This window comes from Actinoplanes sp. NPDC049802 (assembly GCF_040656595.1).
Lineage (GTDB): Bacteria > Actinomycetota > Actinomycetes > Mycobacteriales > Micromonosporaceae > Actinoplanes.
Window position 1 is genome coordinate 54,444 of the sequence record NZ_JBFAMR010000031.1, and the last position, 42,973, is coordinate 97,416.

47 protein-coding genes, 1 pseudogene and 1 riboswitch are annotated in these 42,973 nt (G+C 70.9%); of the genes and pseudogenes, 28 read left to right on the forward strand and 20 right to left on the reverse strand.

Annotation, left to right across the window (positions count from 1 at the left end; all coding sequences use genetic code 11):
• The first annotated feature begins 88 nt into the window (after positions 1-88).
• Together AB0I88_RS22110 and AB0I88_RS22115 are read left to right on the forward strand one after the other, a co-directional pair.
• Positions 89-484: a hypothetical protein gene (locus tag AB0I88_RS22110; protein ID WP_361027429.1), complete on the forward strand. Its 396-nt coding sequence runs from the start codon at positions 89-91 to the stop codon at positions 482-484.
• Between the two features lie 189 nt (positions 485-673).
• Entirely contained in the window at positions 674-1,165 is a 492-nt protein-coding gene (locus AB0I88_RS22115; protein ID WP_361027432.1) for an alpha/beta fold hydrolase, read from the forward strand.
• Here AB0I88_RS22115 and AB0I88_RS22120 read toward each other — a convergent pair.
• Genes AB0I88_RS22120 through AB0I88_RS22130 form a run of 3 tightly spaced genes read right to left on the reverse strand, consistent with a single transcriptional unit; the run spans position 1,154 to position 4,598 of the window.
• Positions 1,154-1,990, reverse strand: coding sequence for an undecaprenyl-diphosphate phosphatase (locus AB0I88_RS22120; RefSeq protein WP_361027435.1), 837 nt, complete (start codon positions 1,988-1,990; stop codon positions 1,154-1,156). The genes AB0I88_RS22115 and AB0I88_RS22120 overlap by 12 nt on opposite strands.
• 60 nt (positions 1,991-2,050) lie before the next feature.
• Positions 2,051-2,980: a tyrosine-type recombinase/integrase gene (locus tag AB0I88_RS22125; RefSeq protein ID WP_361027438.1), complete on the reverse strand. Its 930-nt coding sequence runs from the start codon at positions 2,978-2,980 to the stop codon at positions 2,051-2,053.
• A 13-nt stretch (positions 2,981-2,993) separates the two neighbouring features.
• On the reverse strand, positions 2,994-4,598 hold the full coding sequence (locus tag AB0I88_RS22130; protein ID WP_361027440.1) for an ABC-F family ATP-binding cassette domain-containing protein: 1,605 nt from the start codon (positions 4,596-4,598) through the stop codon (positions 2,994-2,996).
• A 189-nt stretch (positions 4,599-4,787) separates the two neighbouring features.
• Here AB0I88_RS22130 and AB0I88_RS22135 point away from each other — a divergent pair, with 189 nt between their 5' ends.
• The gene (locus tag AB0I88_RS22135) at positions 4,788-5,777 is read left to right on the forward strand and encodes a hypothetical protein (RefSeq protein ID WP_361027443.1); all 990 of its coding nucleotides are present in this window, start codon (positions 4,788-4,790) and stop codon (positions 5,775-5,777) included.
• Positions 5,777-6,121, forward strand: coding sequence for a helix-turn-helix transcriptional regulator (locus AB0I88_RS22140; RefSeq protein ID WP_361027446.1), 345 nt, complete (start codon positions 5,777-5,779; stop codon positions 6,119-6,121). Before AB0I88_RS22135 ends, AB0I88_RS22140 begins: the two co-directional genes overlap by 1 nt.
• Before the next feature lie 414 nt (positions 6,122-6,535).
• Here AB0I88_RS22140 and AB0I88_RS22145 read toward each other — a convergent pair whose 3' ends face one another.
• From AB0I88_RS22145 to AB0I88_RS22160, 4 genes are all read right to left on the reverse strand, one after another.
• Positions 6,536-7,447 carry a sulfite exporter TauE/SafE family protein gene (locus AB0I88_RS22145; protein WP_361027449.1) on the reverse strand — a complete coding sequence of 304 codons (912 nt, stop codon included), beginning with the start codon at positions 7,445-7,447 and terminating at the stop codon, positions 6,536-6,538.
• Positions 7,444-8,802 carry an MBL fold metallo-hydrolase gene (locus AB0I88_RS22150; RefSeq protein WP_361027452.1) on the reverse strand — a complete coding sequence of 453 codons (1,359 nt, stop codon included), beginning with the start codon at positions 8,800-8,802 and terminating at the stop codon, positions 7,444-7,446. Before AB0I88_RS22150 ends, AB0I88_RS22145 begins: the two co-directional genes overlap by 4 nt.
• Positions 8,803-8,842: 40 nt before the next feature.
• A complete protein-coding gene (locus tag AB0I88_RS22155) occupies positions 8,843-9,160 on the reverse strand; it encodes a rhodanese-like domain-containing protein (protein ID WP_361027455.1) in 318 nt (105 codons plus the stop codon).
• Positions 9,161-9,327: 167 nt separating this feature from the next.
• Positions 9,328-9,864, reverse strand: a complete 537-nt coding sequence (locus AB0I88_RS22160) for a rhodanese-like domain-containing protein (protein WP_361027568.1) — start codon at positions 9,862-9,864, stop codon at positions 9,328-9,330.
• Between the two features lie 477 nt (positions 9,865-10,341).
• On the opposite strand from AB0I88_RS22160, the gene AB0I88_RS22165 reads away from it, so the two are divergent.
• The gene (locus AB0I88_RS22165) at positions 10,342-11,760 is read left to right on the forward strand and encodes an alkaline phosphatase D family protein (RefSeq protein WP_361027458.1); all 1,419 of its coding nucleotides are present in this window, start codon (positions 10,342-10,344) and stop codon (positions 11,758-11,760) included.
• A gap of 39 nt (positions 11,761-11,799) precedes the next feature.
• On the opposite strand, the gene AB0I88_RS22170 is transcribed toward AB0I88_RS22165, so the two are convergent.
• Entirely contained in the window at positions 11,800-12,573 is a 774-nt protein-coding gene (locus tag AB0I88_RS22170; protein ID WP_361027461.1) for an endonuclease/exonuclease/phosphatase family protein, read from the reverse strand.
• Positions 12,574-12,692: 119 nt separating this feature from the next.
• Between AB0I88_RS22170 and AB0I88_RS22175 the strand changes: the two genes are divergently transcribed.
• The 3 genes from AB0I88_RS22175 (at position 12,693) to AB0I88_RS22185 (ending at position 15,049) form a co-directional block, all read left to right on the forward strand.
• Positions 12,693-13,454 carry a TSUP family transporter gene (locus AB0I88_RS22175; protein WP_361027464.1) on the forward strand — a complete coding sequence of 254 codons (762 nt, stop codon included), beginning with the start codon at positions 12,693-12,695 and terminating at the stop codon, positions 13,452-13,454.
• An 89-nt stretch (positions 13,455-13,543) separates the two neighbouring features.
• Positions 13,544-14,020 carry a heme-degrading domain-containing protein gene (locus AB0I88_RS22180; protein WP_361027467.1) on the forward strand — a complete coding sequence of 159 codons (477 nt, stop codon included), beginning with the start codon at positions 13,544-13,546 and terminating at the stop codon, positions 14,018-14,020.
• A 63-nt stretch (positions 14,021-14,083) separates the two neighbouring features.
• A complete protein-coding gene (locus tag AB0I88_RS22185; RefSeq protein ID WP_361027470.1) occupies positions 14,084-15,049 on the forward strand; it encodes an NAD-dependent epimerase/dehydratase family protein in 966 nt (321 codons plus the stop codon).
• Between the two features lie 81 nt (positions 15,050-15,130).
• On the opposite strand, the gene AB0I88_RS22190 is transcribed toward AB0I88_RS22185, so the two are convergent.
• Positions 15,131-16,795 carry an FAD-binding dehydrogenase gene (locus AB0I88_RS22190; protein ID WP_361027472.1) on the reverse strand — a complete coding sequence of 555 codons (1,665 nt, stop codon included), beginning with the start codon at positions 16,793-16,795 and terminating at the stop codon, positions 15,131-15,133.
• A gap of 142 nt (positions 16,796-16,937) precedes the next feature.
• Between AB0I88_RS22190 and AB0I88_RS22195 the strand changes: the two genes are divergently transcribed.
• From AB0I88_RS22195 to AB0I88_RS22210, 4 genes are all read left to right on the forward strand, one after another.
• Entirely contained in the window at positions 16,938-18,440 is a 1,503-nt protein-coding gene (locus tag AB0I88_RS22195; RefSeq protein WP_361027475.1) for an IucA/IucC family protein, read from the forward strand.
• A gap of 22 nt (positions 18,441-18,462) precedes the next feature.
• Positions 18,463-20,061 carry an IucA/IucC family protein gene (locus tag AB0I88_RS22200; RefSeq protein WP_361027478.1) on the forward strand — a complete coding sequence of 533 codons (1,599 nt, stop codon included), beginning with the start codon at positions 18,463-18,465 and terminating at the stop codon, positions 20,059-20,061.
• The gene (locus AB0I88_RS22205; RefSeq protein ID WP_361027481.1) at positions 20,054-21,178 is read left to right on the forward strand and encodes a type III PLP-dependent enzyme; all 1,125 of its coding nucleotides are present in this window, start codon (positions 20,054-20,056) and stop codon (positions 21,176-21,178) included. Before AB0I88_RS22200 ends, AB0I88_RS22205 begins: the two co-directional genes overlap by 8 nt.
• A gap of 76 nt (positions 21,179-21,254) precedes the next feature.
• On the forward strand, positions 21,255-21,839 hold the full coding sequence (locus AB0I88_RS22210) for a hypothetical protein (protein WP_361027483.1): 585 nt from the start codon (positions 21,255-21,257) through the stop codon (positions 21,837-21,839).
• 164 nt (positions 21,840-22,003) lie between these two features.
• Here the strand turns inward: AB0I88_RS22210 and AB0I88_RS22215 are convergent, their stop codons facing one another.
• The 3 genes from AB0I88_RS22215 to AB0I88_RS22225 form a co-directional block, all read right to left on the reverse strand.
• Positions 22,004-22,999, reverse strand: coding sequence for a MerR family transcriptional regulator (locus AB0I88_RS22215; protein WP_361027486.1), 996 nt, complete (start codon positions 22,997-22,999; stop codon positions 22,004-22,006).
• Positions 22,986-23,624 (reverse strand): HEAT repeat domain-containing protein, encoded by a 639-nt coding sequence (locus tag AB0I88_RS22220; protein WP_361027489.1) that lies wholly within the window; start codon positions 23,622-23,624, stop codon positions 22,986-22,988. The genes AB0I88_RS22215 and AB0I88_RS22220 overlap by 14 nt, the downstream gene beginning before the upstream one ends.
• Positions 23,625-24,006: 382 nt before the next feature.
• Complete coding sequence (locus AB0I88_RS22225; protein ID WP_361027492.1) at positions 24,007-24,906, reverse strand: phosphotransferase; 900 nt, start codon at positions 24,904-24,906, stop codon at positions 24,007-24,009.
• Positions 24,907-24,966: 60 nt separating this feature from the next.
• On the opposite strand from AB0I88_RS22225, the gene AB0I88_RS22230 reads away from it, so the two are divergent.
• The 3 genes from AB0I88_RS22230 to AB0I88_RS22240 all read left to right on the forward strand — a co-directional run bounded on the left by AB0I88_RS22230 (position 24,967) and on the right by AB0I88_RS22240 (position 27,362).
• Positions 24,967-25,542 (forward strand): sugar O-acetyltransferase, encoded by a 576-nt coding sequence (locus tag AB0I88_RS22230; RefSeq protein WP_361027495.1) that lies wholly within the window; start codon positions 24,967-24,969, stop codon positions 25,540-25,542.
• Positions 25,539-26,108, forward strand: coding sequence for a TetR family transcriptional regulator (locus AB0I88_RS22235; protein ID WP_361027497.1), 570 nt, complete (start codon positions 25,539-25,541; stop codon positions 26,106-26,108). The genes AB0I88_RS22230 and AB0I88_RS22235 overlap by 4 nt, the downstream gene beginning before the upstream one ends.
• Positions 26,109-26,183: 75 nt before the next feature.
• On the forward strand, positions 26,184-27,362 hold the full coding sequence (locus AB0I88_RS22240; RefSeq protein ID WP_361027500.1) for an MFS transporter: 1,179 nt from the start codon (positions 26,184-26,186) through the stop codon (positions 27,360-27,362).
• Positions 27,363-27,544: 182 nt separating this feature from the next.
• On the opposite strand, the gene AB0I88_RS22245 is transcribed toward AB0I88_RS22240, so the two are convergent.
• Both AB0I88_RS22245 and AB0I88_RS22250 read right to left on the reverse strand, forming a co-directional pair.
• Entirely contained in the window at positions 27,545-28,105 is a 561-nt protein-coding gene (locus tag AB0I88_RS22245) for a GNAT family N-acetyltransferase (protein WP_361027503.1), read from the reverse strand.
• Positions 28,106-28,305: 200 nt separating this feature from the next.
• Positions 28,306-28,593: pseudogene (locus AB0I88_RS22250) on the reverse strand (hypothetical protein); the annotation flags it as partial.
• Positions 28,594-28,691: 98 nt separating this feature from the next.
• Between AB0I88_RS22250 and AB0I88_RS22255 the strand changes: the two are divergent.
• From AB0I88_RS22255 to AB0I88_RS22265, 3 genes are all read left to right on the forward strand, one after another.
• Positions 28,692-28,991, forward strand: a complete 300-nt coding sequence (locus AB0I88_RS22255; protein ID WP_361027506.1) for a hypothetical protein — start codon at positions 28,692-28,694, stop codon at positions 28,989-28,991.
• A 65-nt stretch (positions 28,992-29,056) separates the two neighbouring features.
• On the forward strand, positions 29,057-29,539 hold the full coding sequence (locus tag AB0I88_RS22260) for a hypothetical protein (protein WP_361027508.1): 483 nt from the start codon (positions 29,057-29,059) through the stop codon (positions 29,537-29,539).
• 104 nt (positions 29,540-29,643) lie between these two features.
• On the forward strand, positions 29,644-30,120 hold the full coding sequence (locus tag AB0I88_RS22265) for a DUF4279 domain-containing protein (protein WP_361027511.1): 477 nt from the start codon (positions 29,644-29,646) through the stop codon (positions 30,118-30,120).
• A 221-nt stretch (positions 30,121-30,341) separates the two neighbouring features.
• Here AB0I88_RS22265 and AB0I88_RS22270 read toward each other — a convergent pair whose 3' ends face one another.
• The 3 genes from AB0I88_RS22270 to AB0I88_RS22280 all read right to left on the reverse strand — a co-directional run bounded on the left by AB0I88_RS22270 (position 30,342) and on the right by AB0I88_RS22280 (position 32,234).
• Complete coding sequence (locus tag AB0I88_RS22270) at positions 30,342-30,959, reverse strand: hypothetical protein (protein WP_361027514.1); 618 nt, start codon at positions 30,957-30,959, stop codon at positions 30,342-30,344.
• A gap of 130 nt (positions 30,960-31,089) precedes the next feature.
• A complete protein-coding gene (locus tag AB0I88_RS22275) occupies positions 31,090-31,290 on the reverse strand; it encodes a hypothetical protein (RefSeq protein ID WP_361027517.1) in 201 nt (66 codons plus the stop codon).
• 191 nt (positions 31,291-31,481) lie between these two features.
• Positions 31,482-32,234: a hypothetical protein gene (locus AB0I88_RS22280; RefSeq protein ID WP_361027520.1), complete on the reverse strand. Its 753-nt coding sequence runs from the start codon at positions 32,232-32,234 to the stop codon at positions 31,482-31,484.
• 170 nt (positions 32,235-32,404) lie between these two features.
• Here AB0I88_RS22280 and AB0I88_RS22285 point away from each other — a divergent pair, with 170 nt between their 5' ends.
• Genes AB0I88_RS22285 through AB0I88_RS22295 form a run of 3 tightly spaced genes read left to right on the forward strand, consistent with a single transcriptional unit; the run spans position 32,405 to position 33,707 of the window.
• On the forward strand, positions 32,405-32,812 hold the full coding sequence (locus tag AB0I88_RS22285; protein ID WP_361027522.1) for a hypothetical protein: 408 nt from the start codon (positions 32,405-32,407) through the stop codon (positions 32,810-32,812).
• Between the two features lie 47 nt (positions 32,813-32,859).
• Positions 32,860-33,213 carry a hypothetical protein gene (locus AB0I88_RS22290; RefSeq protein WP_361027525.1) on the forward strand — a complete coding sequence of 118 codons (354 nt, stop codon included), beginning with the start codon at positions 32,860-32,862 and terminating at the stop codon, positions 33,211-33,213.
• Positions 33,214-33,236: 23 nt separating this feature from the next.
• Complete coding sequence (locus AB0I88_RS22295; RefSeq protein ID WP_361027528.1) at positions 33,237-33,707, forward strand: hypothetical protein; 471 nt, start codon at positions 33,237-33,239, stop codon at positions 33,705-33,707.
• 103 nt (positions 33,708-33,810) lie between these two features.
• Here AB0I88_RS22295 and AB0I88_RS22300 read toward each other — a convergent pair whose 3' ends face one another.
• Positions 33,811-34,392 carry a hypothetical protein gene (locus AB0I88_RS22300; RefSeq protein WP_361027531.1) on the reverse strand — a complete coding sequence of 194 codons (582 nt, stop codon included), beginning with the start codon at positions 34,390-34,392 and terminating at the stop codon, positions 33,811-33,813.
• Between the two features lie 211 nt (positions 34,393-34,603).
• On the opposite strand from AB0I88_RS22300, the gene AB0I88_RS22305 reads away from it, so the two are divergent.
• Positions 34,604-34,891, forward strand: a complete 288-nt coding sequence (locus AB0I88_RS22305; protein WP_361027534.1) for a DUF4287 domain-containing protein — start codon at positions 34,604-34,606, stop codon at positions 34,889-34,891.
• A gap of 509 nt (positions 34,892-35,400) precedes the next feature.
• On the opposite strand, the gene AB0I88_RS22310 is transcribed toward AB0I88_RS22305, so the two are convergent.
• Complete coding sequence (locus tag AB0I88_RS22310; RefSeq protein ID WP_361027537.1) at positions 35,401-35,817, reverse strand: GNAT family N-acetyltransferase; 417 nt, start codon at positions 35,815-35,817, stop codon at positions 35,401-35,403.
• 96 nt (positions 35,818-35,913) lie between these two features.
• Positions 35,914-36,417, reverse strand: a complete 504-nt coding sequence (locus AB0I88_RS22315; protein ID WP_361027540.1) for a DUF4142 domain-containing protein — start codon at positions 36,415-36,417, stop codon at positions 35,914-35,916.
• A 337-nt stretch (positions 36,418-36,754) separates the two neighbouring features.
• Here AB0I88_RS22315 and AB0I88_RS22320 point away from each other — a divergent pair, with 337 nt between their 5' ends.
• From AB0I88_RS22320 to AB0I88_RS22345, 6 genes are all read left to right on the forward strand, one after another.
• A complete protein-coding gene (locus AB0I88_RS22320; protein ID WP_361027543.1) occupies positions 36,755-38,242 on the forward strand; it encodes an endo-1,4-beta-xylanase in 1,488 nt (495 codons plus the stop codon).
• The gene (locus AB0I88_RS22325; protein WP_361027547.1) at positions 38,232-38,738 is read left to right on the forward strand and encodes a cellulose-binding domain-containing protein; all 507 of its coding nucleotides are present in this window, start codon (positions 38,232-38,234) and stop codon (positions 38,736-38,738) included. Before AB0I88_RS22320 ends, AB0I88_RS22325 begins: the two co-directional genes overlap by 11 nt.
• Positions 38,739-39,167: 429 nt before the next feature.
• Positions 39,168-39,345, forward strand: a riboswitch (cyclic di-AMP (ydaO/yuaA leader).
• 6 nt (positions 39,346-39,351) lie between these two features.
• Complete coding sequence (locus AB0I88_RS22330) at positions 39,352-39,915, forward strand: C40 family peptidase (protein WP_361027550.1); 564 nt, start codon at positions 39,352-39,354, stop codon at positions 39,913-39,915.
• A gap of 178 nt (positions 39,916-40,093) precedes the next feature.
• Complete coding sequence (locus AB0I88_RS22335) at positions 40,094-41,008, forward strand: F510_1955 family glycosylhydrolase (protein WP_361027553.1); 915 nt, start codon at positions 40,094-40,096, stop codon at positions 41,006-41,008.
• 53 nt (positions 41,009-41,061) lie between these two features.
• Positions 41,062-41,760 carry a response regulator transcription factor gene (locus AB0I88_RS22340; RefSeq protein ID WP_361027556.1) on the forward strand — a complete coding sequence of 233 codons (699 nt, stop codon included), beginning with the start codon at positions 41,062-41,064 and terminating at the stop codon, positions 41,758-41,760.
• On the forward strand, positions 41,760-42,863 hold the full coding sequence (locus AB0I88_RS22345; protein WP_361027559.1) for a HAMP domain-containing sensor histidine kinase: 1,104 nt from the start codon (positions 41,760-41,762) through the stop codon (positions 42,861-42,863). The genes AB0I88_RS22340 and AB0I88_RS22345 overlap by 1 nt, the downstream gene beginning before the upstream one ends.
• The last annotated feature ends 110 nt before the right edge of the window (positions 42,864-42,973 follow it).

Sequence of the window (42,973 nt, forward strand, 5' to 3'; positions counted from 1 at the left end):
CGGCCGGACAGACAGCACTGGGCATGGTCGGTGAGGACGACGGTACGCCGGAGCAGGATCACCGGCGGATCTACCCGGAGGGGCGGCGATGGCGGTCCGGTTCGCGTTGGTGGTCGAGTTCCGGTCTGAGCAGGCGGCGGTGGCCGCGGCCGACCGGGTGGTGGCGGCCGGCAGCAGCCCGGTCGACCTGCACTGGCCGCGCCTGGACCGCGACGGGACGGCGGATCTGCTGCTGTCGGTGGTGCCGGTCGTCGACGGGGTCCGCCCCGCGCGGTTCTTCACCGACCTGGGGCACGGCCTGTACCGGCTGTTGTCCGACCTGACCGGCTATCGGGCGGCGCTGGCCGGCTGGGATCCGGTGCGGTCGTTGCGGGCCCGGGCACCGGTGCCGGGGCTGGTGCTGCCGGCGCCGGGCGACGGGCCCGGGTTCACTCCGTTCGCGCGCGGATTCGTGTGGCTGCCGTACCGCGGCGAGAGCGAGTGACGGTCTCGCCCGGCGGCGAGGTCGCGGCCCCGGCCGTACGATCGAAGGGGTTGGTGGCAGAGCAAGGAGGGGCCGGCCCGGCGCACGTCGCATCAGCGGCGAGCCGGGGTGAGGGTGTGTTCCCGGCACGCGGGCCCGGCGGCACCGCAGCAACGGCAGACATCGACGAAAGCCGTTACCCTCTCGTGGGTGACGCGATTTCTGCTGGTGCCCGGCCGTGGGGTGCCGTTCCCGAATCACTGGTCACGGCAGTGGGCGCGGGCGCACCGCGACTACGTGTGGGCGCCGGAGCCGCCCGGCCCGCCCTATGTGGCCGAGGACCGGGTGGCGGCCCTGCAGACGGCGATCGCCGGCTCGCGGGAGCCGACGATCCTGATCGCGCATTCGGCGGGCTGCCTGACCGTGGCGTTCTGGGCGCAAGAGCACACCGGCCCGGTCGCCGGGGCGCTGCTGGTGACGCCGCCGGCGGTGGAGGGGATTCCGCGGGTGCCGCTGCCGTTCCGGTCGATCGCCGTGGTGTCGCGTGACGACCCGCACTGCACGTTCGCCGACGGTGAGCGGCTGGCCCGCGAGTGGGGCGCCGAGCTCGTCGACGCCGGCCCGGTCGGTCATCTGGACACGAGATCCGGGTTCGGGCCGTGGCCGGAGGGTGAGAAGCTGGTGGCCGCCCTACTTGGCTGAGATCGTGCCGGTGGACAGCAGCACCAGCAGCAGCGAGCCGAGCGCCAGCCGGTAGAAGATGAAGATGCTGTACGAGTGTTTGGACACGAACTTGAGCAGCCAGGTCACCGACGCGTAGGCGACCACGAAACTGACCACCGTGGCGACGATCGTGTTGGTCCAGCCGACGCCGTTGGCGATCCGGTCGGCCTCGCTGATGCCCTGCAGCAGCGAGGCGCCGGTCAGCGCCGGGATGGACAGGAAGAACGACAGTTTCGTGACGGTGACCCGGTCGATGTCGCGCAGCAGGCCGGCCGACATGGTGGCGCCGGAGCGGGAGATGCCGGGGATCAGCGCCATGCACTGCACGGTGCCGATGATCAGCGTGTCCTTCCAGGTGACGTCCTCTTCGTGGCGGACCTGGGTGGCGGCGTGGTCGGCGAAGGCCATCACCCCGCTCCACAGGATCAGCGCCCCGGCGACGAACCACAGGCTGCGCAGGGTGCCTTCGATGGCGTCCTTGAACAGCAGCGCCGCGATGACGATGGGGATGGAGCCGAGCAGCACCGCCAGGCCGAACTTGAAGTCGGAGTGCTGCCGGTGCCCGGCGTTGAACAGGCCTCTGAAGAAGGCGGGGACCACCCGGGCGATGTCCTTGCGCAGGAACAGGATGGTGGCCAGCACGGCGCCCGACTGGATGATGACCGTGAAGGCGGTGATGTCCGGGTCGTCGATGGTATGCCCGAACAGTTTCTCCAGGATCGTCAGGTGACCGGTGCTGGACACCGGGAGGAATTCGGTGACGCCCTCGACCGCGCCGAGGATGATCGCCTCGACGAGACTCATTTCCGTGCTCAAAACACCCGCCCGCTTTCCGTAGCCGGGTTCAGAGCATAGGGGGCAAGCTCACCCCCTGTTGCGGCGGGCACGGGCCGCCGCGATCGTGTACGCGGGGTCACGATCCAGGTTGTGACGGTCACGGTCGTAGCGGCGGGTGGTGCGCGGGTCGGCGTGTCCCATGGCGTCCTGCACGTCTTCCAGGGGCACGCCCTCGGCGCGGGCCGTGGTGGCGAACGAGTGCCGCAGCGAGTGCGGGGACAGCCGGCCGGCCGACGCGATGCCGGCGTCGGCGGCGAGCCGGCGGACCTGCCGGAACACGGCGTGCCGGTCGACGCGGGCGCCGGTCGCGGTGACGAACAGCGGCCCGGGTTCGCTGCCGCGTTCGCTGAGGTAGTCGTCGAGGGCCGCGGACACCGCGGGGGTCACGGCCCGGCGGCGCGGTTTGCCGCCTTTGCCGGTGAACCGGACGGTACGGTGCCCGCGCTCGTGTCCCAGGTCGGCGAGGTCGAGGCCGACCAGTTCGCCGACGCGCAGCCCGAGATCGGCCAGCAGGGTGATCATGGCGTGGGTGCGGCGGCCGGCCCGGGCGGCGGCGGCGAGCAGGGCGTCGACCTCGGCCGGGGTGAGCCCGACGGTGGACGAGTGGTCGCGGTCGACCTGCGGGCGGTCGGCGCCGCTGACCGGGTTGGCCGGCACCGCCCGCAGTTTGATCAGGAAGTCGTACCAGCTGGACACGCCGGACAGGGTGCGGGCCACCGAGGCGGGCGCCAGCGGCCGGGCCTCCAGGTCGCGGGCGTAGGCGTTGACGTCGAGGAACGAGGCGTGCAGCGGGTCGAGGTCGCGGCCGGCGCACCAGGTGAGCCAGCCGTTGACGTCGCGCCGGTACGCCGCCCGGGTGTGTTCCGACAGCCGCCGGTTGGTCAGCCAGGCCTCGGTGAACTGCTCCGCGGCCGTGCCGATGACGGGGTTCCGGCCCGGGTGGGGCTGCAGCGACATGCCCCTCATCGTCTCAGTTCTCGATCACCCGGCCGTCCGCGACATGCCAGTGGCGGGTGTGACCGACGGCATCGGCGAAGTACCGGTCGTGGCTGACGATCAGCAGCGTGCCCCGGTAGCGGCGTAGGGCCTCCTCGATGACGTCGAGGGCGGCGAAGTCGAGGAAGTTGGTCGGCTCGTCGAGCAGCAGGATCCGTGACGGGCTGTTGACCAGCACGGCCAGCAGCAGCCGGCGCAGCTCCCCCGCCGACAGGTCCCGGATCAGGGTGTCCCACTGGCCGGCGTCGAACTGGTGCCCGGCGAGCAGTTTCTCGGCGTCGTCGATGTAGACCGGCACCCGGGCGCGGAAGAACTCCATGACCGTGCCGGCGCCGCGCAGCCCGTCGTCGGTCTGCGGCAGCACCGCCACGTCCGGGTGGCGGTCGGCGACGGCGCGCAGCAGGGTCGTCTTGCCCGACCCGTTACGGCCGGTGATCACGATGCGGTCGCCGCGGGTGACGTCGGCGTCGACGTCGCGCAGCACCACCCGGTCACCGTGGGTGACGGTCAGGTCGCGGATCTTGAGGACGATCTCGCCCGGGTCACCGTCGTCGCCCGGGAACGCGAGCGTCAGCGGCGGCCGGGTACGCGGCCGCGCGATCCATTTCACCGACGCCATCTGCCGGCGCAGGCGGCGCTCCCGGACCTTGGCCTTGCGGGCGACCAGCCGGGCGACCCGCCTGATGTGCGGGGCGGCGGCGCTGGCCGGGGTGGTCAGCTCGACGCCCCGCGCGTACCCCTTGGTCTTCTCGATGTCGGTTTCCCACCGGATCCGGTCCTTCTCCTGCGCCTCGTAGTCGAGCAGCAGTTTCTCCCAGCGGCGCTGTTTCTCGGCGCGGTAGGCGGTGTAGCCGCCGCCCGGATAGTCCTGTGGCTGCTCGTCGATGCCGTCGAGCTCGATGATCCGGGTGACCACCTCGTCGAGGAACGCCCGGTCGTGGCTGACCGCCAGCACCCCGCCCTCGAAGTCGCGCAGCCATCGGCGCAGCCAGGCGGCGCCCTCGGCGTCGAGGTGGTTGGTCGGCTCGTCGAGCAGCAGCAGGCCGGGCCGGTCCAGCAGGGCGCGGGCCAGCATGAGCCGGGCCTGTTCGCCGCCGCTGACCGCCCGCAGCGGCAGGTCGTCGTCGAGGTGGTCGATGTCCAGGCGCTGGCGGATCTCGGTGAGCCGGTTCTCGGCCCGCCAGCCTTCCAGGGCGGTCCAGCGTTCCTGGGCGGCCGCGTACTCCGGCAGGGCGTCCTGGCCTTCGGCCAGCCGTTTCTCCAGCTCACGCAGCTGGGCGGTGACCTGCGCGAGCTCGCCGAGGCCCGCGGTGAGGAAGGCGCCGACACGTCCGCCGGGGTCCGGCATCCTCTGCGGGACGTACGCGACGCGCGTGCCCGCCGCGAGGCTGAGGTGCCCTTCGGTGGGGGTGAGCTCGCCGGCCAGCACCCGCAACAGGGTGGTCTTGCCGGCCCCGTTCGGCCCGACGACGCCGATCCGGTCGCCGGGGCGCAGCACCAGGTCGAGGCCGGAGAAGAGCAGGTCACCGTCGTGGGCGTGGCCCAGCCGGACGGCTTTGAGATGCGCGGACGGTTGCAAGATCGACTCCAGGGGAGAGTGCGCCGACGGGTGCGTGGGGGTCGGGCTGTCTCTCACATCGCGCTGGTGCGCTCCCGGTTCTCGACAACGGTGGTCCGGGTTCCACCCTGCCCGCTGCCGCGGCCGCCCGCAACCACAATTCGCATAGTACGGTTGACGTCATATGCCGTCGGCCGTAGCTTCTTCGGTATGTCCACTTCCGACTGGCCGCGGGCCGATCCCACCCTGGAGCGCCACTACCGGCGGCTGCTGCGCGCCTATCCGCGCCCGTACCGGCGCCGCCACGGCGCCGAGATCGTCACCACCCTGCTGGAGATGGCCGAGCCCGGCCGGCGGCGGCCCCGCCCGGCCGAAGCCTGGCACCTGGTCGCCAGCGGGGCGCGGCAACGGTTCCGGCTGCCCGCCGGCCGCCCGCTCGCCCGGGTCGCCGCCGTCCTGGCCCTGCTCGCCGGCAGCGCGGTCGGCGCGGCGGCCGGCTCGTGGGCGGCGGTGCAGACCTACACCCCGCTGCCCGGTCACGGCGAGGCCGCGGCGATCCACCGGGTGGCCGCCGGGCAGGCGAGCGCCGACATCACCGTGCACACCGTCGGCGGTGGCCCGATCTCCGGCCCGGAGGTGTTCACCATCACCAGCATCACCACCTGGGACGTCACCCAGGCCCGTGCCCGGCTCGCCGCCGACGGCTGGCGGCCCGCAGAGGTACCGTTTCCCTCCCCCGACCTCGACCTGGTCCGTGACGGCCTGCACCTGCGGGTCGACGTGCTGGTCGGCGACGATCACGCCACCGCGTTCACCACGGTCCGGGCTCTCGACAACGGCGCCTGGCGGCCGTTGACCGCGCTGGGCCTGCTGCTGGGCGCCCTCGCCGGCTGGCTGATCGCGGCCGCGGTCGCCCAGCGCCGCTCCCGCCCGGCGTCGCTCACGGGGGCCGCCGCGCTGGTGGTGCTGGCCGCGCCGACGTGGGCGCTCCACGACAACACGGTCGCCGGGTTCCAGCACCCGGACCACGGGTTCACCGTCCACAGCGTGCTCGAGCCGTCCCGGTTCTGGTCGTACGGCCCGCTGTGGGTGAATCTCGGCCTGATCGTGGCCGGCCTGCTGCTGACCGCGGTGACCGTCGCCCTGGCCGCCACCCGCCCCGGCCCGGCCCGGCATCCGGTGCGGGAGGTGGCGAGCTGATGCAGGAGCCGACGTTTCTGATCCTGACCGCGCTGGCGGCGCGTCCGTTGCACGGTTACGGCATCGTCCAGTCGGTGCTGAGCCTGTCCGACGGCGAGGTCAAACTGCGTCCCGGCACTCTGTACGGGGCGCTGGACCGGCTCGCCGAGCAGGGTTTGATCGAGGTGGAGCGGGAGGAGGCCGTCGAGGGCCGGTTGCGCCGCTACTACCGGCTCACCGACCACGGCGCGAGCGTCCTGGTCACCGAGGCGACACGGCTGCGCCGCCGCGCGGCCACCGCCGAGACCCAGCTCAAGGACCGGACCGCACCCGGCTTCGGCGGGCCCGTTCCCGGCGTTGCCTGACGGTCCGCGGGCTGTGCCGGAGGTCGCCACGGGGGCGGATGTCCGGCACGGCATGCGATCCGCCGGCGCTCGAGCCCGGCTCGGGGGCTACGTCGCCGGACCCGGGTCTCCAGGCTCACCGATACTTTTCGGGCGGACCAGCACGATCCGTTGACCCTGCTGGCCGAATCGCTCGCCCCTGCCGGGTGGGCGCGCACCACGCACCGGCTGTGCCCCGGCACTGCTACGACACTGCGGCGACCACGCAGAGCCCTACGTGCGGCATCCGGGCCTCGGGAGGAGGCGGGAGAAGGTCTCGGCTCGGGTCCAGCCGTGGACTACGCCGGCGACCGTGATCGTGGGGAGCGGACGTGCGTGGTCGGCGAACGACGAGAGCGCCGGGCCGCGGCGGCATTGTCACCGCCACGCGTCGTCTCAATGAGCGTGGCTGCCGCTGACGTGTTCGCCGTTGGGCCGTGGCCGGTTCCCGGGCGCCCGGAGCCCGTGGTGCCGCACGGCGAGGAGAACGCCGGTGGCCGCGACGACCAGGACGCTGATCATGGCCCACGGCCACGGCGAGTGCCACAGCGTGGCCGGTAGTTGCTGGGCGAGGACGACGGCCCCCATGCCGAGCACGAACCAGCCGAACGCTTTGCGGAGCAGGTCCTCGCGGATCCGGGCGGCGAGCTTGCCGCCGAGCAGGCTGCCGGCGATGGCGGCGGTGGTGACGGCGGCCGCGAGTCCCCAGTCGATGTGGACGCCGGCCAGGTAGCCGGCGAGTCCGGCGAACGACTTCATGGCGATGACCAGCAGCGAGGTTCCTACCGCGACCGGCATGGGCAGGCCGCCGAGCAGGGCGAGGGCGGGCACGACGAGGAAACCGCCGCCCGCGCCGACCAGGCCGGTGACGAGCCCGACCGCGAGGCCGTCGGCGATCACCCGCAGCACCGGCAGTTCGTGCGGCACGGGCCGGTCCGGCCGCGAGCGCCGGCCGCGGATCATGGCGATGGCCGTGGCGAGCATCATCAGCGCGAAGCCGGTGAGAAGCACCGCGCCGGGAAGGTACGCGGCGACGCGCCCGCCGGCATACGCGCCGGTCATGCCGGCGAGCCCGAAGATCAGGCCGGTACGCCACCGGACCCGCCCGGCCCGGGCGTGCGGGATGACACCGACGGCGCTGGTGGCGCCGACGACCAGCAGGGAGGTGGCGATGGCCTCCTTGGCGGGCAGGCCGGCGACGTACACCAGCAACGGTACGGCGAGGATGGATCCGCCGCCGCCGAGCAGTCCGAGGCTGACGCCGATGCCGACGGCGAGGATCACGGTCAGGATGAGTGCCGTGGTCATAAGGCGAGCACGGTCAGCCCCGCCGGGGCGGCGTTGCCGAAGTCGTCGTCGATGGCGACGACGTGGCGGCCGGCGGCGGCTATCAGGGACGCGGCGATGGAGGCGCGGTATCCGCCGGCGCAGTGCACCCACACCTCGCCGGCGGGAATCTCGGTGAGGCGGGTGGGCAGTTCGTGCAGCGGGATGTGCACGGCGCCGTCGATTCGCGCCTCAGCGGCTTCGAGGGTGCGGCGGGTGTCGAGGATGACGACGAGCCGGTGGTGGCGTACCTGGGCGAGGTCGGCGAACGTGGCGCGGGGGAACGATGCGAGGTCGTGGTCGCCGGCCCACGTGCCGGGATGGCCGGTGGCGTGGGCGGCGGGCCGGTCGATGCCGATGCGGACCAGTTCGCGTTGGGCCTCGGTGACCTGTTCGGGGGTTTCGGCGAGCAGTGTGAGCGGGGTGCCCCAGGGAATGAGCCAGCCGAGGTAGGTGGCGAAGCTGCCGTCGGATCCGAAGTTGAGGGTGCCGGCGACATGCCCGGCGGCGAAGGCTACCCGGTTGCGCAGGTCGACGACCCATTCGCCGGCGGCGAGCCGTTTGCGGATCTGCTCGGCGTCGGCCGACTCCGGTGTGCTCAGATCGGGCGCGGCGGGACCGGAGCTGTTGGCCGGGCCCATGTGTGCGTAGTAGGCCGGCCAGGCGTCCAGCCCGGCGAGCAGGGCGTCGACGAAGTCGTCCTCGCTCTGGGTCAGCGCCGGGTTGGTGTGCTTCTCGGCCCCGATGGTCGAGGCGGTGGTTTCGGACTGGGTGGCGGAGCAGAAACTGCCGAAGCCGTGGGTCGGGTAGACGCCCGCGGTCTCGGGCAGCTCGCCGGCCAGCCGATGGGCCGAGCGGTACTGGTGGTGGACCAGATCGTGGGTGTGTGCGGGGCCGAGCAGGTCGGGCCGGCCGACGGACCCGTACAGCAGGGAGCCGCCGGAGAAGACCGCCACCGGGTGCCCGTCGGCCTCCAGCGCGTAGGACAGGTGGGTGAAGGTGTGCCCGGGTGTGGCCAGCACACGTACCAGCAGCGTGTCGCCGACGGCGATCACGTCGCCGTCGCGTACCGCGACCCGGTCGAAGGTGACCGGATCGTCGGCGTTGACGTGGTACGCGGCGCCGGTGGCCCGCGCGAGGGCGTAGCCGCCGGTGACGTAGTCGTTGTGGATGTGTGTCTCGAAGACGTGCGTGATCGTCACCTTCTCGGCGGCGGCGAGGCCGAGGATCCGGTCGATGTCGCGCTGCGGGTCGACGACGAACGCGCTCGCGCCGTCGTGGACGAGGTAGCTGCGGTCGCCGAGGGTCGGCGTGTCGATGGGCAGGACACGGAACACGGTGTGGCTCCTTCGTGCGGAGGGCGGAGGCGGATCGGGGTCAGGCGGCGGCGCGGCCGCGCGTGATCGGGTGGCCGGCGCGCTGCCAGGCGGCGGTGCCACCGGCGACCGACCAGGCGTCGACCCCCGCCCGGTGCAGGAGGTCGGCCGCCCTCAGGCTGCGGTTGCCGGTCGCGCAGATCACGTACACCGGCACGCCACGCGGCAGGTCGCCGGCGCGGGCGGCGACGCGGCCCAGCGGGATCGGTTCGGCGCCCGGCACGTGCCCGGTGGCGTACTCGGACGGTTCCCTGACGTCGATGACGACGGCGCCGTCACGGTGGCGGACGGCGAATGTGGCCAGATCGACCTCGCGCATGTGGATCTCCTTCGATCTCCGTATACCCCCGGGGGTATCTGGGGCCGACGATAGCGCACACACCGCGGCGGTCGCCAGCCGCCGGGTGGCGCCGCGTTCCCTCGCCGGCCCAGCCGGAAGTCATACCCCCGGGGGTGTCGTTGGAATCCGGAGGGCCGCTCAGGCTGTCATCGGGTGCCGGCCAGCTCGCCGACGACGCGTTCGATGTCGCAGCTCGCGCTCCGGTTGAACGGCAGCCGGGACAGCATCGCGCCCATCACGCAACTGTTGGTCAACGCCGCCGCCACCAGCCCGGCGCCGATGGCCGCCGCGAACCACTGCGCTCCCGGCACCAGCAGGCCGGCCAGCACCCCGGCAAGCACCAGCGTGCCGGCGACCAGGCGGACCTGCCGTTCGATGTCCCACCGGCCGCGCCCTCGATTGACCGTGCCGCCGGCGGCCTGCCAGGCCTGCATGCCGCCGTCGAGGACGTGCACGTTGGACATGCCGACGCCGTTCAGCAGCCCCTCCGCCTGCGCGGCGCGCATGCCGGAGCGGCAGACGAGCACCACCTGGCCGAGATGCCGGCTCAGCTCGCCGCGATGCTCGCGCAGCAGATGCAGCGGAACGTTGTAGGCGCCGGGAATGTGAACGGCTTCGAACTCGGCGGGCTCGCGCACGTCGAGCAGGCGCAGCCTGTCGTCTTCGGCGAGCCAGTCGCGCAGGGCTGCGGCATCGAGCCGGGCCGGGCGGGCCGGGATGTCGGAGGTACTCACGGCGAACGAACTCCTTCTGGGGTGATCGGTGGGGTCGGGCGCGGCCGCGCGGCAGGCCGTAGCGCTTGCGCTGCGCAGGGACGAGCGCCAAATATACCCCCGGGGGTATACGAAGGTTAGCGCTCTCCGCGCACCACACCAAACGCGCTGTCACGCCCGGCGCCGCCGGAGGAATCCGGTGGCGGCCGGCCGCAGCCGTCGCCGGAGCGCAGCCGCACATCCCGGACCTTCGGCTCTGGTGACGCGGACGCCATCGGGTGACGGTGACGTTGGCGCCGATCGGTATCCCGGCGCCGCGTCCCTCGACTGCCGTTGCGGCCGTCCGCCGCCGGTGCGGTGGACGGCCAGGCAGGAAAGGGCGGGTGTCATGGCCGGCGTCCGGGCAGCAGAAGGCGTGCTTTCTCGCCCACCTCGGCGGAGCACGCCATGAGCACCGGCCCGTGCCCGCCGGCGCCTGCCGGACAGCCGTCGATCCGCACCACAGCCGGCCGCGGGCATCGGACCCGCCTGGCACGGCGGATCGTCTCCGCGTCCATCACAGTGATGCTGCTGGGCGCGCTCGGCGTCGGCGCCTCGGGCGCCCACCACCGCTGGTCCTGCGCGGGGCAACCGGCGTCACCGCAGACCGCCCTGCCCGTCGACCGGGTCCGGTGGGTGTGGACCGGTGCGGTGACCACCACCGCGGCGACCGTCGTCGCCGAGATCGTCCGGCCTGCCCGGCACGCTCGCCTCACCGTGACCACCGGCCGCGCCGACCCGCCGGTCCTCAGCACGGCCGAGGCGGTCGGGGCCGACGGCATCGTCCGGCTCCACGTCAGCGGCCTCACCCCGGACCTGAACCACCGCTACGTCATCGAGGTGGACGGCACCGCCGACCACAGCCGCGGCAACGGCCGTTTCCGCACCATGCCGGCAGGCCCCGCCACGTTCACCGTCGCCGTGTCCTCCTGCGCCCGCACCGGCTCCGACGGCGCGGTCTTCGACGCCATCCGCGCCGTCGGCCCGCTGCTCTACATCAACGCCGGTGACCTGCACTACGGCAGTCCACGCCGCAACGACGTCACGGTGTTCGGCGATCTCTACCGGCGCACGCTCACCGCACCGGCGCAAGCCGCCCTCTACCGCTCGGTTCCCATAGCGTACGTCTGGGACGACCACGACTACGGGCCCGACAACGCCGACGCCACCGCGCCCACCCGCCCCGCCGCGCGCGCCGCATACGCCACCTACGTACCGCACTACCCGCAGCCCGAACCCGGACGGGCCGTCTATCAGGCGTTCACCGTCGGCCGTGTCCGGTTCATCCTGACCGACAACCGTTCCGAACGCACCGCCACCACCATGCTCGGCGCCCGGCAACTCACCTGGCTGCGGCAGGAACTGACATCCGCCTCGGTCAGCCACGCCGTCGTGGTCTGGATCAACCCGGACCCCTGGATAGCCACGCCGGCCGCCGGCGCCGACCACTGGGGCGGCTACCCGGACGAACGGCGCACGATCGCCGACGTCATCGCCACCGCCCGCATCCACAATCTGATCATGGTGTCCGGCGACGCCCACATGCTCGCTGTCGACGACGGCAGCCACAGCGACTACAGCACGGCCGGCGCCGCGGGATTCCCGGTACTGCAGACCGGGGCACTCGACCGGCCGGGCAGCGTCAAGGGCGGCCCGTACAGCCACGGAGCGTTTCCCGGCTGCGGGCAGTTCGGCACCATCACCATCACCGACGACGCGACCGCGCACGTCCGGGTCGAACTCGCCGGCCGTACCTGGAGCGACCGGATCCTCGTCCGCTACCGCACCGTCATCGACGCGCCCACGGCGGCGGCTACCCCAGGCTGACCGAAACAGACCGTCCCGCCCGGCGCGACCCACCGGATGTCAGCGGCGGTCGAGGCGCACCACCAGCGGACGGTGGTCGGAGATCGGCTGCGGTGGGGTGCGCACCTGCACGACACGCCCGAGCGCGGACGCCCCGCGCGGGTCGGCGAGCACATGGTCGAGCTGGGTCTTCGGCGCCGGGCTGGGGAAGGTCGCGGCCCGGGCCAGCGGCCGCCAGCCGGTGAACGCGCGGACCGGGCCGGCCGGCATGTTCAGATCGCCGAGCAGGACCCGCGGCGCGGGCAGGGCGCGTAACACGCGCACCGCGTGGCGCAGCTGCCGCACATTCCATCCGGGTACGAACGACAGATGCGTGGTGGCGACAGTCATCACCCCGGCCGGTGTCTCGACGACGGCCGCCAGCAGCACCCGCGGCTCGTCACGCAGCAGAATCAGCCCGCCGGCGGTCAGCACCGGCGAGCGCACCGGCGCGCCGGGCAGTTCGGTGATCTGCCACCGTTGCACCGGATAGCGCGAGACCAGGGCGATCCCGTACTGGGGGTGGGCGATGTCGGTGCCGGAGTGCCACGGCTGCCACGTCTGCCCGGGTGTGCCGACGACCGCGGCGGCGAACCGGTGTGTCGTGGCGTCGAGGGCGTCGGCGGCCAGCGCGGTCAGGTCGAGCAGCCCGGAGCGGGGCTGGGCCCGGTCCACTTCCTGCAGTCCGAGCACGTCGGCGTCGAGGTCGGCGATCGCGGCGCGGATCCGGCCGGCGTGTACGGTGCCGTCGGACAGTGATCTGCCGTGCAGCAGGTTGAAGGTGGCCAGGCGCACCAGCCGACCCTAGCCAACGGGGTGTGTGGGATGTTTATCAAGGCACTGTTGTGTCTCGCGTTGTTGTTCATCGCGGGGGCGGCGTTCGGGATCTGGCTGCAGAAGCAGCGGGGCCGCCGGTGATCGCCACGCTGCTGGTGGCGGCCGCGGCGGCCGGCTGGGTGGACGCGGTGGTCGGCGGCGGTGGCCTGCTGTTGTTGCCGGCGCTGATGCTGGCGGCGCCGCACCTGCCGACGGCGACGGCGCTGGGCACGAACAAGTTGACGGCGATCTGCGGCACGAGCACGGCGGCGGTCACCTACGCACGCCGCACGAAGATCGACTGGCGGGTGGCGGGCCCGTCGGCCGGGCTGGCGCTGATCTGTTCCGGCTGCGGGGCGCTGCTGGCCGGGCAGATCCCGGCGTCGGCGTTCCGGCCGGTGATCATCGGGGTGCTGGTGGCGGTGGCGGTGTTCGTCACCGTACGCCCGCAGATGGGCCTGGTGGAGCAGCCGCGCAAACGCACGCCCTGGCGCCGGGGTGTCGCGGTGGCCGTGGCCGGGGGCGGCATCGCCGCCTACGACGGGCTGATCGGGCCGGGCACCGGCACGTTTCTGGTGCTGGCGTTCACCACGATCGTCGGCGCCGATTTCGTGCACGGCTCCGCCATGGCGAAGATCGTGAACACGGCGACGAACCTGGGCGCGCTGGTGGTGTTCGCCGCGACCGGGCACGTGGCGTGGAAACTGGGGCTGGGCATGGCGGTGTGCAACGTGATCGGTTCGGTGATCGGCGCGCGGATGGCCCTGCGCCGCGGCGCCGGGTTCGTGCGGATCGTGCTGCTGGTGGTGGTGCTGGCGCTGATCGCCCGCCTGGGATACCTGCAGTGGCAGCAGAGCTGAAATGGCCCGGGGTGACCGCACCGGCCGCAGAGCTGAGCAGCCTGGGGTGCCCGCGCCGGCGGCAGGGCTGGGCCGACACAATGGGCGGCATGAGTGATGATCTGGACCAGTTGATCAGATCCGTCGAGGAGCAGGAACTGCGGCTGACGTTCCCGGCTTTCACCGAGGCCGACGCCTGGGCGCTGGGCTGTCTGCTGGTGAACCTGGCCACCGAGCGGCGGCTGCCGGTGGCCGTCGACATCCGCCGCGGCCGGCAGCAGCTGTTCCATGCCGGACTGCCCGGTTCGAGCGCCGACAACGACGCCTGGATCGAGCGCAAGGTGCGCGTCGTCTACCGGTTCGGCGCCTCCTCCTACCTGGTGGGCCGCCGTCTCGCCGCGAAGGGCCGCCAGCTGGACGCCTCGCAGGGCGTGGACCCGGCACGGTATGCCGCGCACGGTGGCGCGTTCCCGGTGCGGCTCCCGAACGCCGGGGTAATCGGGGTGGTGACCGTGTCCGGGCTGCCGCAGGCCGACGACCACGCCCTGGTGGTGGAGGCGATCGAGACGTTCCTGGCCGTCGACTGACCGCGTCTGCTGTCGGCAGACGCTGTTGGGCGTGTCGGCGTTCACTGGGGCAGGCTCGCCGGCATGCGGATTCTGGTTCTGGGCGGAAGTGGTTTCGTGGGGCGGGCCGTCGCCGAGCTGGCGGTGGCCCGCGGCCATGACGTGACCGTGTTCAACCGCGGCCGCCGCGATCCGGTGGCCGGGGTCAACACGCTGGTCGGTGACCGGCTGGCCCCCGGCGGGCTGGACGCGCTGCGCGACGGCACGTGGGACACGGTCGTCGACACCTGGTCGGCCGATGCGACGGCGGTGGGCGCGGCCGCCGCGCTGCTGTCCGGCCGGGCGGCCGCTTTCGTGTACGTCTCCAGCCGCTCGGTCTACCGGTGGGATCTCGACCGTCCACCGCTGGCCGAGGACTCCCCGCTGGCCGACCTCGACGACCCCGGCTACGCCGGTGACAAGCTGCGCGGCGAGCAGGCGACCGCCGCGTTCGACGGTCCGGTGCTGCTGGCCCGCGCCGGGCTGATCCTCGGCCCGTACGAGGACATCGGCCGGCTGCCGTGGTGGCTCAACCGGCTGCACACCGGCGGGCCGACGCTGGCGCCCGGCCCGAAGGATCTGCCGTTGCAGTACATCGACGTGCGTGACCTGGCCGCGTTCCTGCTCGATGCCGCCGGAGCACACGGTCCGTTCAACGTGGTCAGCCCGCCCGGCCACACCACCATGGGTGAGCTGCTGGACGTCGCCAACGAGGTGACCGGCGGCCACGCCGACCTGCGGTGGCTGCCGGGCGAGCGGATCACGGCCGCCGGTGTCGAACCGTGGACGCAGCTGCCGATCTGGCTGACCCCGCAGACCGGGTACGCGTTCATGCACCAGGGCGACGCCGGCAAGGCTCTCGCCGCCGGCCTGTCCTGCCGCCCGGTCCGCGACACGGTCGCCGACACGTGGGCGTGGCTGCGAACCCTGCCGGGCGGCGCCCCGCAACGCGACGACCGGCCCCCGCCCGGCCTCGACCCGCGCGTCGAAGCCGAACTGCTGGCCCTTTAGCGCCCAGCCTCGGCGTACGGGTCGAGGCCGGGCAGCCCGGCGGCGGCCTACGGGTCGAGGCCGGGCACTCAAAGGCGGGTTCTACAGGCCGGCGGCGGCGTGCCGCCCGGCGGCGCGGCCGGAGAACAGGCAACCGCCGAGGAAGGTGCCTTCCAGCGCGTTGTAGCCGTGCACGCCGCCGCCACCGAACCCGGCGACCTCCCCCGCCGCGTACAGGCCGCCGACCGGGGTCCCGTCCACGCCGAGCGCCCGCGAGTCCAGGTCGGTCTGGATGCCGCCGAGGGTCTTGCGGGTCAGGACGTGCAGTTTCACGCCGATCAGCGGCCCGGCGGCGGGGTCGAGGATGCGGTGCGGCGCCGACGTACGCCCGATCCTGTCGCCGAGGTAGCGGCGCGAGTTGTGGATGCCCTGCACCTGCGCGTCCTTGCTGACCTTGTTGGCGACCTGCGCGTCGCGGGCCTCGATCTGGGCGCGCAGCACGGCCACGTCCAGCAGCGGCGTCTCGGTGAGCTCGTTCATCCCGGCGACCAGCTCGTCGAGGGTACCGGCGACCACGAAGTCCTCACCGTGCTGTTTGAACGCCTCGACCGGGGCGGGCGCGCCCTTGCCGAGGATGCGCTGCCTGAGGAAGCCGCGCCGGTCGCCGGCGGTGAGGTCCGGGTTCTGTTCGGACCCCGACAGCGCGAACTCCTTCTCGATGATCCGCTGCGACAGCACGAACCACGAGTGGTCGTACCCGGTCGACCGCAGATACTTGAGCGTGCCCAGGGTGTCGTAGCTGGGGAAGCAGGGGGCGGGCAGCCGGCGGCCGACGGCGTCGAACCACATCGGTGACGGCGCGGACAGGATGCGGATGCCGTGACCGGGCCAGATCGGGTTCCAGTTGCGGACACCTTCGACGTAGTGCCACATCCGGTCACGGTTGACCAGCCGTACCCCGGCGGTCTCGGCGATGCCCAGCATGCGCCCGTCGACGTAGGCCGGCACCCCCGTGATCATGTGCTGCGGTGGGGTGCCCAGCCGGGCCGGCCAGTACTGGCGCACCAGGTCGTGGTTGGCGCCGATCCCGCCGGTCGTGACGATCACCGCCTGGGCGCGCAGTTCGAAGTCGCCGGCCACGTCACGGTTGGACGCCACCCCGCGGGCGGCGTCGTCGTCGGCCAGCAGCACCCCGCGCACCCCGGTGACCGTGCCGCCCTCCACGATCAGCTCGTCGACGCGGTGCCGGTGATGAAACCGCAGCAGGCCTGCGCGGGCCGCGTCCTGCGCCGACGCGGCGAACGGGGCGACCACCCCGGTGCCGGTGCCCCAGGTGATGTGGAACCGGGGCACCGAGTTGCCGTGCCCGTCGGCGCGCAGGTCACCGCGTTCGGCCCAGCCGGCGAACGGCAGCCAGCTCAGCCCCATCCCGGACAGCCAGGACCGTTTCTCCCCGGCGGCGAACTCGACGTACGCCCGCGCCCACTTGACCGCCCACTCGTCCTCGGCGCCGGGACCGAGCCGGTCGAAACCCGCACTGTGCGACCAGTCCTGCCAAGCCAGTTCGACGCTGTCGGCGATGCGGGCCCGCCGCTGCTCGGGGCTGCCGACGAAGAACAGCCCGCCGAACGACCACCACGCCTGCCCGCCCAGGTTGGCCGGGTTCTCCTGATCGACCAGCGCCACCCGTCTGCCTCTGGTGGTGAGCTCGTGCGCGGCCGCCAGACCGGCCAGGCCGGCACCCACCACGATGACGTCGACGTCCACGACACTCCCCCTCACCAATGAATACGAGAATTTATCGGATTCGTGGCGTGGGGGAAACACACCGACCGAACCCCGATGTGACCACCACCGCTGACGATCGTCCCCCGCAGACACCCACACACCAGAGCATGACAATGGTGGAGTGCCGCACCCCACCGCCGACCCCGCCGGCACCCGAGCCCAACTCGCCGCCACCCACCCCAGCCTGCTCGACGCCTACGACACCGCCCTGCCCGGCGCCCACGCCGCCGTCCTCGCCCGGCTACTGCTCGCCCTCGAACACGAACCACTACCCGGCCTGCTCACCCGCCACCACCACGACGGCCACACCCACACCCGCTTCACCCACACCACCGTCACCTACCCCACCACCGCCGCCACCGCCTTCACCGAACCCGCCCCCGGCCTGACCGTCCACGCCGGCCACACCCCCATCACCGACCCGGCCACCCTCACCGCCCTGCTCTGGCCCGCCACCACCCTCACCGCCGAAATCGCCAACAGCGTCGCCAACCTCGCCCTCGCCCGCGCCGCCAACCCCACCCCCCGGCAGATACCCCACCCGGCCGAACCCGGCCGCCTCGAACAACTACTCATCGACGGCCACCCCCTGCACCCCTGCTGCCGCACCCGCACCGGCATGACCGTCGCCGACCAACTCGCCTACGCCCCCGAACACCAGCCCACCTTCACCCTGCGCCGCCTGCGCGTACCCACCGACCGCTGGTACGGCACCGCCCCACCCATCCTCTACGCCCACCCCTGGCAAGCCACCCGCCTGCTCGACGACTACCCGTGGCTCACCGACGACGGCCCCACCACCCCCGTCCGGCCACTGATGTCCCTGCGCACCGTCGCCCCCATCGACGGCGGCCCACACATCAAAACCGCCGTCGACATCCAGATGACCTCCGCCGTACGCACCGTCTCCCCCGCCGCCGTCCACAACGGCCCCCGCCTGTCACACCTGCTGCGCACCATCACCGCCGACCTGCCGATCGACGTACTCACCGAAACCGCCGCCGGCGCCGTCATCACCGAACACGGCCCCGACCGGCGCCTGTCCCACCTCCTCCGCCAACCCACCCCACCGGGCGCCATCCCCCTCGGCGTCCTCGCCGCCACCCCCGCCCTGCTCGCCCGCATCGACAACCCGTACACATTCATGCAAGACCTCGGCACCGTCCTGTTCGCCCCCCTGGCCACCGTCCTCGACCGCGGCATCGCCCTGGAAGCCCACGGCCAGAACACCCTCATCGTCCTCGACCACGGCCGCCCCATCCGCACCGTCTACCGCGACCTCGGCGGCATCCGCGTCCACCCCCACCGCCTCACCGCCACCGGCCACGACGTCCCCGACCTGCACGGCGACCTGCCCACCGACGACCCCACCGAACTACGCACCAAACTCGCCGCCGCCGCCCTCGCCACCGTCGCCCGGCAAACCATCACCGCCCTCGCCACCCACCGCCACGCCGACCCCGCCCGGCTCTGGCGACTGCTCGCCACCGCCCTGCACCACGCCGACCCCGCCCTGCGCACCGACCCACTCCCGGTCAAAGCCACCACCGCCATGCGCCTGGCCCCCGACCCCCTGCACGACCGATGGACCCACCTGCCCAACCCCATGGCGGCGTACGCATGAGCCACCCGCGGAAGGACACCCGATGATCCGCAGCCTCACCAACGGCCGCCTCGCCGCCGCCGCCGCCCACACCGAAGCCGCCCTCACCGTCCACGCACCCCACCTCGTCAACGGCTTCCTCAACAACCTGCCACACGCCGCCGACACCGTCGGCCGCCGCCTGCGCGCCGCCCTCGTCCGCGAAAACCTCACCCCACCGACAGCCGGCGGCCGCACCCACGCCTTCAACCGCACCGAATACCCCCACGCCGGCATCGCCGACCCCGCCGACCTGCTCACCGGCATCGACACCACCGGCACCTTCACCCGCGAGATCCGCAACGCCGTCATCAACCTGGCCCTCGCCCTGGCCCGCCACGACGCCACCATCCCCAACGGCGCCGACCCCGACACCACCGCCGTCGCCCTCGAACGCCTCGCCGTCGCCGGCCACAACCTGCACCCCTGCGGCCGCACCCGCCTCGGCTGGGACACCAGCGACGTCCTCGCCCACGACCTCGAAGCCGGCCACACCCCGATCCGCTTCATCGCCGTCCGAGACCACGCCCACCTCGGCGACGACCTCGGCACCTGGCTGCACACCCACCACGCCGACCTACCACAACCCCCACCCGGCTACCGCCTGCAGCCCCTCCACGCCTGGCAACACGACACCGTCCTGACCCGCTACACCGACCTGTTCACCGACGGCACCCTGCAACGCCTCGACGGCCACCTCGACGCCATCCCCACCGCCGCCCTGCGCACCCTGCTGCTGCCCGGCGGCCACTACCTCAAACTCAGCCTCGACATCCAGGTCACCTCCACCCGCCGCAGCATCAGCGTCGCCGCCACCCGCAACGGCCCCACCCTCTCCCACCTGCTACAACGACTCCTCGACGACGACCCCGACGGCCACCGCATCCTGCTACTGACCGAACCCGCCGGCGCCGCCGTCCCCGCCGGAACCGGACGCGACCTGTCCGCCATCGCCCGCACCGGCCTCACCGGACGCCTACACCCCGGCGAACACGCCATACCCGGCGGCGCCCTGCCCGCCCACGACCCCAACACCGGCACCACCGTCCTCGCCGGCCTCGTCGACACCGCCGGCGGCAACCCCGCCACCTGGCTCACCGACTACACCCGACTACTACTGCCACCCCTGCTCCGGCTCGCCACCCACGGCATCGCCCTCGAAGCCCACCTGCAGAACTGCCTGCCCACCTTCATCAACGGCCACCCCCACCGACTCGCCCTGCGCGACTTCGCCGGACTCCGCCTGCACCCCGGCCGCCTCACCCAAACCGGCCACACCGTCGACCTGTGGCCCGGCAGCGTCATCACCACCGACGACACCGAAACCCTGCGCGCCAAACTCGGCTACACCGCCCTGCAAGCCCACCTCGGCGAACTCGTCATCCGCCTCACCGAAACCCACCACCTCGACGAAACCCACGCCTGGCAACTCATCCGCACCGTCATCGACGACACCTACCACACCCTCGGCGCCCACCCCCACGCCACCGCCGACCACACCTGGCTCACCGCCCCCACCGTCCCCCACAAAGCCCTCGTCCGCATGCGCCTCGCCGGCACCGGCGACATCCACATCCCCGTGAAGAACCCCCTCCATGACTGACCACACCGACCTGCTGCACCGCCTGCCCACCCCCCGCTGCGCCTACCTCTACGACACCCGCACCCTGCACCAACGCGCCACCACCCTGCGCGCCGCCCTGCCCACCGGCACCACCCTGCTCTACGCGATGAAAGCCAACGGACACCCCGACGTCGTCCGTACCCTCGCCACACTCTGCGACGGCGTGGAAGTCGCCTCCGGCGGCGAACTGCGACTCGCCCTCCAAGCCGGAGCCCGCCGCATCGCCTTCGGCGGCCCCGCCAAAACCGACACCGAACTCGCCGCCGCCATCACCGCCGGCGCCCAACTCAACGTCGAAAGCCCCCACGAACTACGCCGCCTCGCCGCCCTCGGCTACCGCGGCGACATCTGCCTGCGCATCAACCGCACCACCACCGCCCCGGCCGGAAGCCACACCATGACCGGCACCCCCACCCCGTTCGGCATCGACGAAACCCAGCTGCCCACCGTCCTGGCCGACCTACCCGACGGCCTCCGCGTCACCGGCTTCCACCTGCACGCCGTCTCCAACAACCTCGACGGACCCGCCCACGCCGCCTTCCTCACCGAAGCGATCACCTGGGCCCAGCAAACCGCCCGGACGTACGCGCTGAACCTGCACGTCGTCAACGCCGGAGGCGGCCTCGGCGTCGACTACCTCACCGACACCTCCATCGACCTCACCCCACTGTCGTCAGTACACATCCCCGACAACCTCGAACTCATCCTCGAACCCGGCCGCTACCTCACCGCCGACGCCGGCACCTACGCCACCGAAGTCCTCGACCTCAAAACCACCCACGGCCGCACCTTCGCCGTCCTGCGCGGCGGCACCCACCACTTCCGCCTCCCCGCCGCCTGGGGCTACAGCCACCCCTTCACCGTCCTGCCCATCGACGACTGGCCCCACCCGTACCCCCGCCTCGAAATCACCGACACCCACATCGACGCCGTCGGCGAACTCTGCACCCCCCGCGACGTACTCACCCGCAACCAGCACGTCACCCGCCTGCGCACCGGCGACCTACTCCTCTTCGCCCGCGCCGGCGCCTACGGCTGGGACATCTCCCACCACGACTTCCTACGCCACGACCCACCCACCTTCCTGACCCTCTAAGGGACACCGCATCCGGGAACTCTCCGGGTCCCCACCCGGAGGCGCACCAGGGCCACCCGGCACAAGGATCGTCGATATGACCCGCGCCGCCCTCATCCTCGGTCCCCTCGCCGTCGCCGCCTACGGAATCACCCGCATCATCGGCAAACTCGACGACCAGTACGGCCCCGGCCTCGACTGGCAACTCGCCCACCTCTTCGGCCTCGCCGGCATGCTCCTGTTCATCCCCGTCACCCTGCACCTGCGCGCCCACGCCCGCCCCGGCCCACTACGCGAGACCACCACCGCCGTCACCCTGCTCGGCCTGGCCGCCTCCACCGTCCAATTCACCGCAGACATGATCACCGCCGCGATCGCCGACGACCGCGCCGACATGAGCCGCCTGCAACAGGGCTTCTCCGACCTGCCCGGCATCCAACTCGCCGTCTACGACCTCGGCCCGCAACTGTTCTTCATCGGCATCGTCATCTTCGCCGCCCTCGCCACCCGCACCGGCCGCCTGCCCTGGTGGAGCCCCGCCCTGCTACTGGCCGCCGTCCTGCTCTCCGCCGCCGACCTCAACCTGCTCCCGGTCACCGGCGCCCTCATGCTCGTCGCCCTCGCCATCCCCCAGAACCGCACCACCGCACCCACCCCGGCCCACACCCACCAGCGAACCTGACCCAGCCGGTCGACAGCCCCGACCGCGCGCCTCCCGGGAACCCGGCCGCCACAGCAGCGCGCGTCTCTCGCACCAGCCCAGCGCGGTAACAGCGCCGCGCCTCCCGCCACAGCAGCGCGCGTCTCTCGCACCAGGCCAGCGCGGTAACAGCGCCGCGCCTCCCGCTAGCTCGACCGCCGCAGCAACGTCTCGGCGAACATCGCCACCATCCGGTCGCCGTCACCCGCCAACTCCTCCAGCAGACCCTCGGCAACGGTTCCCGGCATCTCCGCCAGCGCCTGAACCAGCCGGATCCGCACCGGCGGATCCTGCGCATGCGCGGCCAGCTCACCGGCCAGCGCCCCCATGATCCGCTTCGCGCGGCCCTCATCCAGCGCCAACCGGCCCAGCACCTCGGACGCCTCGACGTCGTTCACACCGGCGACCACCATTCCGACCAGCACCGGCACCGCACCGACCACACCCCGCGCCCCGAGAGCCAGAGCCGCCGGCCCCCGCACCGACATCTCCGCATCACCCAGCGCATCCGCCAGCACCGCCAACACCTCGTCACCGGGCATCTCACCGAGCGCCACCACCGCCCGCCGCCGCACCGCCGCATCCGGCGACACCACCCCCGCCGCCAACTCCGCCACCCCGTCACCACCGGCCCGCGCCAGCGCCCACCGCAACGCACCCGCCACGATCGGATCCGCCTCGGCCAGCACCGCCCCCGCCAACACCTCCACCGGAACCGGCACATCATCACCGGACAGCACCGCCTGCTGCCGCCGCCCCGCATCCGCCGACCCCAAACCGTGCAACAACTCCACGATCCGCAACACCTCCGGCCACCCGGCCGGACCCGACGCGTCCACCGCCCGCAACCGCTCCAACAACTCCTGCTCACGGCGCAGCCGATCCTGCGTCCACCGGATCAACTCACCGATCAGCGCCGCCGGCTCGAACCCCGGATCCTCCAACGCCTGCCCGACCTGCCGCAACGACAACCCCAGCGACCGCAACGCCTCCACCTGGAAGATCCGCCGAATATCCTCCGGCCGATACTCCCGATAGCCACCCACCGTCCGCCCGGTCGGCCGCACCAACCCCAGCGACTCGTAGTGGCGCAGCATCCGGGAACTCACCCCCGAACGCCGCGCCACCTCACCGATCAGCACCCGGAACCCCCGGCCCCAACGCCACCATCCGGCTCGCCTCATGCACCGCCGCGTCGAACCCGGCCTCCGGATCCCGCAACAACACCTCCGTCGCCGCCGCATGCTCGCGCACCGCCGGATCCGCACTCTCCCGCGCCCCCGCCAGCACCGGCTCGATCACCTCCCCGAGCCCGACCAGCGCCCGGCTCAGACTCAACCGCCGAGCCCGGTCACCCCGGCCCAACTCCACCGCCAGCTCCCGCGCCAGCGCCGCCCGCTCCGACTCCGGCGCCAACGCCACCGCGGTACGCCACGCCGTCCGCGCCACCTCGTCGTCGCCGTCGTGCAGCAACCGCGGGCCGACAGCCTCATACACACTCCGGTCACCGATCTTCGACAGCGTGTGCAACGCCTGACCACGCGCCTGCGCCGACTCCGAACCCAGCTCAACCCGCAACCGCGGCACCGTGATCTCCGCCGGCAGCCGCGTCAGCGCCCACGTCAGCATGTCCCGGACGAAGAAGTCCGGCTCCACCGCGCACCGCGCCACCAGCACCTCCAACAGCCCCGGATCCGCACTCGTCCCCGCAGCCATCACCGCCCGCAACCGCACCGACGACACCTCAGCGTTCAACCCCTCAACCATGCCCCCAGTCAAAACCCTGTCATCGTGACAAGGTCAACCCCGAACCCTGCTCGAGACGAACACGGCCCGCCCGGCCTCGGTCTTCTGTCACCCGCCGGCGTACCCGCGAGACTGTGGCGATTCTCGCGGTCGTCTTCGGCTGGCCGTCGGCGCTGTTCCGGCACGGTCCAGCCGGCCGCGCGGTCCCGGCCGGTCGTAGGTGCTGTCCCGCCGGCGCTGCGAACGGACGCACCAGCATCTGAGGAACGCGAGCGTGGCACGGGCCGACCTCATCCTCGCGTACCGCCCGATCGCTCTTCGATCTCCTGGGTTGTCGGCGAAGCCGTCCTTTATGGGTTCTGTGGTGCGGCTTGCCGCACCACCCTTAAACCATCCTAGGATTCTAGGCGGCAAGGATGTTCGCCAGGCGGGCACGGCATTCGGCCACGAACGCCGGATACGTGTCCCAGTAGTCGGCGACTCCGCTCGCGGCCACCGCGACGGCCCAGGCGCGAGCGCGCGTCCAGGTGGCGTCGTCCAGATCCACCCCGTTCCAGTACGCGTGACGCGCCCCCGCCGGCAGATCCCACACCGCCGCATGCTCGGCGTCCGGCCACCCGACCGTGAGACTGCCCCAGTCGATCACCGCCCGCAGCCGTCCCGACTCCCCCACCAGCAGGTTCGTCGGCTTGAGATCGGCATGCATCCACACGTGAGCGGTCGGCGGGTCCGGCAGCGCCAGCCCGGCCCGCCAGTACGACTGCAGCGTGTCCACGTCGAGCCCGTCCCCGGCGAGTCTCCGGCAGTCCGCCAGCGCCGTGCTCACCCAGCCGTCGCAGTCGCGCAGGCTGCCACCGCGATACCAGCTGTACTCCCCGGCCCGCCGCGCCCCCATCAGGTCGATGCCGTGCAGCACCCGCACGAATCCGGCCAGATCGGTGCCGAACGTCACCCAGTCCCGAACGCTGTCCGGTGACGCCTCGGCCCCGTCCAGCCACCGGTACACCGCCCATGCGGACGGGAACTCCGGCGCCGGGGTCCCCGCGTACACCGGCGCCGGGATCGCACACGGCAGCAGCGGCGCCAGCCGGGGCAGCCACCGCTGCTCCTTGCGCAACGGCGCGGCCCGGCCGGATGTCCGCGGCAGGCGGATCAGCAGGTCCGGACCCAGCCGATACATCGTGTTCTCGGTGCCCGCACCGGCCCTGGCCAGCGGCAGTGCGGCCCATTCCGGACGCTGGGCACGCAACAACGCGTGGATCACGGACTCGTCGACCGCCAACTCATCCTCATGCAAAGTCACCGAAGCATTCTGTCCCAGACGCTATGTACGAGCGTACACATGATGTGTACGATCGTACGCATGAGCAGCGACACCCGCACCATGCGCGACCGGATGCTCGCCGGCGACCTCTACATCGCCGACGACCCCGAACTGACCGAGAACAGCCTGCACGCCATGGACCTCACCGACGCCTACAACGCCACCTCCGCCCGCAACCCCACCGAACGCCGCCGCATCCTCGAAGAACTCCTCGGCGAGATCGGCGACGGCGTCGAGATCCGGCCACCACTACGGGTCGACTACGGCACCCACATCCGCATCGGCGCCCGCACCTTCGCCAACTACGGCCTCATCGCCCTCGACGTCGCCCCCATCACCATCGGCGAAGACGTGCAGATCGGCACCAACGTGCAACTGCTCACCCCGACCCACCCGGTCGACCCGCAACCACGCCGCGACAAATGGGAGGCCGCCGAACCCATCGTCATCGGCGACAACGTGTGGCTCGGCAGCGGCGCCATCGTCCTGCCCGGCGTCACCATCGGCGACAACACCGTCGTCGGCGCCGGATCGGTCGTCACGAAGGACCTGCCCGCCGACGTGGTGGCCGCCGGCAACCCGGCACGCGTCATCCGTACCATCCAGCATCGATGAGCGACCCCGCGCCCACCGCGACCGCCCGGCGGGCCCGGCGCCACGACCCGCACCGCCGCGACCGCCTCATCGACGCCGCACTGCGGGTGATCGCGCAACACGGCGTCGCCGGGACCACCCACCGCGAGATCGCCCGCGCCGCCGACGTGCCGCTCGGCTCGATGACCTACCACTTCGCGAACCTCGACGAAATCCTCGCCGAAGCCTTCACCCGCCACGCCGACGGCATCGCCCACGTCTTCGACGCCCGCCTCACCGCCGCCCGCACCCGCGACGAAGCCGTCGAAGCCGTCATCACCCTCGTCACCGACGACCTGCTCAGCCCCGGCCACGACCTGGTGCTCACCGTCGAACTCTACGTCGCCGCCGCCCGCAACCCCCGCCTCAAAGCCGTCACCCAGGCCTGGATGCAGCGCAGCCGCACCGCCCTCGAAACCCACTTCGACCCCACCACCGCCCGCGAGATCGACGCCCTCATCGAAGGCCTCACCCTGCACAGCGCACTCTCCACCGACCCGATGACCCCGGCCCAGATCCGCCACGCCATCGAGCGCTACCTGCGCTGACAGCCCCTCTCCCCACCCCTCATCGGTACGCCGTGAGCGCGGCCCTCGCGCCGCCCGCCACACCCGGAGTCCACCTTGACCACCGTCACCCCGGCCGCGCCCACCCGGCAAACCCGGCACGCCCGCGCCGCCGTCGCCACCCTCTTCCTCACCAACGGGGCGATCTTCTTCAACGTCGTCCCCCGCTACCCGCAGATCAAAGCCGACCTCGCCATCAGCAACACCGCCCTCGGCACCGCCATCGCCGCCTTCCCGGTCGGCGCCCTGCTCGCCGGGCTCCTCGCCACCACCGCCATCCGCCGCTTCGGCTCCGCACGCACCGGCGCCTTCGGCATCGTCCTCACCACCGTCGCCACCCTCGGCATCGCCGTCGCCCCCAACGTCTGGACACTGGCCGCCGTCCTGTTCACCGTCGGCGCCCTCGACTCCATCGTCGACGTCGCCCAGAACACCCACGGCCTGCGCGTCCAGCGCCTCTACGGCCGCTCCATCGTCAACTCCCTGCACGGCGTCTGGAGCATCGGCGCCGTCCTCGGCGGCCTCATGGGCTCCGCCGCCGCCGGCCTCGGCCTGCCCCTCGGCCTGCACCTGACCATCTCCGCCGTCCTGTTCAGCACGGTCGCCCTGATCGCCTACCGCCACACCCTGCCCGGCCCCGACGACACCGAACGCACCGGCGGCAACCCCGGCCACGTCTCCACCCACGCCGTACCGCTGCTCGCCGTCCTCGGCGTCCTCGCCGCCTGCGGCGTCCTCGTCGAAGACGCCGGCGCCTCCTGGGGCGCCATCTACCTCACCGAACTGCACGCCGGCGCCGCCACCGCCGGACTCGCCGTCGTCGCCCTGCAAACCGCCATGACCATCGGCCGCCTCACCGGCGACCGCGTCGTCGACCGCTTCGGCCAGCGCACCGTCGTACGCGCCGGCGCCGCCCTCGCCGCCGCCGGCATGGGCGCCGCCCTCGCCGTCCCGTCGATCCCCGCCACCCTCACCGGCTTCGCCCTCGCCGGCCTCGGCGTCGCCACCCTCGTACCGGCCGCCATGCACACCGCCGACGAACTGCCCGGCCTCGCCCCCGGCACCGGCCTCATGGTCGTCAGCTGGCTGCTGCGCGGCGGCTTCCTGCTCTCCCCACCCCTGGTCGGCTACCTCGCCGACCAGGCCGGCCTCCGCACCGGGCTGCTCACCGTCGTCGCCGCCGCCCTCATCACCGTCGCCCTGGCCCGCGTCCTGGCCGACAACCACCGGCGATAGCGCGGGCCAGGAGCCGGGCGTGCTGCAATACCCGTGACCACCGGATGCCGACGGCGCCGCAAACCTGGATCCGCACCCGGCGCCACGCGGTGACCGAGTTCGAGACCCCGAAACCACGAGATCCTTCGCCATTCGTACACCGTGACAACGGCTAATAGGCAGCCGGAAGCCCCCTTCCCGGCCTACCCCGCCGCGAAAGAGCCGGCGCCGATCCGGTAGACGACGCTGTGCCGTAGCGGTCCGGGAGGCACGCTCAGGTCGTCGAAGTCGGCCGCCGGGTCGTGGGCCATGCCGAGCCGGCTCATCAGGGCCCGGGACCGCTCGTTGCCGGCCACCGAGATCGCCAGAACCTCCGGTAACCGCAGCGTCCGGAAACCGTAGGCCAGCACGGCCCGGGCGGCCTCGGTCGCGTATCCGTGGCCCCACGCCGACCGGGCAAGCCGCCAGCCGGCCTCGACACCGGTCACCGGCGCCTCCTCGTCGACCGGGTCGAGCCCGGCCATACCGATGAACTCGCCCGTCGCGGTCACCTCGACCGCCCACCAGCCCCAGCCGCGCTCGGCCAGCTCAGCACGGAAGCACTCCAGGCCGGCGGCGGCCTGCTCACGGCTGAGCAGATCCGGCCAGAACTCGCGGACCCGCGGATCGGCGTTCATGGCCGCCCAGACGTCCAGATCGCTGTCCAGCCATTGCCGCAGCCGCAGCCGTTCGGTGGTCAATTCGGTGAACCGCTCAGTCGTCATCCTCCGTCATCCTCGCCCCGCCTGGTCGCACTGTGCCGTGGACGGTATGCGATGTCGCGCGACCACCGGTGTTCAGGCCTCCTTCGGCCGAGGCGAGACCGGTCCCTCACGCGAAGCGGTCTTGGTGTGGTCGGCGGAGCCGTCCTTCGGGTTCTGGGCTTGTGCGGCTCGCCGCACAGCGCCTACGGCGTCCTAGGATGTTAACTTGGAGCGACCGGCGATAGGTGACGTCTGAGTCGGCGTGTGGTGGGCCGAGTGTCCCAGCGGTAGAGGGTGCGGGCTTGTTGGATGAGTCGACGTACGGTGACGATGGCGGCGGCCAGGTAGAGGTCGAAGTCGATTATCCGGGCGTCACGGTCGGTGCACCGGCGGATCTTGCCGAATCCGTTCATCCACGAGTTCGTCCTCTCTACCACCCAGCGTTTGCCGATCAGGATGGGTGCGGGTACGCCCTGGCAGGCGATCTGCGCATCCGAGAATCCGTCTTGTCCGGATCTTGGACGCCTGCTGCCGGTCGCTCTTGTCCGCTTCCGCTCGAGATGAGTGCATGCACAGGACGCGAGGTTCTTGCCGGTAATCTTGCCCGATGCAGCCGAGTGACGCCCCCGGGGTCTTCTCCAATCGGTTCGCCGACGCCACTCCGCCAGAGACCGGAGGGCCGGCTCGGGACCGTTGCACCTGCGTCGGTCACTCGGTCGAGACTCGACCGGCGACCGTCCGATTCCACACGGAACGGCAGGACACCACCGCTCCGGGCTGGCTGCGGCTGATCGATCTTGTTGACGAGGCCGCAGCGGAGAAACGAACGGTGTTCAAACCGTTCGTCGAGATGACCTCAGCACAGCGGCGGCAAGTCATCACGCTGCCCCCAGCATTGCGAAACTGACCGAAGTCAGGCACCTCGTTCTCTACGGCACCAACCTGGTGCGGATCCCCCCGGAGATCGGCGCCATGTCCAGTCTGGAGGTCTTCGAGCCGTACACCTCACACCGCCTGCACTGGTACCCGTTCGAGTTGACCCGCTGCACCCAGCTGCGGGACAGCACGGTGAGCACCAGGGCCCTGTATGGAAACTTCAAGCATCGGCCGCCATTCCCCGCGCTACGACCGGTCACTTCTATCGCCGAGGCCTCTTTTGACGCGCTGGACCCCGGCATCTGGGGAACCGAAGCCGTCCGCACCTGCAGCGTTTGCGATCAGCGCATCGGTCAACAATTTCACCAGGCATGGATTTCCCACCGCGTCGGCACCGACGTCCTGCCAATGCTGGTGAACGCTTGCTCGTCCACTTGCCTCGATGCCCTGCCCGAACCGGCCCGTGATCATGTGCAGACAGCACACACCGGCGGACCCAAAATCATGCAACCACCCGACTACCGCACGCTACGGCAACAGCGGCGACAAGCTCACGCCGGCGAGCCGGGCAACGCCTGACCCGCCACCAGAATCATGGGCGGGCCGACGGTCGTACCACCAGTAGACAAGGCCCGGTCAAATATCGGGCATCCGCGGACCACGACGGCTTCTATCCTTCATCGGTGCACGTCAGCCAGTACGCCTACTTCGCCCTATTCAGCCGCAGCACCTCGGCGACCGAGATGGCGGCCATCCTCGGACTCGAGCCCGACGAGACCACCGTCCGCGGCAGCCGCCGCACCGAGCCTAAGGCCATCCCGGTCCAACACTGTTGGAAGATCGTCTGCCGGGATCCGGGGCTACGTGTTGACGAGCAGGTCGCCCGCATCATCGAACGGCTCACGCCGCACACCGCAGCGATCGCCGCACTGGCCCGCCGCTTACACACCGAGGACGAAGAATCTGGCACCGTCGTGGAAGTCGTGCGCTACTTCAACGACCAAGAGGCCGAGCAGCACGATCGCAGCGCCGCCGTCGGTGAGGCCCCGAACCTATTCGGTTGGCATCTCGACCGGGAGGTTCTGAACTTCCTCCTGGCCACCGGAGCGGTCTTGGACGTCGACGAGTACGACATGACACCGGATTATGCCGAGGACTGAGCCTCAAACCGCCGTCGGGCAAGCCAGATCGGGCAGGCCCTCGGCATAGGTCGGTCTATGACGATGTCGTCACAGACCGACGAACCGGGCTACATGGAACTCGACAAACGCGGTGCTGAGCTGCTTTTCCCAGGTGTTGACCGAATGGGAGGAGAAGGCGTCTGTTGCGATCGCCTCCAACGAATCGTTTTCGAAGGCGCACATGTTCGAGCGGACATGTGTCAGGCGCTGCCGAATGTGGACGGGTTCGCCGACAGTCCGGGATGGTCGACGTTGTCGACCGCCCTTCGACGGCGAAACCAAAACGACATTTCGTGAGTTTTGCGCTGACGATGACCTCGCTTGTAGAGGCGTTCGGTGGCGGCGTCGATGTCGACCTTTTTCACCTTTTCTGCGAATCTCTCATAGGAGTTCAAAAAGGAGCTCTGCGAACCGCGATTCTGTCGCTCTGCGTAAACGTACGGGGCAATGCAGTCCCAGGTTCGCACCATTCGGTATTCAATCTGCACGGCAATGAAATCCCAGTCGGCCACGCCGTATTCGGCGAGACATCCCAGATGCTGGTAGTAACAACTGATGTCGTAGGCGCAACTACGGAGAGGTTCAGGGAGATGCATGAAGCCAAGCTTGACATCCTGTTTGGGTAGCTCCTCCCAGAGCTCCGCTTCTTTGCGCGTGAACTCTCCCGTTCGTTGCGCTTTCATCGCCTCGAGCACGATGGGTAAATGGTTGGCGTTGTGGTTCAGCCGAAGTGACCGCCATGTCAAGATTGACGATGCGGCGACAGCAGCTAACGCAACTAGCAGGGCCATCACGTTGATCATTTGTGAAACGTCCACCGCCAACTCCCTAAATTGCACCGGTGCTCGTAGAGTACGCAAGCAGAGCAAGCGATCGGATGGGATACCCATTGATCGGATCACTTCCGACCGTTTATGCCCTTGCCGACGGGAACGCCCGCGTTATCGATCACCAAGAGAAGATCATTTGATCCTCGGTGCTGAAATCGGCGAGCGCGGGAGGGCCAATGTGGTCGGCGAGGTGGATCAGCGGGGCCCGCGGGTCGAGGCCGAGTGCGGCGGCGACGAGCTTGGGGGCGAGGGTGTTGACCAGGTCGACCAGGCGGGTGCTGCCGATCGTGCGTGGTGGGACCCCGCAGCCGTCGAGCACGTGGCTGATGTAGGCGGTCGAAGCCGGTGCCTGTCCGTTCTTCGCATGAGGGCATGCCGGTAGTGGGAACCGCCACGGTCGTCGATGTCGTCGCCCGGTCCTGACGTCGTTATCTGGCTCGTCGCGGGTTGTCCTTGATCACCGCTCCAGGGCCTTGCAGCCTGAGCCTCTTCCGCGACTGCAGCGTGTCCCTAACGGCGCGTCCCGTCCTCGACCACCCAACGTAGGAAGTCGTACGTTTCCCGGCCGCGCTCGGTCGTATCGTCGTAGAGCGTGGGCTTCTGCGGGTGTTCGCGGATGCGGAGAGCGTCGAGGCCGAGCCGGTGCCATCGTGGGTCCAGCTCTTCGGCGATGTAGCGGCCGGCACCACTCTTTGAGGTCAGCTCGCCTTTGGCAAGCAGATGATGCAGGCGCGCAACGCCGAGCACCACCCATGCGACGGACGGTTCATGTCCTCCGACTGCCTCGAAACCCGCTTGTTCGATCTGCGGTATGGAGGAACGCCAGTAGGTGTCGAGGTTGTTGCGGGTGAACTCGTGCAGCTCGGAGGGGTCGGTGTGGACGGGCGGCAGCTCGCCGCGGATCACGACAGCGCGTTCAGCCAGCTCGTGCCAGGTGACGGGATTGATGTCGACCCTACCCTCCGGGTCGAACTCGCCGCCGAAGAAGGCCGGCCGTCGCCCCACAGTCAGCGCCGAGACGGCTAAGTCCTCCGGCGAGCAGTGGAAGCCGTCGAACGTCACGCCGGGGTGTCGCGCCTTGGTCGCGTAGTGGGCTTCGGCGAGAGCGTCATGGTCGGGTGGCTGGGCCCATACCCCGACGAAGTCCACGTCGCTGCCGGCGAAGAACTCGTCCCAGCAGAGCGAACCGTGCAGGAACAGTCCGGCGAGCGCACCGGGCCGGCGAGCATCGACTTCTCCGAGGAAGGTGCGGGCGACATCCACGGCCCGGCACATTAGCCGCATCCGTCAACGCGGCTCAGACACCCTGGCCCAGCTTCACGACGCGTTTGGATCGGCGTCACGGTGACGCCGATCCGAACCCCAGACGAAAGCTCCGAGTCCTGTCTCATCTGATCAGTCGCAGTCTCACTTGATCTGACGCAGATCGGGCCATGTCGGTGGTCGTTGATGTCTGCGTGGTGATGAGTGCGCCGGCTGCGGCGGCCGGTTGGATGTCCGGCCCCGAGTTCAGCCTCGCCTATCTCGAAGGCTGCGAGGGTGGGGTTCGCGAGTGCCGCGTCCCGCTCACGGTGGGCTGGACTGCCGCGTTCGAAACTGTGGCTCCGGTGCGCGATTTCCCGTCCTACCACGGCCAACGGAGATTCTCCGGTAGCTGGTGGGCGGCGACGACCGGGGAGTTCGTCGGATTCGAGTCCCGGCTGGAGCGGGACCGGATCATGCTGTTGGACTACGAACCCGGCGGATCCCAGGAACCGATGGCCAGATGGATCCGCGAGCAACAGCGACTGCCGATCAGCCCACACGCCGTCGAGTGGCAACGGCTACGCAAGGACGGTTGATCACCGCTGAGTAGAGTGACCTCGCCGTCGGCCACGGAGGACGAACCATGACCAGTGACCGGACACCCACCGTGGTCCTGGACTCAATCAACGAGATCCGTGCCTTGCACCGCCTGCTCATCGAGCGCAAGTTCGACGGCACGGAGAACGAGTTCTTCGGCAGTCCGCTCATCGCCGCAGTCCAGCACCGCCTGGCCGACGCCCTCGCCACGGCCGAGCCGTCCAAACCCTGGGCCGCTTGGAGAGACACCGCAGGTCACAGCGAAAAGATCGATAAGGTCCGCAACCACATTGCCGGTCTCGGCCGGTTCTGGGCAGAGGCGGATGCCACCACACGCCGCAAATACGTCCTCGACCTCCTCGCCCGCTGCTGCCGGACGACACGCTCCTTCACGAACTGACCGCGTAATCCGCAGGGGAAATCATGCGATACATCAAGATCATCCGAGGACGCGACGGCAATGCGCTGGACGCAACCGGATACCTGGACGCGATCAGTACGTTCGCCGAACGGCTGCCACCTGGCGCGCGTGTATATGCCACGGATCCGCAGCACTACGACTTCTTCGGCCGACGGTGCGTCAAGGATCTCAAGCCGGTGGCCCTGACTCTAGGCGATGGTGACGGGAAAGCATGGGCTGAGCTTCGCCTGCAGCACAACTGCTGGAAACACGAGGAGAACCTGACGATCCGCTACAGCCACGTCCACAGCGTCACAATGGATCCCGACACGGCGGATGCGGACGTGGACAGCCTTCTCGACGTGATGCTTGACGAGGTTCTGCCCCATGAGCAGGGATGCAGCCACGAAGTCGCGTTCCTTGCTGGATCACTAACTATCGTGGCTGATGATCTGGTAGCCACCTGGACCGAAGCTGGTTGCGAGAATCGGTAGGGCTCCGCCGCAATCCAGGCGCCGGCCAGCGCCATGATCAATGAGACTGTGTCCCGTCGACCATCTCACTCAAGATGACGCACCCGAGGTCAAGGTCGGCTACCTACGTCAGCTTGTTTGAGACAGGACATCCGACGGTGCCAGATTCGCGCCAGCTGCGGAAATACTGACGGCATCGCGTATTGAGGTGTTCGGAGTTCGGGACGGGTGACGGCCTACCGGTTCCAGCCCGGACAGCATTCGGACCTGCCGGCGGGTGGCGAGGAACCGGAATCATCAGCGAGAGTGAACAGGCCCGGCTCGGTCTCGCCACCCGGCCCTGCACCGCCAGCTTCTTCAATCGGCCACAGGCCCGCTCCACCCGCCGCGTCACCCCCGGGTCCTCACCCAGCGCTGCCACCACGTCCTTGCACCGCACCGGCCGGCCCGCCTCCGCCAGGATCGTCAGAAGCTGATCCATCATGATCGGTTCCGGCCGCAGATCATGACCGACCGGCACCGCTCCGGGAAGTTCCTCGGCCAGCCCGGACAACACCTCACGCGCGACCGCGAGCCGGTCGACCTCCCGCCGGCAGTCATCGATCAACACCATGAGCCGATCGGCTTCCTCCTCCAGTCGGGCCACCTCGGCCCGGCCCACCGCTTCCCGCTCACCGAGCAACCGCAGGATCTGCTCACGATCCACCCGCCACCCCCTACCGAAACCGGTCAATTAACCCATACCAACCGGTCATCGGCACCGCAACAGGTAAATATCGGCCCCCATCACGCAGATCACTCAGCCACCCTGGCAGCCTCCCACGGAACACCCCGGTCGCCATGACGCGAACCCGAAAAGAGTCGTACCCCGTCGTTACGATCCTGTTCCTCACATCCGCCACAGTCAGGAGCCCAGCATGTCCTTCCAGGCATACCTCGATGCGATCGAGGCCAAGACCGGCAAGATCCCGGCAGACCTGGTCGCCGAGGCACACACACGCGGCTACGGCGCCGATACCAAAGCGGGCGATATCGTCCAATGGCTAAAGCACGACTATGCGCTCGGCCGAGGCCACGCCATGGCCCTCGTCCACGTGATCAAAAATGGCACGACGATCAGTGACAAGCACCTCGGCACCGGCACCACGCACAGCGACCCCAGCACCGAGCTGCGGCTCGATGGCAAGGCCAACCGGGGCGCTTGACGGCGGCGGTTCACTCACGGTCAGAGCCATAAGACCTTTCAAATGGCACGGACCACACCAATTCACCGCGGCCACCACGTCCCCGCACACGGCGGCAACCGCCTCGCCCGTCGCATTCCAGGCTCGTCGCCTCGGTTCACTGGGAGCGGCGCCCCGCGCGCACCGGGCGGGGCGCGGGAGTCCCGCTCGTGGTGAACCGGGGCCGCCGTCGGGTATCGGGGCACCGCACGCGGGCACGGAGCCCCCGAGAACCCGGCAAGCCGCAGGGCAGGGCACCGGTCATCGGCGACCGCAACAGGCCGACATCGACCCCCATCACGCAGGTCACTCAGCGAAAACGCACCCACGTTCGCCTTGGTGCTGACAGCGGACGCGGGTCTGTTCGGGCCTGGTCAGTCGGTGCGGCGCACCCGGGCGCGTTCGGGCCGGATGGTCTTGTTCAGGTCGGGCCACGACCGGGCCGGCGTCGACCGCCTCGGGCGCCGCGGCGGCTTCGACGCGGAACGGGCTCAGTCCTCGGTGACGGCGCCCCGCATCGGCTTGGTGCACAGCACGTCGGGGCAGGGCAGGTAGCCGAGTTGCCGCCAGAACCGCAGCCCGGCCTCGTTGTCCGGCAGCACGAGCAGGTTGACCCGCGGGCAGCCGAGGCGAACGAACCGGGCCTCCAGCTCCTCGACGAGGCGGGTGGCGATGCCCTGACGGCGGTGGTCGGGGTGAACGGCGAGGCGCAGAATCCAGCCACGACGGCCGTCGTAGGCACCCATCACCACTCCGGCGATCCGGCGGCCGGTCTCGGCGACGAGGAACAGTTCGGGGTCACGGCCCAGTTTGGCCTCCAGTTCGGCACGCGGGACGACCTCCCGGCCGGCGGCCTGCCATACGCGGGTCACGGTGTCGTAGTCACGCCACTCGAATTGCCGGATCACCGCGACCCCTCTCCTATCGGTGAAGCCCTGGTGGCGATGCGATCCTTCGCACCACCGCCAGGGCTTCCTAGGATTCTAGTCTGACAAGGGTGCTGCTCAGGCGGCCGCCGCACGCAGCAGTCGCTGATGTTCGGCGAGGACCGCGGCGGCCTTCTCCGCCACGCTCCTGACCAGTGGATCGCTACCCTCGGCCAGCTGGGTCGCGACGAGCCGGCCGGTCTCCCGGCTCACGGTCAGCTGCGTGTCGATGAAGAGGTCGTCGATGGCCCCCTTCCCCGCGGCCGCGTAGCGCCCGGCCAGGGCGGTCTGTTCGGCGGTGGCCGTGTCGGGCAGCCTGACCTTCAGTTTGCGGGCCGCTTCGGCGAGGGCCGCGTTCAGGTGGATGTGGTCCCGCATCAGGGTGGCCGCCAGCTTCTTGACCTCGGCGTCGCCGGTCTTGACCCAGGCGATCCGGCCCTGTTCGACCTCGGCGTTGTGGATCTGGTGGGCGGCCCGCAGGAACGCGGTGTCCTGCTCGGATGGTTCGGCTTGGGCCGCGGTCGCCGGCAGCCCTACGAGAGCGGCGGCGCCGATGGCGGCCGCGATACGTCGCAACAGCATGTCAGCAGCCTAACTACGGCAAATCGTCATTTTCGGTACTCACCGGGTGCTGGCCCCGAGGTGCTCAACCGCCCGCGGGCACCGTGAGCGCCCGATACGACCCCGGCTTGGTCAGAGGTCCGCCGACCGAGCGGGCAGCCGGTGACGGCGCGCGTCAGCCCGGCGGCCGCGTCGCGGCCGGGACGGCGCAGCGAGGCCGCGTGGCACGGCGGGACGGGGTGGTTCGGCGGGGGCGGCGCACGGCGTACCGATGAGAGAATTGACGCCGTTGTATTGGGAGCGCTCCCATGCAACGATGTCGCTCTATCCCCGTCACGACGCCCCGAAGGAGCCGCGAATGCGTGCTCTCCCACGGCTGGCCCTGGCCGCCCTCCTGGTGGCGATTCCGGCAGCCGCCGTCACCGCCACCGTGGCCGCGCACGCGGCCGAGGACCCCACCCTCATCACCGTCCTGACCAGCGACTTCGAGGATGGCACCGCCCAGGGGTGGGCCGGCCGGTCGGCCGAGACGGTCGCGCACAGCACCGCCGTGGCGCACGCCGGCACCGGCAGCCTGCTCGTCTCGGGGCGGACCGCGGCCTGGCAGGGGCCGTCGCTGGACGTGCTGGACACCTTCGAGAAGGGCACCGCCTACACCATCTCGGTGTGGGTGCGGATGGCCGAAGGCTCGGACAACGCCCGGCTGAGCGTGGAACGCCACACCGGTGGCGTCGCCGCCTACGACCAGATCGTCGGCAACACCGCGGTGACCAGCGGATCGTGGGTCAACCTGACCGGCCGGTACACACTGGCGACCGACGTCGACCTCCTGCGCGTCTATGTGGAGACGGCGTCGACGACCGGGTCCTTCCACATCGACGACGTGACCGCCGGTCATGTGCCGGCGCTACCGGTCCAGACCGGCATCCCGTCGGTGAAGGACGTGGTCACCGAGTTCCCGGTGGGCGCGGCGATCACCGGCGCCGAGACCGTGACCGGACATGGGCAACTGCTCACCAAGCACTTCGACACCGTCACCCCGGGCAACGCGCTCAAGTGGGACGCCACCGAGCCGTCCGAGAACAATTTCACGTACGCCCAGGCGGACCCGCTGATGACGTTCGCGAAGGCCAACCGGCTCGCCGTTCGCGGGCACACGCTGGTCTGGCACAACCAGACACCGGCGTGGGTGTTCACCGGCGCCGACGGCCAGCCGATGACCGCCACCGCCGAGGACAAGGAACTGCTGCTCGCCCGCCTGGAGAACCACATCCGCAACGTGGCCGCCCACTACGGCACCGACATCGGGGTCTGGGACGTGGTCAACGAGGTGATCGACGAGGGTCAGGCGGACGGCAACCGGCGCAGCGGCTGGTACACCGTGACCGGTCTCGACTACATCCGCACCGCCTTCCGGGTGGCGCGCGAGGCGGCCCCGCACGCGGTGCTCTGCATCAACGACTACAACACCAACGTCACGGCCAAGCGGGACCACCTGTTCAACCTGGTCAGCACGCTGAAGGCGGAGGGTGTGCCGATCGACTGCGTCGGGCACCAGATGCACGTCAACGTGAACTGGCCGAGCGTCGCGGAGACCAAGGCGATACTGGACAAGTTCGTGCCGCTCGGCGTGGACCAGCAGATCACCGAGATGGACGTCAGCATCTACACCGGCAACAGCGAGAACTTCACGACCCCGCCCGCGGACCGGCTGCTCAAGCAGGCGTACGTCTACCGGGACATGTTCGCGCTGTTCCGCCAGTACCCGGGCGAGATCACCTCGGTGACGCTGTGGGGCCTGGCCGACGACAAACACCTGGCTGGACACCTTCCCGGTGACCCGTAAGGACGCGCCGCTGCTGTTCGACACCAGGTTGCAGGCCAAATCGGCGTACTGGGGTGTGGCCGACCCCAGCAAGATCGGGACCTCGCCGTCGCCCAGCACGTCGTCGGGCTCGGCCTCGCCGTCGGCTTCGGTTTCGGCTTCGGCTTCGGCCAGCGCCGGCCCGTCTGCCGGCACGGCGTCGTGTGCCGTCACCTACCGGGTCACCGGCAGCTGGCCCGGCGGGTTCCAGGGCGAGATCAAGATCAGCAACACGGGTACGGCCGCGTACAGCGGCTGGAGCCTCCACTGGCAGTACACCGGCGGTCAACGGATCACCCAGCTGTGGGGCGGCGCGCACACCCAGTCGGACACCGTGGTGACCGTCACGAACGCGTCCTGGAACGGCGGCGTCCCGGCCGGCGGCTCGACCACCTTCGGGTTCCTCGGCAGCTGGACCGGCGGCAACCCGGTTCCGGCCGCCTTCACCGTCAACGGGAGCGCCTGCACGATCCTCTGAGTCACCCCGCGCCGCTGTCCCGTCCTCGAGGGCGGGACAGCGGCGCTGGTTCGGGCCGGGTCGTCGTAGCGGGCAGGGCGGGCTGGACGGTCGGTCACTTTCGGCGAACCGGCGGTCGCACGGGCACGCGGACCGGGGGATCACTGCCGGGGCCACGCAGAGCGACCGTCCAGCTTTCGTCGTGTTCCCTTTCACAGATCAACACCACCAGAGGGTCACCAACCACGTTCGCACCGTGTCGACAAACCTCGCACCGAGCTTCCAAACCGGACATCACCCAGTGCCGTCGCGACCGTGCGTGACGAATGCGGCGGTCGGGAACCGTCGCGAGCTGGGCTATCAAGGAGGAGCGGCGGGCACCAGCCCGCCGGTCGTGCCGATCCGGACCACGCCGAGCCCTGCCCCGGTCCGGCGGCACGCGCCCGCATGACGAGTCATGAGGCAACCGGGGGCAGGGACGGGGGAACCACATATCGGTCCTCGACCGGCACGCCGCACGCGGCGGCCGGACCACGAGGGCCTTGGGGTGAAGCCGCCGACGTGCGGCCGGGCAATCCTTCGCGCCCGAATCCGACAGCTAACCCCGCAGGCGTGCCGGAGGGATTCCTTCACCGTGCGCGTAAGCACCTCCGACCGGCCCGCCCGTACCCTGGGAACCGGCACCGTAGCCCTGTCCGTGGGTCTCGGCCTTCTCACCGGAGGGCTGGGCACACCGCAGTCGGCCTCCGCCGCACCGCGGACGTCCACCATCGCCGTCACCTGGGCAAAGCCACAGGCCGGCACCACCGTGAGCACGGCCACCGTCACCGCCAAGGCACAGGCGGCGGCCGGCGCCCGGGTCGTGACCGAGGCGGCCCGGCACAAGGGCAAGATGTACAAGTTCGGCGCGGCCGGGCCCAAGCGGTTCGACTGTTCCGGCTTCACGCTGTACGTCTACAAGAAGGCGGCCGGCAAGAAGCTGCCGCACAAGGCACACTCGCAGCAGCGGTACGGCAAGTCCGTGGCCAAGTCGAACAAGCGCCCGGGTGACCTGATCATCATCCGCAAGGGCACGCGCGGCGTCCACGCCGGCATCTACGCCGGTGGCGGCAAGATGTGGTCGGCGCCGCGCACCGGCAAGTCCGTCTCCAAGCAGAAGATCTGGAGCAGGAACTACGTGGTCCGGCGCCTGGTCTGACCTCGGTGTGGCGCCGCCCGCACTCGCCGACGTGGCCGGGTGCGGGCGGCGCTGTCCGCGACGGCCGGCCGCCGGATCTTCAGAGAATCTTCATGGTTTGCCGGGGCGTTCGTTGACGGCGACCGCCGACGGTGGACAGGTCAGTTCTTCGCCGGCATCGAGAAGCGGACCGCCACACATGCGCCAGAACGCAGCAACCGCCCGCCCCGCGACGCGGCAGGCCACACGCCCGCCGTCACCGCGTGCCGCCGCACGATGGCCGATCGTCGCCGGCCTGGTCGTCGCGGCGCTGGCAGCGGCCCTGGTCGCGTACGCGGTACGCAGTTCCGCCCCCGACAGCCACCCGACGGCCGACGGGTTCGGCCACGTGCACGGCATGGCCGTCGACGACACCGGCGCCCTGTTCGTCGCCACCCACGTCGGCCTGTACCGCGTCCAGGACCGGAACACGGCCGTGCGGGTGTCGGCCGAGACGCCGGATCTGATGGGGTTCACCACCGACGGGCCGGGACGGTTCCTCGCCTCCGGGCATCCCGGCGCACACGGCGACGGCCCGGCGAACCTCGGCCTGATCGAATCCACCGACGGCGGCGTGACGTGGCGCAACACCTCGCTGGCCGGCGCCGCCGACTTCCACGGGCTGCAAGCCGCGCACGGCGCCGTCTACGGCTACAACTCCACCGACGGCGTGTTCATGGTCAGCACCGGCCGGGAGACCTGGGACCGCCGGTCGGCGGGCGCGATGGGCGCGTTCGCGGTCAGCCCCACCGACGCGGACACGGTGCTCGCCGTCACCCGTGCGGGCCTGCAACGCTCCACCGACGGCGGGCGCACCTGGCAGCCCGTTCCCGGTGGCGGCGGCTTCGCCGCGATGTCCTGGACCACCGCCGGACTGTGGGGCATCGGCCCGGACGGCGCCGTCCGGCAGTCGGCCGACGGTGGCACGACCTGGCAGCAGCGCGGCACCGTGCCCGGCGAACCGCATGCGGTCACCGCCGGAGCGGGCGCCCTGTACGTGGCGGTCACCGGCGACACCATCTTCGCCAGCCGTGACAGCGGCGTCACCTGGGTCCCGCACTACTCGCCGCGCTGAACCGGCGCCGGCTGCCGCCCGCGGTCCCGGCCGCCGGGGCAGGATGGTGGATCGTGAGCACACAGATCCTGGTCGTCGACGACGAGCAGAGCCTGGCCAAGGTCGTCGCCAGCTACCTGCAACGCGACGGCCACCAGGTGCGATGCGTGTACGACGGGCCGTCGGCCGTGGCCGCCGCCCGCGAGCAGCCTCCCGACGTGGTGGTTCTCGACATCGGGCTGCCCGGCTTCGACGGCCTCGAGGTGTGCCGGCAACTGCGGACCTTCACCGACTGCTACGTCATCATGCTGACCGCCCGCGCCGACGAGGTCGACAAGCTCGTCGGCCTCGGGGTGGGCGCCGACGACTACCTGACCAAACCGTTCAGCCCCCGCGAACTCGTCGCCCGCGTACAGGTCATGTTGCGCCGGCCCCGCGCCACCACCTCCACCGCGGCGGTGGTCGAGGATCCGCCGCGCCGGTTCGGGCCGTTGAGTATCGACGTCACCGCCCGCGAAGTCCTGCTCGACGAGCGGCCGGTGCCACTGACCCGTACCGAGTTCGACCTGCTGGCCGCGTTGTCGGCCCGGCCGCGGCTGGCGTTCAGCCGCCGGCAGCTCATCGACGCCGTCTGGGGTGACGACTGGGTGGGCGACGAACACCTGGTCGACGTGCACATCGGCCACCTGCGCCGCAAACTCGGCGATCACGCCGCCGGCCCACGGTTCGTCCGCACCGTCCGCGGCGTCGGCTACCGGATGGGCGACGGCTGATGGCCCGCCCGCACATCGGGCTGACCGGGCGGCTGTTCGCCGCTCAGGCCCTGGTCGTGCTCGCCGGCGCCGCCACCCTCGGCGCGGTCACCGTGCTCGCCGGCCCGGCGATCTTCCACGAGCATCTGCGGCAGATCTCCCCCGCCGCCGGCGCCGAGGTCACCCACCACGTCGAGCAGGCCTACACGTCAGCCAACAGGATCGCCCTGGCTCTCGGGCTCGCCGCCGTGCTGGCGACGGCGCTCGCGGCGAGCGCGCTGCTGGCCCGCCGGGTGGCGCGCCCGGTCCGCGAGCTCGCCGCCGCAGCCGCCGACATCGCGGAAGGCCACTACGACGTCCGGATCACCGCCCCCGGCATGGGCGCCGACTTCGACAGCGTCGCCGCGTCGTTCAACGCCATGGCCGCCCGCCTCGCCGACATCGAGACCACCCGCCGCCGGCTGCTCGCCGACGTCGGTCACGAACTGCGCACCCCCCTGGCCACCATGCAGGCCTACGTGCAGGCCGCCCAGGACGGCGTCACCGTCGCCGACGAGGACACCTGGATCGTGCTGGCCACCCAGACCGAGCGCATGCAGCGGCTCGTCGAGGACATCGCCGCCGTCTCACGTGCCGAGGAACACCAACTCGACCTGCACCCGGTACGCGTCACCGCCACCGACCTGGCCGCCACCGCGATCACCGCGGTCCAGCCCCGCTACGCGGCCAAAGGTGTATCCCTCGAGCACGTGGCACGGCCGGACCGCACCGCCGTCGACGCCGACCCGGCACGGATGGCCCAGGTCCTGGGCAATCTGCTCGACAACTCTCTTCGGCACACTCCGCCCGGCGGCCACGTCACCGTCACCACCGGCAGCGACGGCGACAGCGCGCGGATCACCGTCACCGACACCGGCGACGGCGTCGCCGCGGAACACCTGCCGCACCTGTTCGAACGGTTCTACCGCGCCGACACCGCCCGCGACCGCCGCCACGGCGGCTCCGGCATCGGCCTGTCGATCGCCCACGCCATCGTCGCCGACCACGGCGGCCACCTCACCGCCGACAGCCACGGGCCCGGTGCCGGCGCCACGTTCACGGTGACTCTGCCCGCGGCACGGTGACGACCCCCGCACCGCCGCCGGGGCCGGCCGGCCCCGGCGGCGGGCCCCTCGCCCGGGGAGGTAAGCGGTTGGTGAGTGGTTGGCCGCGGCGCCCGCGGGGCAGCCGGCCG

What these genes read in the sequence shown, in the direction of transcription:
- AB0I88_RS22110 (WP_361027429.1), top strand. Translation starts at nt 89, where the DNA reads ATGGCGGTCCGGTTCGCGTTGGTGGTCGAGTTCCGGTCTGAGCAGGCG.
- AB0I88_RS22120 (WP_361027435.1), bottom strand. Translation starts at nt 1,990, where the DNA reads ATGAGTCTCGTCGAGGCGATCATCCTCGGCGCGGTCGAGGGCGTCACC.
- AB0I88_RS22125 (WP_361027438.1), bottom strand. Translation starts at nt 2,980, where the DNA reads ATGTCGCTGCAGCCCCACCCGGGCCGGAACCCCGTCATCGGCACGGCC.
- AB0I88_RS22135 (WP_361027443.1), top strand. Translation starts at nt 4,788, where the DNA reads ATGTCCACTTCCGACTGGCCGCGGGCCGATCCCACCCTGGAGCGCCAC.
- AB0I88_RS22140 (WP_361027446.1), top strand. Translation starts at nt 5,777, where the DNA reads ATGCAGGAGCCGACGTTTCTGATCCTGACCGCGCTGGCGGCGCGTCCG.
- AB0I88_RS22145 (WP_361027449.1), bottom strand. Translation starts at nt 7,447, where the DNA reads ATGACCACGGCACTCATCCTGACCGTGATCCTCGCCGTCGGCATCGGC.
- AB0I88_RS22155 (WP_361027455.1), bottom strand. Translation starts at nt 9,160, where the DNA reads ATGCGCGAGGTCGATCTGGCCACATTCGCCGTCCGCCACCGTGACGGC.
- AB0I88_RS22165 (WP_361027458.1), top strand. Translation starts at nt 10,342, where the DNA reads ATGAGCACCGGCCCGTGCCCGCCGGCGCCTGCCGGACAGCCGTCGATC.
- AB0I88_RS22180 (WP_361027467.1), top strand. Translation starts at nt 13,544, where the DNA reads ATGAGTGATGATCTGGACCAGTTGATCAGATCCGTCGAGGAGCAGGAA.
- AB0I88_RS22185 (WP_361027470.1), top strand. Translation starts at nt 14,084, where the DNA reads ATGCGGATTCTGGTTCTGGGCGGAAGTGGTTTCGTGGGGCGGGCCGTC.
- AB0I88_RS22200 (WP_361027478.1), top strand. Translation starts at nt 18,463, where the DNA reads ATGATCCGCAGCCTCACCAACGGCCGCCTCGCCGCCGCCGCCGCCCAC.
- AB0I88_RS22205 (WP_361027481.1), top strand. Translation starts at nt 20,054, where the DNA reads ATGACTGACCACACCGACCTGCTGCACCGCCTGCCCACCCCCCGCTGC.
- AB0I88_RS22210 (WP_361027483.1), top strand. Translation starts at nt 21,255, where the DNA reads ATGACCCGCGCCGCCCTCATCCTCGGTCCCCTCGCCGTCGCCGCCTAC.
- AB0I88_RS22220 (WP_361027489.1), bottom strand. Translation starts at nt 23,624, where the DNA reads ATGGTTGAGGGGTTGAACGCTGAGGTGTCGTCGGTGCGGTTGCGGGCG.
- AB0I88_RS22230 (WP_361027495.1), top strand. Translation starts at nt 24,967, where the DNA reads ATGAGCAGCGACACCCGCACCATGCGCGACCGGATGCTCGCCGGCGAC.
- AB0I88_RS22235 (WP_361027497.1), top strand. Translation starts at nt 25,539, where the DNA reads ATGAGCGACCCCGCGCCCACCGCGACCGCCCGGCGGGCCCGGCGCCAC.
- AB0I88_RS22245 (WP_361027503.1), bottom strand. Translation starts at nt 28,105, where the DNA reads ATGACGACTGAGCGGTTCACCGAATTGACCACCGAACGGCTGCGGCTG.
- AB0I88_RS22255 (WP_361027506.1), top strand. Translation starts at nt 28,692, where the DNA reads ATGCAGCCGAGTGACGCCCCCGGGGTCTTCTCCAATCGGTTCGCCGAC.
- AB0I88_RS22260 (WP_361027508.1), top strand. Translation starts at nt 29,057, where the DNA reads ATGTCCAGTCTGGAGGTCTTCGAGCCGTACACCTCACACCGCCTGCAC.
- AB0I88_RS22285 (WP_361027522.1), top strand. Translation starts at nt 32,405, where the DNA reads ATGTCGGTGGTCGTTGATGTCTGCGTGGTGATGAGTGCGCCGGCTGCG.
- AB0I88_RS22290 (WP_361027525.1), top strand. Translation starts at nt 32,860, where the DNA reads ATGACCAGTGACCGGACACCCACCGTGGTCCTGGACTCAATCAACGAG.
- AB0I88_RS22295 (WP_361027528.1), top strand. Translation starts at nt 33,237, where the DNA reads ATGCGATACATCAAGATCATCCGAGGACGCGACGGCAATGCGCTGGAC.
- AB0I88_RS22305 (WP_361027534.1), top strand. Translation starts at nt 34,604, where the DNA reads ATGTCCTTCCAGGCATACCTCGATGCGATCGAGGCCAAGACCGGCAAG.
- AB0I88_RS22315 (WP_361027540.1), bottom strand. Translation starts at nt 36,417, where the DNA reads ATGCTGTTGCGACGTATCGCGGCCGCCATCGGCGCCGCCGCTCTCGTA.
- AB0I88_RS22320 (WP_361027543.1), top strand. Translation starts at nt 36,755, where the DNA reads ATGCGTGCTCTCCCACGGCTGGCCCTGGCCGCCCTCCTGGTGGCGATT.
- AB0I88_RS22335 (WP_361027553.1), top strand. Translation starts at nt 40,094, where the DNA reads ATGCGCCAGAACGCAGCAACCGCCCGCCCCGCGACGCGGCAGGCCACA.
- AB0I88_RS22345 (WP_361027559.1), top strand. Translation starts at nt 41,760, where the DNA reads ATGGCCCGCCCGCACATCGGGCTGACCGGGCGGCTGTTCGCCGCTCAG.